The 57,671-nt window shown below is 71.2% G+C and carries 47 protein-coding genes, 1 tRNA gene, 1 rRNA gene and 1 pseudogene (1 of these 50 running past the window's edge); 32 read left to right on the forward strand and 18 right to left on the reverse strand.

The features are described from left to right. The 3 genes from rrf to ACZ592_RS38205 all read left to right on the forward strand — a co-directional run. A 5S ribosomal RNA gene (gene rrf, locus ACZ592_RS38195) occupies positions 1-88 on the forward strand; the annotation flags it as partial. Between the two features lie 119 nt (positions 89-207). Continuing rightward, complete coding sequence (locus ACZ592_RS38200) at positions 208-870, forward strand: DegT/DnrJ/EryC1/StrS family aminotransferase (RefSeq protein WP_471586400.1); 663 nt, start codon at positions 208-210, stop codon at positions 868-870. A gap of 112 nt (positions 871-982) precedes the next feature. After that, a tRNA-Thr gene (locus ACZ592_RS38205) sits at positions 983-1,055 on the forward strand. 107 nt (positions 1,056-1,162) lie between these two features. Here ACZ592_RS38205 and ACZ592_RS38210 read toward each other — a convergent pair. Further along, positions 1,163-3,781 carry a SpoIIE family protein phosphatase gene (locus ACZ592_RS38210; protein ID WP_471586401.1) on the reverse strand — a complete coding sequence of 873 codons (2,619 nt, stop codon included), beginning with the start codon at positions 3,779-3,781 and terminating at the stop codon, positions 1,163-1,165. Positions 3,782-4,129: 348 nt separating this feature from the next. On the opposite strand from ACZ592_RS38210, the gene ACZ592_RS38215 reads away from it, so the two are divergent. From ACZ592_RS38215 to ACZ592_RS38260, 10 genes are all read left to right on the forward strand, one after another. Next, positions 4,130-9,646 carry a HAMP domain-containing protein gene (locus ACZ592_RS38215; RefSeq protein ID WP_471586356.1) on the forward strand — a complete coding sequence of 1,839 codons (5,517 nt, stop codon included), beginning with the start codon at positions 4,130-4,132 and terminating at the stop codon, positions 9,644-9,646. 244 nt (positions 9,647-9,890) lie between these two features. Beyond that, the gene (locus ACZ592_RS38220; protein WP_471586357.1) at positions 9,891-10,571 is read left to right on the forward strand and encodes a response regulator; all 681 of its coding nucleotides are present in this window, start codon (positions 9,891-9,893) and stop codon (positions 10,569-10,571) included. 146 nt (positions 10,572-10,717) lie between these two features. Further along, the gene (locus ACZ592_RS38225; protein ID WP_471586358.1) at positions 10,718-13,477 is read left to right on the forward strand and encodes a DNA translocase FtsK; all 2,760 of its coding nucleotides are present in this window, start codon (positions 10,718-10,720) and stop codon (positions 13,475-13,477) included. Positions 13,478-13,785: 308 nt separating this feature from the next. Beyond that, on the forward strand, positions 13,786-14,592 hold the full coding sequence (locus tag ACZ592_RS38230) for a helix-turn-helix domain-containing protein (protein ID WP_471586402.1): 807 nt from the start codon (positions 13,786-13,788) through the stop codon (positions 14,590-14,592). 138 nt (positions 14,593-14,730) lie between these two features. Continuing rightward, a complete protein-coding gene (rimO, locus tag ACZ592_RS38235) occupies positions 14,731-16,212 on the forward strand; it encodes a 30S ribosomal protein S12 methylthiotransferase RimO (RefSeq protein ID WP_471586359.1) in 1,482 nt (493 codons plus the stop codon). Continuing rightward, positions 16,209-16,907, forward strand: a complete 699-nt coding sequence (pgsA, locus tag ACZ592_RS38240) for a CDP-diacylglycerol--glycerol-3-phosphate 3-phosphatidyltransferase (RefSeq protein WP_471586360.1) — start codon at positions 16,209-16,211, stop codon at positions 16,905-16,907. Before rimO ends, pgsA begins: the two co-directional genes overlap by 4 nt. Positions 16,908-16,933: 26 nt before the next feature. Beyond that, entirely contained in the window at positions 16,934-17,569 is a 636-nt protein-coding gene (locus ACZ592_RS38245) for a CinA family protein (RefSeq protein WP_471586361.1), read from the forward strand. A gap of 109 nt (positions 17,570-17,678) precedes the next feature. Then, positions 17,679-18,053 (forward strand): helix-turn-helix domain-containing protein, encoded by a 375-nt coding sequence (locus ACZ592_RS38250; protein ID WP_055564110.1) that lies wholly within the window; start codon positions 17,679-17,681, stop codon positions 18,051-18,053. 184 nt (positions 18,054-18,237) lie between these two features. Continuing rightward, a complete protein-coding gene (locus tag ACZ592_RS38255) occupies positions 18,238-18,708 on the forward strand; it encodes a Dps family protein (protein ID WP_471586362.1) in 471 nt (156 codons plus the stop codon). Positions 18,709-18,951: 243 nt separating this feature from the next. Further along, positions 18,952-19,557, forward strand: a complete 606-nt coding sequence (locus tag ACZ592_RS38260; protein WP_471586363.1) for a hypothetical protein — start codon at positions 18,952-18,954, stop codon at positions 19,555-19,557. Here the strand turns inward: ACZ592_RS38260 and ACZ592_RS38265 are convergent. The 3 genes from ACZ592_RS38265 to ACZ592_RS38275 all read right to left on the reverse strand — a co-directional run bounded on the left by ACZ592_RS38265 (position 19,505) and on the right by ACZ592_RS38275 (position 26,377). Further along, a complete protein-coding gene (locus tag ACZ592_RS38265) occupies positions 19,505-20,395 on the reverse strand; it encodes an SDR family NAD(P)-dependent oxidoreductase (RefSeq protein ID WP_471586364.1) in 891 nt (296 codons plus the stop codon). The two genes, ACZ592_RS38260 and ACZ592_RS38265, sit on opposite strands and share 53 nt — an antisense overlap. A 145-nt stretch (positions 20,396-20,540) precedes the next feature. Beyond that, the gene (locus ACZ592_RS38270) at positions 20,541-21,341 is read right to left on the reverse strand and encodes an Fpg/Nei family DNA glycosylase (RefSeq protein WP_471586365.1); all 801 of its coding nucleotides are present in this window, start codon (positions 21,339-21,341) and stop codon (positions 20,541-20,543) included. A 251-nt stretch (positions 21,342-21,592) separates the two neighbouring features. Then, positions 21,593-26,377, reverse strand: a complete 4,785-nt coding sequence (locus ACZ592_RS38275; protein WP_471586366.1) for an ATP-dependent helicase — start codon at positions 26,375-26,377, stop codon at positions 21,593-21,595. Positions 26,378-26,456: 79 nt separating this feature from the next. Between ACZ592_RS38275 and ACZ592_RS38280 the strand changes: the two genes are divergently transcribed. From ACZ592_RS38280 to ACZ592_RS38290, 3 genes are all read left to right on the forward strand, one after another. After that, a complete protein-coding gene (locus ACZ592_RS38280) occupies positions 26,457-27,350 on the forward strand; it encodes an AraC family transcriptional regulator (protein WP_471586367.1) in 894 nt (297 codons plus the stop codon). 110 nt (positions 27,351-27,460) lie between these two features. Next, positions 27,461-28,201 (forward strand): AzlC family ABC transporter permease, encoded by a 741-nt coding sequence (locus ACZ592_RS38285; RefSeq protein WP_471586368.1) that lies wholly within the window; start codon positions 27,461-27,463, stop codon positions 28,199-28,201. Further along, positions 28,198-28,506 (forward strand): AzlD domain-containing protein, encoded by a 309-nt coding sequence (locus ACZ592_RS38290; protein WP_471586369.1) that lies wholly within the window; start codon positions 28,198-28,200, stop codon positions 28,504-28,506. The genes ACZ592_RS38285 and ACZ592_RS38290 overlap by 4 nt, the downstream gene beginning before the upstream one ends. 107 nt (positions 28,507-28,613) lie before the next feature. On the opposite strand, the gene ACZ592_RS38295 is transcribed toward ACZ592_RS38290, so the two are convergent. Then, positions 28,614-29,579 (reverse strand): hypothetical protein, encoded by a 966-nt coding sequence (locus tag ACZ592_RS38295; protein ID WP_471586370.1) that lies wholly within the window; start codon positions 29,577-29,579, stop codon positions 28,614-28,616. A 79-nt stretch (positions 29,580-29,658) separates the two neighbouring features. On the opposite strand from ACZ592_RS38295, the gene ACZ592_RS38300 reads away from it, so the two are divergent. Then, positions 29,659-29,853 carry a DUF3046 domain-containing protein gene (locus tag ACZ592_RS38300; RefSeq protein WP_471586371.1) on the forward strand — a complete coding sequence of 65 codons (195 nt, stop codon included), beginning with the start codon at positions 29,659-29,661 and terminating at the stop codon, positions 29,851-29,853. A 105-nt stretch (positions 29,854-29,958) separates the two neighbouring features. Continuing rightward, positions 29,959-31,236 (forward strand): AI-2E family transporter, encoded by a 1,278-nt coding sequence (locus ACZ592_RS38305; protein ID WP_471586372.1) that lies wholly within the window; start codon positions 29,959-29,961, stop codon positions 31,234-31,236. Positions 31,237-31,306: 70 nt separating this feature from the next. On the opposite strand, the pseudogene ACZ592_RS38310 reads toward ACZ592_RS38305, so the two are convergent. After that, a pseudogene (locus ACZ592_RS38310) lies at positions 31,307-31,525 on the reverse strand (hypothetical protein); the annotation flags it as partial. A 151-nt stretch (positions 31,526-31,676) separates the two neighbouring features. Beyond that, the gene (locus ACZ592_RS38315) at positions 31,677-32,129 is read right to left on the reverse strand and encodes an Lrp/AsnC family transcriptional regulator (RefSeq protein ID WP_471586373.1); all 453 of its coding nucleotides are present in this window, start codon (positions 32,127-32,129) and stop codon (positions 31,677-31,679) included. Positions 32,130-32,242: 113 nt separating this feature from the next. Here ACZ592_RS38315 and ACZ592_RS38320 point away from each other — a divergent pair, with 113 nt between their 5' ends. The 6 genes from ACZ592_RS38320 (at position 32,243) to ACZ592_RS38345 (ending at position 39,165) form a co-directional block, all read left to right on the forward strand. Next, positions 32,243-32,860: a LysE family translocator gene (locus tag ACZ592_RS38320; protein ID WP_471586374.1), complete on the forward strand. Its 618-nt coding sequence runs from the start codon at positions 32,243-32,245 to the stop codon at positions 32,858-32,860. 80 nt (positions 32,861-32,940) lie between these two features. Beyond that, entirely contained in the window at positions 32,941-33,399 is a 459-nt protein-coding gene (locus ACZ592_RS38325) for a PaaI family thioesterase (protein WP_471586375.1), read from the forward strand. Between the two features lie 397 nt (positions 33,400-33,796). Next, on the forward strand, positions 33,797-34,921 hold the full coding sequence (gene recA, locus ACZ592_RS38330; RefSeq protein ID WP_471586376.1) for a recombinase RecA: 1,125 nt from the start codon (positions 33,797-33,799) through the stop codon (positions 34,919-34,921). A gap of 3 nt (positions 34,922-34,924) precedes the next feature. After that, positions 34,925-35,725 (forward strand): recombination regulator RecX, encoded by an 801-nt coding sequence (recX, locus tag ACZ592_RS38335; RefSeq protein WP_471586377.1) that lies wholly within the window; start codon positions 34,925-34,927, stop codon positions 35,723-35,725. A 297-nt stretch (positions 35,726-36,022) separates the two neighbouring features. Beyond that, on the forward strand, positions 36,023-36,610 hold the full coding sequence (locus ACZ592_RS38340; protein ID WP_471586378.1) for a helix-turn-helix domain-containing protein: 588 nt from the start codon (positions 36,023-36,025) through the stop codon (positions 36,608-36,610). Further along, positions 36,607-39,165, forward strand: a complete 2,559-nt coding sequence (locus tag ACZ592_RS38345) for an FtsX-like permease family protein (RefSeq protein ID WP_471586379.1) — start codon at positions 36,607-36,609, stop codon at positions 39,163-39,165. Before ACZ592_RS38340 ends, ACZ592_RS38345 begins: the two co-directional genes overlap by 4 nt. An 84-nt stretch (positions 39,166-39,249) precedes the next feature. Here the strand turns inward: ACZ592_RS38345 and ACZ592_RS38350 are convergent, their stop codons facing one another. The 8 genes from ACZ592_RS38350 to ACZ592_RS38385 form a co-directional block, all read right to left on the reverse strand. Further along, positions 39,250-39,696 carry a rhodanese-like domain-containing protein gene (locus ACZ592_RS38350; protein WP_471586403.1) on the reverse strand — a complete coding sequence of 149 codons (447 nt, stop codon included), beginning with the start codon at positions 39,694-39,696 and terminating at the stop codon, positions 39,250-39,252. A 38-nt stretch (positions 39,697-39,734) separates the two neighbouring features. Beyond that, positions 39,735-40,274, reverse strand: a complete 540-nt coding sequence (locus tag ACZ592_RS38355; protein WP_471586380.1) for a cupin domain-containing protein — start codon at positions 40,272-40,274, stop codon at positions 39,735-39,737. Between the two features lie 54 nt (positions 40,275-40,328). After that, positions 40,329-40,439, reverse strand: a complete 111-nt coding sequence (locus tag ACZ592_RS38360; RefSeq protein WP_471586381.1) for a putative leader peptide — start codon at positions 40,437-40,439, stop codon at positions 40,329-40,331. Positions 40,440-40,865: 426 nt separating this feature from the next. Next, positions 40,866-42,551 carry an FAD-dependent monooxygenase gene (locus ACZ592_RS38365; RefSeq protein ID WP_471586382.1) on the reverse strand — a complete coding sequence of 562 codons (1,686 nt, stop codon included), beginning with the start codon at positions 42,549-42,551 and terminating at the stop codon, positions 40,866-40,868. A gap of 367 nt (positions 42,552-42,918) precedes the next feature. Beyond that, a complete protein-coding gene (locus tag ACZ592_RS38370; protein ID WP_471586383.1) occupies positions 42,919-43,929 on the reverse strand; it encodes an amino acid ABC transporter permease in 1,011 nt (336 codons plus the stop codon). Next, positions 43,926-44,573, reverse strand: a complete 648-nt coding sequence (locus ACZ592_RS38375; protein WP_471586384.1) for an amino acid ABC transporter permease — start codon at positions 44,571-44,573, stop codon at positions 43,926-43,928. Before ACZ592_RS38375 ends, ACZ592_RS38370 begins: the two co-directional genes overlap by 4 nt. 122 nt (positions 44,574-44,695) lie before the next feature. Then, entirely contained in the window at positions 44,696-45,616 is a 921-nt protein-coding gene (locus tag ACZ592_RS38380) for a glutamate ABC transporter substrate-binding protein (RefSeq protein ID WP_471586385.1), read from the reverse strand. A 46-nt stretch (positions 45,617-45,662) separates the two neighbouring features. After that, positions 45,663-46,442 (reverse strand): amino acid ABC transporter ATP-binding protein, encoded by a 780-nt coding sequence (locus ACZ592_RS38385; protein WP_471586386.1) that lies wholly within the window; start codon positions 46,440-46,442, stop codon positions 45,663-45,665. A gap of 286 nt (positions 46,443-46,728) precedes the next feature. Between ACZ592_RS38385 and ACZ592_RS38390 the strand changes: the two genes are divergently transcribed. Both ACZ592_RS38390 and ACZ592_RS38395 read left to right on the forward strand, forming a co-directional pair. Further along, a complete protein-coding gene (locus ACZ592_RS38390; protein ID WP_471586387.1) occupies positions 46,729-47,418 on the forward strand; it encodes a response regulator transcription factor in 690 nt (229 codons plus the stop codon). A gap of 16 nt (positions 47,419-47,434) precedes the next feature. Then, positions 47,435-48,847, forward strand: coding sequence for a sensor histidine kinase (locus ACZ592_RS38395; RefSeq protein WP_471586388.1), 1,413 nt, complete (start codon positions 47,435-47,437; stop codon positions 48,845-48,847). 29 nt (positions 48,848-48,876) lie between these two features. Here ACZ592_RS38395 and ACZ592_RS38400 read toward each other — a convergent pair whose 3' ends face one another. Continuing rightward, positions 48,877-49,872: a TAXI family TRAP transporter solute-binding subunit gene (locus ACZ592_RS38400; RefSeq protein WP_471586389.1), complete on the reverse strand. Its 996-nt coding sequence runs from the start codon at positions 49,870-49,872 to the stop codon at positions 48,877-48,879. 140 nt (positions 49,873-50,012) lie between these two features. On the opposite strand from ACZ592_RS38400, the gene miaB reads away from it, so the two are divergent. Together miaB and ACZ592_RS38410 are read left to right on the forward strand one after the other, a co-directional pair. Beyond that, positions 50,013-51,503 (forward strand): tRNA (N6-isopentenyl adenosine(37)-C2)-methylthiotransferase MiaB, encoded by a 1,491-nt coding sequence (miaB, locus tag ACZ592_RS38405; protein ID WP_471586390.1) that lies wholly within the window; start codon positions 50,013-50,015, stop codon positions 51,501-51,503. 66 nt (positions 51,504-51,569) lie between these two features. Then, entirely contained in the window at positions 51,570-52,319 is a 750-nt protein-coding gene (locus ACZ592_RS38410; RefSeq protein ID WP_471586391.1) for a class III extradiol dioxygenase subunit B-like domain-containing protein, read from the forward strand. A 180-nt stretch (positions 52,320-52,499) separates the two neighbouring features. On the opposite strand, the gene ACZ592_RS38415 is transcribed toward ACZ592_RS38410, so the two are convergent. After that, positions 52,500-52,775 (reverse strand): antitoxin, encoded by a 276-nt coding sequence (locus ACZ592_RS38415; RefSeq protein ID WP_471586392.1) that lies wholly within the window; start codon positions 52,773-52,775, stop codon positions 52,500-52,502. Positions 52,776-52,799: 24 nt separating this feature from the next. Then, on the reverse strand, positions 52,800-53,138 hold the full coding sequence (locus ACZ592_RS38420; RefSeq protein ID WP_471586393.1) for a hypothetical protein: 339 nt from the start codon (positions 53,136-53,138) through the stop codon (positions 52,800-52,802). A 182-nt stretch (positions 53,139-53,320) separates the two neighbouring features. On the opposite strand from ACZ592_RS38420, the gene miaA reads away from it, so the two are divergent. From miaA to ACZ592_RS38440, 4 genes are all read left to right on the forward strand, one after another. Further along, positions 53,321-54,259: a tRNA (adenosine(37)-N6)-dimethylallyltransferase MiaA gene (gene miaA, locus ACZ592_RS38425; protein ID WP_471586394.1), complete on the forward strand. Its 939-nt coding sequence runs from the start codon at positions 53,321-53,323 to the stop codon at positions 54,257-54,259. Between the two features lie 107 nt (positions 54,260-54,366). Continuing rightward, positions 54,367-54,828 carry a hypothetical protein gene (locus ACZ592_RS38430; protein ID WP_471586404.1) on the forward strand — a complete coding sequence of 154 codons (462 nt, stop codon included), beginning with the start codon at positions 54,367-54,369 and terminating at the stop codon, positions 54,826-54,828. A 97-nt stretch (positions 54,829-54,925) separates the two neighbouring features. Next, positions 54,926-55,804, forward strand: a complete 879-nt coding sequence (gene dapF / locus ACZ592_RS38435) for a diaminopimelate epimerase (RefSeq protein WP_471586395.1) — start codon at positions 54,926-54,928, stop codon at positions 55,802-55,804. A gap of 142 nt (positions 55,805-55,946) precedes the next feature. Further along, on the forward strand, positions 55,947-57,671 hold the 5' portion of the coding sequence (locus tag ACZ592_RS38440; protein WP_471586396.1) for a RelA/SpoT family protein. The gene runs 417 nt beyond the window's last position; only the first 1,725 of its 2,142 coding nucleotides appear in the window; its start codon is at positions 55,947-55,949; the stop codon falls past the right edge of the window.

The raw sequence follows: 57,671 nt of genomic DNA on the forward strand, positions 1-57,671 counted from the left end.
CGGTTACATTCCGAACCCGGAAGCTAAGCCTCATAGCGCCGATGGTACTGCAGGGGGGACCCTGTGGGAGAGTAGGACGCCGCCGAACTCCTTTTGATAAGAAGAGCTGGTCCCTGAACTTCGGTTCAGGGACCAGCTCTTTTTTGTTTTGTGTAACTTGCCGTTCACGTTGTGCAGCCAACATCCCCAGACATGGGGACAGTTGAGATGTTGCGAGCCGCGGGTGTCGGTGCGGGCGACGAGGTCGTCGTGCCGGCCTACGGGAACGCCGAGGTGGCCGAGGCCGTGGTCCTCGCCGGAGCGGTGCCCGTCTTCGCCGACATAGAGCCGTCGACGTACTGCCTCGATCCCGATGCCGTGGCCGCCGTGGTGACCCCACGTACGGCTGCCGTCGTCGTGGTGCACCGGTTCGGGAACCGGGCCGACGTGCGGCGGCTGCGGGACCTGGGCGGGCGACAGGGGCTTCTCGTCCTGGAGCAGGGCGAGCCGGAGGCTCCGTCCGACGACCTGGCCGTCCGGCGCGCGCATGCCGCGTATCTCAGCGGGCGGCTCAGCGGGGTCGTGACGCCCGACAGCACTGAGGGGCACAGCTATCAGCAGTACGTCGTGCGGGTGCCCGGCAACGGGCGGCCGGACCGGGACGCGTTCGCTCGTGCCGTGCGGGCCAAGGGAATCGACTGCCGGGTGCCGGTGAAGACGCCCGTGCACCGCATGCCGCGGTTCTGGCGGGACGTGCACCTGCCCGAGACGGAGCGGGCCGCCGACGAGACGCTGACGCTGCCGGCTGGCGCGTCGATGTCGCGGCGCGATCTGCAGCGCGTCGTCTCCGCGTGCAACGCGCTCGGCGGACTTCTCCAACCTGCCTTCTGAGTTCGCTACGGGGTTTGACCGGTGGGGGAGAGGGCGAGAGGCGGTTCGAGGCGCCTTCGATTTCGGGTATGATCTATTCCGTTGCCGAGGGGAAAACCCCGAAGCGCAGCAGGCCCCTATAGCTCAGTCGGTAGAGCGTCTCCATGGTAAGGAGAAGGTCAGCGGTTCGATTCCGCTTGGGGGCTCAAGTAATAAAGGCCTCCGCCCGGTTGGGCGGGGGCCTTTGTCGTACCCGGAGCGTGTTGATCGCCGTGAAACGGGTTCCGGGGCACCTCGCGGTGCCCCGGAACAGTCAGTCCTTCTGGAGGCCGGGAACCCGCATCGCGAGGATGGCCATGTCGTCGGACGGGGCGTCCGTCGCGAAGCGCTCCACCGCGCGCATGATGCGGGCCGCGACCGCCCCCGCGGTCAGGCCCGTACAGGTCGTCAGGACGTCGGCGAGGCCGTCGTCGCCGAGCATGCGGGTGCCCTCGCGGCGTTCGGTGACGCCGTCCGTCACGCAGAGCAGGACGTCGCCCGGGTCGAGCGTCATCGTCTGCTCGTACAGTTCCAGGTCCTCCATGACGCCGAGCAGCGGCTGCGGTTCCGCGTAGGGCTCGACCGTGCCGTCCTGGCGCAGGCGGAGCGGCAGGGGGTGGCCGGCGCAGACGACCTTCAGGACCGCCGAGCCGTCCTCCTGGGGCCACAACTCGCCGTACAGGAGCGTGAGGAAGCGGCTGCGGGCCCCCTCGTCGAGGATCGCGGCGTTCAGGCGCTCCAGGACCGCGGGGCCGCCGAAGCCCTCGCGGGCGAGCAGGCGCAGGGCGTGCCGGGCGAGGCCCGTGACGGCCGCAGCCTCCGGTCCCGTGCCGCACACGTCGCCGATCGCGAAGCCGTACGCGCCGTCACGGATCGGGAAGAGGTCGTAGAAGTCGCCGCCGACCTCATTGCCCTCGCCGGCCGCGCGGTAGATGACGTCGACCTCGACACCCGGCACCTGAGGGAGCCCCGGCGGCAGCAGACTGCGCTGGAGGGACTGGCTGATGGCCATGCGCTCGGAGTAGAGACGGGCGTTGTCGAGGGCGAGGGCCGCCCGGCGGGAGAGATCTTCGGCCAATTCCAGGATCTCTTGGCGGAAGTGTTCGTCGGCGGGCTTACCGAGCGTGAGCATGCCGATGACGCGGTTGCGGGCGACCAGCGGGAGGACCACGGTCTCGCCGCCCACCGCCGAAGCGGTGGAGAGCGACGTGCCGATGCCCGAGCCCAGGGTCATGGGCTCGCCCAGGCCCAGGCTGCGCATGGAGGTGCGCAGCGCCGCCTGGTGCGCGGCTTCGGAGGGAGCCGCCCAGACCCGCGCTCCCGGGGTGGGCACGGGGTCCGGCGGGGAGATCTTGGAGAGCAGGGCCTTGAGGCCGTCGATGCGCTCCTCGTCCTCGTGCAGGACGTAGGAGAGGTAGGGCTCGGCCGACTGGTCCGCGATCGTGTAGACGGCGCACCAGGTGGCGAGCGTGGGGACCGTCATCTGGGCCATGAGCGCCAGAGTCTGGTCGCGGTCGAGGGTGCCGGCCAGGAGGTCGGAGGCCTCGACGAGGAAGGAGAGCGAGCCGCGGCGGAGTCTTTCCAACTCCCCGAGGCGGGCCGACTCGACGGCCAGGGCGATGCGGTCGGCGGCGAACTGGAGGCGCAGGGCCTCTTCGTTCGAGTACCGCCCGGAAGCCTCGGCGGCGACGCCCAGGGAGCCCGTGAGGCGCCCCTCGACCTTCAGCGGGACCGTGACGACGGAGCGCATGCCCGTGCCGGCGAGGAGCGGGACCGCGCCCGGCACCACCGTGAGGTCCTCGTGGACGGCCGGCATGCGGGCGGAGCCGTAGCGTCCCGGGGCCGACTCGACCTGGACGCGGGCGAACCGCTGGCGGGCCGAGGGCAGGCCGGTGGAGGCACGGACCTCCAGCTCCGTCTCGTCGTCGGTGGCCAGGAGCAGGAAGGCCGCGTCGCCGTCGAGCATGTCGCGGGCGCGCTCGACGGTGCGCTGGAGCAGGCCGTCCAGGTCGTCCGGGGCGGGGGAGCCGATGAAGACCTCGAAGGGGTCCGCGGAGTGCGACTCGCGGGTGCCCGCATCGGGGGCCGCGCCGCGCAACGGGGTCTGCAGCACGGCGCGCTCGTCGTCGCGCACGAGGAGGCAGACCGTGGAGGGTTCGCCGTCGGTGTCGCGGACGCGCAGGTGGGAGGCGTACACCGGGATCACGCGGCCGTTGGAGCCGCGGACGCCGTAGCTGCCCTCCCAGCGGGAGAGCCGGAGCGCCTCGGCGATGCCGGTGCTCGTGCCGGGGGTGTGCGGCCAGGCCGCGAGGTCGTTGAGCGGTTTGCCGATGACCTGCTCGGCGACGTACCCGAAGAGTTCCTCGGCGTCTTCGTTCCAGGCGGAGATGGCGCCCAGGCGGTCGATCTGGATGACGGCGACCCGGACCCTGCCGTCGGCGATGGGCAGCAGGTCGGCGGGGAGCGAGGGGCCCGCGGTGCGGGTGCCCACCGGGCGGTCGGGGAGGTCGAGCTGGAACCAGACCTGTTTGTGGGTGGGGGAGTAGTCGACGCCCCAGCGGGTGGCGAGCGCCGCGCAGAGCTGGAGGCCGCGGCCTCCCTCGCGGTCGGGGCTGCCCATGTTCACGGAGGACTGCTGGAGCGGGATCTCCCGTTCCGGATAGCGGTCGGAGACCTCGATGCGGACGGCGTCCTCGCTGCGCTGGCACTCGACGTCGGCGGCCGTGCCGGCGTGCACCACGGCGTTGGTGACCAGCTCGCTGGTGAGGACGACGGCGTCGTCGACGATGTCGGAGAACCCCCAGCCCTGCAGGGTGTCGCGCACGAAGGAGCGGGCCGTCGCGACGGACCGTCCGACGGGGTCGAAGGTGGCAGCCGCACGCGCGGTGATCACAGCACTCCTCGTACGAGTATCGACGGCGTCGACAGTGGCCACTGTCTCGACGCCCAGTTCTCCCGAACCCATGGTGCGGCCGCCCCTCCGATGCCCGCTTGTTTCGTGTACCACCGCCCAGGCCGGGCAGGACCGGGGTGGTTGGACAGCCGGATGCAAGGTTACTTACCTTCGCCGTCCATGCTGATGCCGGTCGTCAGTGTTTCCGCCCGGAGGGTGTGCGGACGGTGTGCGAAGCTGCCGAACTGTTATGGCCTGGTTCAGCCATGGTGAAACACTGGGCAAGCTTCATGGAGACAGCCCAGAAAAACCCGAGCAGTACCGGTCGACCCTTGCGGGAGGGACACAGTGGAGTCTGGCGCAGCGACGCGGGGCACTAAGACGCGCGCGAAAGACGGACAGTCCCTGAACAAACAGCGCAAACCACGCAACGGGGCGACTGCTTCCGTGGATGCGGCGGCTCTGAACAGACTGCTCGCGGCGCTGGTCGCGATGCGGGACGGCAACTTCCGCAAGCGGCTCACGGTCTCCGGCGACGACGTGATGTCGGAGATCGCCGCCGTGTTCAACGAGGTGGCCGACCGGAATCTGCACCTGACAGGTGAGCTGTCGAGGGTGCGGCGCATGGTCGGACGTGAGGGAAAACTCACGGAACGACTTGAGGGCGGCGCCAGCGAAGGCTCGTGGGCGGCTGCGATCGACGCGTCGAACGCGCTCGTCGACGATCTCGTGCGTCCCGTCTCCGAGGTCGGCCGGGTGCTCTCCGCGGTGGCGGAGGGCGACCTGGAGCAGCGCATGGAGCTGCGGGCGCAGGGGGCCGACGGGAACGGCCATCCGCTGCGCGGGGAGTTCCTGAAGGTCGGACGGACGGTCAACAACCTCGTCGACCAGCTCTCCACGTTCACGGACGAGGTCACCCGCGTGGCCAGCGAGGTCGGCACCGAGGGCAAGCTCGGCGGGCAGGCCAGGGTGCGCGGGATGTCCGGGTCGTGGAAGGACCTCACGGACTCCGTGAACACCATGGCGTACCGGCTGACCGCCCAGGTGCGGGACATCGCGCTGGTGACGACGGCGGTCGCCAAGGGCGACCTGTCGCGGAAGGTCACCGTCCATGTGGCGGGCGAGATGCTGGAGTTGAAGAACACCGTCAATACGATGGTGGACCAGCTCTCGTCGTTCTCCTCCGAGGTGACGCGCGTCGCGCGCGAGGTCGGTACGGAGGGCGAGCTCGGCGGCCAGGCGCAGGTGCCGGGTGTGGCGGGTGTGTGGAAGGACCTCACCGATTCGGTGAACCTCATGGCCGGCAATCTCACCGCCCAGGTGCGGGGGATCGCCCAGGTCACGACGGCCGTCGCGAACGGCGATCTGTCCCAGAAGGTGACGGTGAGCGCGCGGGGCGAGGTCGCCCAGCTCGCCGAAACGATCAACCAGATGACCGAGACGCTGCGGACGTTCGCGGACGAGGTCACCCGCGTGGCCAACGAGGTCGGTGCCGAGGGGCAGCTCGGCGGCCAGGCCAACGTGCCGGGTGCGGCGGGCACGTGGAAGGACCTCACGGACTCGGTCAACACGGTCTTCCGCAACCTCACGACACAGGTGCGGGACATCGCGCAGGTGACGACGGCGGTGGCCAACGGTGACCTGTCGCAGAAGGTCACCGTCGACGTCGCCGGCGAGATGCTCGAGCTGAAGAACACCACGAACACGATGGTGGACCAGCTCTCCGCCTTCGGTTCCGAAGTCACGCGGGTGGCGCGGGAGATCGGTGTCGAGGGCGAGCTCGGCGGCCAGGCGCAGGTGCAGGGCGCGGCCGGTACGTGGAAGGACCTCACCGACTCGGTGAACACCGCCTTCCGCAACCTCACCGGGCAGGTCCGCAACATCGCGCAGGTGACGACGGCGGTGGCCAACGGTGACCTGTCGCAGAAGGTCACCGTGGACGTCTCCGGCGAGATGCTCCAGCTGAAGAACACCGTGAACACGATGGTCGACCAGCTGTCGTCCTTCGCCGACCAGGTCACGCGGATGGCGCGCGACGTGGGCACCGAGGGGCGCCTGGGCGGTCAGGCGCGCGTGGACGGCGTGAGCGGTACGTGGAAGGACCTCACGGACTCCGTCAATTTCATGGCGGGGAACCTGACGTCGCAGGTGCGGCAGATCGCGCAGGTCACGACGGCGGTGGCGCGCGGTGACCTCTCGCAGAAGATCGAGGTCGACGCGCGCGGCGAGATCCTGGAGCTGAAGAACACCATCAACACGATGGTCGACCAGCTCTCCGCGTTCGCGGACCAGGTGACGCGGGTCGCCCGCGAGGTGGGCACCGAGGGGCGCCTCGGCGGTCAGGCGCAGGTGCCCGGCGTGGCCGGCGTGTGGCGGGACCTCACGGACTCCGTGAACGGCATGGCCGGGAACCTCACGGCGCAGGTCCGCAACATCGCGCAGGTCGCCACGGCGGTGGCGCGCGGTGACCTCTCGCAGAAGATCGACGTGGACGCGCGCGGCGAGATCCTGGAGCTCAAGAACACCCTGAACACGATGGTGGACCAGCTGTCCGCGTTCGCCGAGCAGGTCACGCGCGTCGCCCGCGAGGTGGGTACGGACGGCATCCTGGGCGGCCAGGCCGAGGTCCAGGGCGTCTCGGGCACCTGGAAGGACCTGACGCAGTCCGTGAACGGCATGGCGAACAACCTCACCCTCCAGGTGCGGAACATCGCCGAGGTCACGACGGCGGTCGCGATGGGCGACCTCTCAAAGAAGATCACCGTCGACGCGAAGGGCGAGATCCTCGAACTCGTCACGACCGTCAACACCATGGTCGACCAGCTGTCGTCGTTCGCCGAGCAAGTGACCCGGGTGGCCCGCGAGGTGGGCACCGAGGGCCAGTTGGGTGGCCAGGCGCGGGTGCCGGGTGTCACCGGCATCTGGAAGGACCTGAGCGACAACGTCAACCTGATGGCCAACAACCTGACCAGCCAGGTGCGGAACATCTCCCAGGTCTCGGCGGCGGTCGCCAACGGCGACCTCACAAAGAAGGTCACGGTCGAGGCGCGCGGCGAGGTCGCGCAGCTCGCCGATACGGTCAACACCATGGTGACGACGCTGAGTTCGTTCGCCGACGAGGTCACGCGCGTGGCCCGCGAGGTGGGCACGGACGGCATCCTCGGCGGCCAGGCGCGCGTGCCGGGCGTCTCGGGTACGTGGAAGGACCTCACCGAGTCCGTGAACTCGATGGCGTCCAACCTGACCGGCCAGGTCCGCAACATTGCGATGGTCACGACCGCGATCGCCAAGGGTGACCTGACCAAGAAGATCGACATCGACGCCCGGGGCGAGATCCTGGAGCTGAAGACGACCATCAACACGATGGTCGACCAGCTGTCGTCCTTCGCCGAGCAGGTCACCCGCGTCGCCCGCGAGGTGGGCACCGAGGGCCAGCTGGGCGGCCAGGCACGCGTGCGTGACGTCGACGGCACCTGGCGCGACCTCACCGAGTCGGTGAACGAGATGGCGGGGAACCTGACCCGTCAGGTGCGCGCCATCGCCAAGGTCGCCACCGCGGTGACCCGAGGCGATCTCAACCTGAAGATCGAGGTCGACGCGGCCGGCGAGATCCAGGTTCTGCAGGACAACATCAACACCATGATCGCGAACCTGCGCGACACGACGCTGGCCAACAAGGAGCAGGACTGGCTCAAGGGCAACCTGGCGCGGATCTCCGGCCTGATGCAGGGCCGCCGCGACCTGGAGGACGTCGCCTCGCTGATCATGAGCGAGCTGACGCCGGTCGTCTCCGCGCAGCACGGCGCGTTCTTCCTGGCGATGCCCACGGACGACGGGCAGGATCTCGGGGGCGACCACGGGGACGCGTACGAGCTGCGCATGCTGGGCAGCTACGGCTACTCCATGGGATCCATGCCGACGTCGTTCCGGCCCGGTGAGACGCTCATCGGGACGGCCGCCAAGGAGCGGCGGACCATCCTCGTGGAGAACGCGCCCTCGGGCTACCTGCGGATCGCGTCCGGCCTCGGTGAGGCGCCGCCCGCGCAGGTCATCGTCCTCCCTGTGCTCTTCGAGGGGACCGTGCTCGGCGTGATCGAGCTGGCGGCCTTCCAGCCCTTCACGCAGATCCAGAAGGACTTCCTCAGCCAGATCGCCGAGATGATCGCGACGAGCGTCAACACCATCAGCGTCAACACGAAGACCGAGGTGCTGCTCAAGCAGTCGCAGGAGCTGACCGAGCAACTGCGCGAGCGCTCGGCCGAGTTGGAGAACCGGCAGAAGGCGCTGCAGTCCTCCAACGCCGAACTGGAGGAGAAGGCCGAGCTGCTGGCCCAGCAGAACCGCGATATCGAGGTCAAGAACACCGAGATCGAAGAGGCCAGGCAGGTCCTGGAGGAGCGCGCCGAGCAGCTCGCGGTCTCGATGCGCTACAAGTCCGAGTTCCTGGCGAACATGTCGCACGAGCTGCGTACGCCGCTCAACTCGCTGCTGATCCTCGCGAAGTTGCTCGCCGACAACGCCGACGCGAACCTCACCCCCAAGCAGGTCGAGTTCGCCGAGACGATCCACGGCGCGGGCTCGGACCTGTTGCAGCTCATCAACGACATCCTCGACCTGTCGAAGGTCGAGGCGGGCAAGATGGACGTCTCCCCTACGCGCATCGCCCTGGTCCAACTCGTCGACTACGTAGAGGCCACTTTCCGTCCGCTGACCGCGGAGAAGGGGCTCGATTTCTCCGTACGGGTCTCCCCGGAACTGCCCGCGACGCTGCACACGGACGAACAGCGCCTGCTCCAGGTGCTGCGCAACCTGCTCTCGAACGCGGTGAAGTTCACCGACTCCGGGGCGGTCGAGCTGGTCATCCGGCACGCCAACAACGACGTGCCCAACGCGATCCGCGAGCAGCTCCTGGAGGCGGGCTCGCTGCGCGACGCGGACGCCGACCTGATCGCCTTCTCGGTGACGGACACCGGCATCGGCATCGCGGCCAGCAAGATGCGGGTCATCTTCGAGGCGTTCAAGCAGGCGGACGGCACGACCAGCAGGAAGTACGGCGGCACCGGCCTGGGGCTCTCCATCAGCCGCGAGATCGCGCGGCTCCTGGGCGGCGAGATCCACGCGCAGAGCGAGCCGGGCCGCGGCTCGACCTTCACGCTCTATTTGCCGCTGCACCCGAGCGAACTGCCGCCCCAGGGTTACGCGCAGCTCGCCCCGCCGCCCCAGCCGCGCGAACTGCCGGCCCTGGAGGAGGCTCCCTCGGCCGACGAGGCGGCGCGGCCCGAGGCCGCCCCGGCACGTCAGGAGGGGCCGCCCACGGGGCCCGGCTCGCTCTTCAGGCGGCGGCGCAGGCCCGCTCCCTCGCAGGAGCCCTCGGCGCTGCCGGGGCAGTCGCCCGCCGCTCCTCAGGAGCAGCGGGCGCAGGAGCCGTGGCCGATTCCGGCGTCCTCCGGGCAGGAGACGCCGTCCGCGGGGAGGCCTGGGTTCCACTTCGGCGGCGAGAAGGTTCTGATCGTCGACGACGACATCCGCAACGTCTTCGCGCTCACCAGCGTCCTGGAGCAGCACGGCCTGGCGGTGCTGTACGCGGAGAACGGCCGGGAGGGCATCGAAGTCCTGGAGCAGCACGACGACGTGACGGTCGTTCTGATGGACATCATGATGCCGGAGATGGACGGGTACGCGACGACGACGGCGATCCGCAGGATGCCGCAGTTCGCCGGGCTCCCGATCATCGCGCTGACCGCGAAGGCGATGAAGGGCGACCGGGAGAAGGCGATCGACTCCGGGGCTTCCGATTACGTCACGAAGCCGGTCGACCCGGACCACCTGTTGTCGGTGATGGAGCAGTGGATGCGCGCTCAGTGACCGAGAACCGGCTTCGTCACACGGAGTTGCTGACAGAGTGTGGCCGAGGTCGTGTAGAACCGCGGTATTCGGGGAACCTTCTGGTCTCCCACCGCGTTTCTGCTACGTGCACAGTGACATCGCGGTGACAGGGTGTGGCGACAGGCGGGGTGCGGCTACCATGACCGGCACAAGGACGGACGGCGCAAGGGAGCCGTCCTCTGGGGCGGCGCCCGGTGTACCGCCGGGGCGAGGAGGGCGGGCCATGGTGCAGAAGGCCAAGATCCTCCTGGTCGATGACCGGCCGGAGAATCTGCTGGCGCTGGAGGCCATCCTCTCTGCGCTCGATCAGACACTGGTGCGGGCATCGTCCGGGGAGGAAGCGCTCAAAGCACTACTCACGGACGACTTCGCGGTCATTCTGCTGGACGTCCAAATGCCGGGCATGGACGGTTTCGAAACCGCGGCGCACATCAAGCGGCGGGAGCGGACACGGGACATCCCGATCATCTTCCTCACAGCCATCAACCACGGGCCGCATCACACCTTCCGCGGCTATGCCGCGGGCGCGGTGGACTACATCTCCAAGCCGTTCGACCCGTGGGTGCTGCGCGCGAAGGTGTCGGTGTTCGTCGAGCTGTACATGAAGAACTGCCAACTGCGCGAGCAGGCGGCCCTGCTGCGGCTGCAGCTCGAGGGCGGCAAGGCCGCGGTCGGGGACGCGAAGGAGCCGGCGGGTCTGCTCGCCGAGCTGTCGGCGCGGCTCGCGGCGGTCGAGGAGCAGGCCGAGGCGCTGTCCAAACAGCTGGACGACGAGTCGGCGGACGCGGCCGCGGTGGCCACCGCGGCCCATCTCGAACGCAAACTCACCGGTCTGCGGCGGGCTCTTGACGCCCTGGAACCGGGGACCGGCAGCGGCACTCCCTCGGTTCCCTCGCAGAACTGACGTGGCACGGAGCCTCACTGACGAGGTTTCGTGCCGCGTGGACCGGGTGAATCGCCGTCAGTTCTCCGCCACGGCAGGGGCGACACAAACGGGTGAAGCAGTGGGCACACGTGTCCGCAGTGGTCCGCACCGGTAACCTCACACCCATGGCCTCACGTCAGTCCGCAGCCAAGAAGACGCCCGCGAAGAAGGCGGCCGCGCCGACGAAGGCTCCGGTGAAGAAGGCCGCTGCCAAACCGCCCGTGAAGAAGGCGCCCGCGAAGAAGGCACCGGCCAAGAAGGTCGCTGCGAAGAAGCCCGCGCCCAAGCCGGCGCCCAGTCCCACGGGGGGCGTGTACCGGCTCGTGCGCGCCGTCTGGCTGGGCATCGCGCACGGAGTCGGCGCGATGTTCCGCGGCATAGGGCGCGGCGCCAAGGGGCTCGACCCGGCGCACCGCAAGGACGGCCTCGCGCTGCTGCTGCTCGGCATGGCGCTGATCGTCGCCGCGGGCACCTGGTCGAACCTGCGCGGTCCCGTCGGCGACCTGGTCGAGGTACTGGTGACCGGGGCGTTCGGCCGTCTCGATCTGCTGGTGCCGCTGCTCCTCGGAGCCATCGCCGTACGCCTGATCCGGCACCCGGAGAAGCCCGAGGCGAACGGCCGCATCGTGATCGGCCTCTCGGCCCTGGTCGTCGGCGTGCTCGGCCAGGTCCACGTGGCCTGCGGCTCGCCCGCCCGCAGCGACGGCATGCAGGCGATAAGGGACGCCGGTGGCCTGATCGGCTGGGCCGCCTCCACGCCGCTGATCTTCACCATGGGCGAGATCCTCGCGGTGCCCCTCCTGGTGCTGCTGACCGTCTTCGGGCTGCTCGTCGTCACGGCGACGCCCGTCAACGCCATCCCGCAGCGGCTGCGGCTGCTCGGCGTCCGGCTCGGCGTGGTCCAGGCGGCGCCCGAGGCCGACGCCTTCACGGACGACGACGAGCGCTACGACGAGCAGTGGCGTGAGGCGCTGCCCGCGCGCCCCTCGCGCAGGCGTACGCCCGCTCCCGAGGGGTACGGACCCGACCAGGCCGAGGAGGACGCCCTCTCCAAGCGCCGCAGGCCGCGCCGCACCCCCGTACAGCCGGACATGGACCGGCCGATGGACGCCGTGGACGTGGCGGCCGCCGCGGCCGCGGCCCTGGACGGTGCCGTGCTGCACGGCATGCCGCCCTCGCCGCTGGTCGCCGATCTGACGCAGGGCGTCTCCGTGGAGCGGGAAGAGCGCGAGGAGCGGGAGCAGGCGGCTCCTGTGCCGACCGCGCGCGCCACGGACGCTCCCGTGCCCGGCAAGCTCAAGAAGAAGCCTCAGGAGCCCGCTGACAGCCTCGTGCCGGACCTGACGAAGTCCGCGCCCGACGCCCCGCGCGAGCTGCCGCCGCGCGCCGAGCAGCTGCAGCTCTCCGGAGACATCACCTACTCCCTGCCCTCGCTCGACCTCCTGGAGCGCGGCGGCCCCGGCAAGTCCCGCAGCGCCGCCAACGACGCGGTCGTCGACTCGCTGTCGAACGTCTTCTCCGAGTTCAAGGTCGACGCCGACGTCACCGGCTTCACGCGCGGCCCGACCGTCACGCGCTACGAGATCGAGCTCGGCCCCGCCGTGAAGGTCGAGAAGATCACGGCACTGGCCAAGAACATCGCGTACGCGGTCGCCTCGCCGGACGTCCGGATCATCTCGCCCATCCCCGGCAAGTCCGCGGTCGGCATCGAGATCCCGAACTCCGACCGCGAGATGGTCAACGTCGGCGACGTGCTGCGTCTCGCGGACGCGGCCGAGGACGACCACCCCATGCTGGTCGCGCTCGGCAAGGACGTCGAGGGCGGCTTCGTCATGGCCAACATGGCGAAGATGCCGCACATCCTGGTGGCCGGAGCCACCGGGTCCGGCAAGTCGTCCTGCATCAACTGTCTGATCACTTCGATCATGATAAGAGCGACGCCCGAGGACGTCCGGATGGTCCTCGTGGACCCCAAGCGCGTCGAGCTCACCGCGTACGAGGGCATCCCGCACCTGATCACGCCGATCATCACCAACCCCAAGAAGGCCGCCGAGGCCCTCCAGTGGGTCGTGCGGGAAATGGACCTGCGCTACGACGACCTCGCGGCCTTCGGGTACCGGCACATCGACGACTTCAACCAGGCCGTCCGCGAGGGCAAGCTCAAGACGCCCGAGGGCAGTGAGCGCGAGCTCCAGGCCTATCCGTACCTGCTGGTGATCGTCGACGAGCTCGCCGACCTGATGATGGTCGCGCCGCGCGACGTCGAGGACTCGATCGTGCGCATCACGCAGCTCGCGCGCGCGGCCGGCATCCACCTGGTGCTCGCCACCCAGCGGCCCTCCGTCGACGTCGTGACCGGCCTGATCAAGGCGAACGTGCCGTCCCGGCTCGCCTTCGCGACCTCCTCGCTCGCCGACAGCCGCGTCATCCTCGACCAGCCCGGCGCCGAGAAGCTCATCGGAAAGGGTGACGGTCTGTTCCTGCCGATGGGGGCGAACAAGCCCACCCGTATGCAGGGCGCTTTCGTCACCGAGGACGAGATCCACGCGGTCGTCCAGCACTGCAAGGACCAGATGGCGCCCGTCTTCAGGGACGACGTCACGGTGGGAACCAAGCAGAAGAAGGAGATCGACGAGGACATCGGCGACGACCTCGATCTGCTCTGCCAGGCCGCTGAGCTGGTGGTTTCCACCCAGTTCGGGTCCACGTCCATGCTCCAGCGCAAACTGCGCGTCGGCTTCGCCAAGGCCGGCCGGCTGATGGACCTCATGGAGTCGCGCTCCATCGTGGGGCCCAGCGAAGGCTCAAAAGCACGTGACGTTCTTGTGAAACCTGACGAGCTGGACGGCGTGCTGGCCGTGATCCGCGGGGAGGCTCACCCATAAGGGCGGGCAAGCCTCACCCATAAGGGATCGGCGGGCAACCGTTTCCCTTCGGCATACGTCAAGTTGAGGGAGAGAAGAGCCTGATGTCCCGCCATCAGGATGTCCGGCCATTCTGATGGCGTACAAAGTCCGTCCGCCCGGTTGCCCCACCCTTTCAGGACCCCCCTAAACTGAACCTCCGGCAGGTGGCTACACGCTCGAAAGGCGCCCCCGTGTCCATCGGCAACTCCCCTGAAGACGACCGACCTTCAGATGACCGCCTCGACCGCCCCGACCACGTCGCCGAACAGCCCCAGGCAGACGAACGCCTGGCGGGCGATTCCCCGGCCGACGACCGGCCCTCGATCGGCCGTGCCCTGCAGCAGGCCCGTATCGACGCCGGCCTGACCGTCGACGAAGTCAGCTCGTCCACCCGTGTGCGCATCCCGATCGTGCACGCGATCGAACAGGACGACTTCTCCCGGTGCGGCGGCGACGTCTACGCGCGCGGCCACATCAGGACGCTGGCGCGCGCCGTCCGGCTCGACCCCGACCCACTCGTCGCCCAGTACGACGAAGGGCACGGCGGCCGCCCGCCCGCGCCCACGCCGGCGGCGCCCCTCTTCGAGGCCGAGCGCATCCGTTCCGAACCGCGCAGGCCCAACTGGACCGCCGCCATGGTCGCCGCGATCGTCGCGGTGATCGGCTTCGTCGGCTTCACCGCGTTCAGCGGCGGCGACGACAAGGACAGCTCCAAGTCGGTCGCCGAGGGTGCCACCCCCGCCAGCTCCAAGCCCGCACAGAAGCCCAAGTCCCCCAAGCCCGCCGACCCCAAGCCCGATCCCTCGGACAGCGCCATCGCCGGCGTCCCGCGCGACAAGGTCACGGTCAAGGTCGACGCGGCGGACGGCCGCAGCTGGATCTCGGCCAAGGACCACAGCGGGCGCACGCTCTTCGACGGCGTCCTGGAGGAGGGTCAGGCCAAGACCTTCCAGGACAAGAAGAAGATCGACCTCATCCTCGGCGACGCGGGCGCGATCCAGCTGTATGTGAACGGCAAGCAGGTCGAGAACGAATTCGAGCCCGGTCAGGTCGAGCGTCTCTCGTACACGAAGGGCGACCCGGAGGCCGGCTGATCCGCCCCTGCCGAGCGGCTGACCAGCGGCGCCGCACGGCAGGCGGGGACGGCCGGGTGACCGGCCGCCGGCCTGCGGCCGACCGGCGGGTAACCCTGGCGGCGGGGGCCGCGGTGGGGACGAAGTAGTCTTGAGACCATGCCCGAACGCCGCACCGTCGCCCTTGTCACCCTTGGCTGCGCCCGTAACGAGGTGGACTCGGAGGAGCTCGCAGGCCGCTTGGAGGCGGACGGCTGGCAGCTCGTCGAGGACGCCGAGAACGCGGACGTCGCCGTCGTCAACACCTGCGGCTTCGTCGAAGCCGCCAAGAAGGACTCCGTCGACGCCCTCCTCGAAGCCAATGACCTGAAGGGTCACGGCAGGACCCAGGCCGTCGTCGCGGTCGGCTGCATGGCCGAGCGCTACGGCAAGGAGCTCGCCGACGCGCTGCCCGAGGCCGACGGAGTGCTCGGGTTCGACGACTACTCCGACATCTCCGGTCGCCTGCAGACCATCCTGAGCGGCGGCAGCGTCGAGGCGCACACCCCGCGCGACCGGCGCAAGCTGCTGCCGATCAGCCCCGCCGAGCGCCAGAGCGCCCAGGCGGACGTCGCGCTGCCGGGCCACGCGCCCGTGGAGGCCGCCCCGGTCCCGCAGGACCTGCCCGAGGGCGTCGCGCCCGCGTCGGGGCCGCGCGCCCCGCTCCGCCGCCGCCTCGGCACCAACCCCGTCGCCTCCGTGAAGCTGGCCTCGGGCTGCGACCGGCGCTGCTCCTTCTGCGCCATCCCCTCCTTCCGCGGCTCCTTCATCTCGCGCCGCCCCTCCGACGTCCTCGGTGAGACCCGCTGGCTCGCCGAGCAGGGCGTCAAGGAGGTCATGCTCGTCTCCGAGAACAACACCTCGTACGGCAAGGACCTCGGCGACATCCGGCTCCTGGAGACGCTGCTGCCCGAGCTGGCCGCCGTCGACGGGATCGAGCGGGTGCGCGTCAGCTACCTGCAGCCCGCCGAGATGCGGCCCGGCCTCATCGACGTCCTCACGTCGACCGAGAAGGTCGCCCCCTACTTCGACCTCTCCTTCCAGCACTCCGCGCCGGGCGTGCTGCGCGCCATGCGCCGCTTCGGGGACACCGACCGCTTCCTCGAGCTCCTGGACACCATTCGGTCCAAGGCGCCGCAGGCCGGTGTGCGGTCCAACTTCATCGTGGGCTTCCCCGGCGAGAGCGAGTCGGACCTCGCCGAGCTCGAGCGGTTCCTGACGGGCGCGCGGCTGGACGCCATCGGCGTCTTCGGCTACTCCGACGAGGAGGGCACCGAAGCGGCCACGTACGACAAGAAGCTGGACCAGGACGTCGTCGACGAGCGGCTCGCGCACATCGCGCGCCTCGCCGAGGAGCTCACCTCGCAGCGCGCGGACGAGCGGCTGGGCGAGAGCGTCGAGGTCCTCGTGGAGTCCCTCGACGACGAGGAGGGCCCGCTCGGCAGAGCCGCCCACCAGGCCCCGGAGACGGACGGCCAGATCCGCCTGACGGGCGCCACCGGTGGGGACGGGCTCCAGGTCGGCCGTATGGTCGTGGCAAAGGTGGTCGCCACGGAGGGCGTGGACTTGGTGGCCGAGTGTCTAGAGGAGGCCGGCAGATGACAGGAGTCCCGGCACCCGCGGGCGGCTCCGGCGCGCAGGGCGCTGCGAGCGCCAAGCCGGTGCGTGGCGGGAAGCTGGGCGCCGCGGCGGTCAATCAGGCCAGCCTGTGGAACGTCGCGAATCTGCTGACCATGATCCGGCTGTTGCTCGTGCCCGGCTTCGTGATGCTCCTCCTGGGCAACGGCGGGTACGACCCGGCCTGGCGCTCCTTCGCCTGGGCCGCCTTCGCCGTCGCGATGATCACCGACCTCTTCGACGGCCATCTGGCCCGTACGTACAACCTGGTCACGGACTTCGGGAAGATCGCCGACCCGATCGCCGACAAGGCGATCATGGGCGCCGCGCTCATCTGCCTGTCCTGGCTCGGTGACCTGCCCTGGTGGGTGACCGGAGTGATTCTCGGGCGGGAGCTCGGGATCACGCTGCTGCGCTTCTGGGTGATCCGCTACGGCGTCATTCCGGCCAGCCGCGGCGGAAAGATGAAGACGCTCGCGCAGGGCACGGCGGTCGGGATGTACGTTCTTGCCCTGACCGGGCCGCTCGCCACGTTCCGGTTCTGGGTGATGGCGGTCGCCGTGATACTGACCGTCGTCACCGGGCTCGACTATGTGAAACAGGCCGTCGTCCTGCGCAGGCAGGGCATGGCCGACGCGCGTGCGGCCGCCGAGGAGTCCGCCCGGGAGGCCGCGAAGTGACGTCCCCCGGGCTCCCGGACGCCGCGGTGCCGGCGAGCAGGCTGCTGCGGCTCCTGGCCGCGCGCGGCGAGACGCTCGCCGTCGCCGAGTCGCTGACCGGCGGCCTGGTGGCCGCCGCGATCACGGCGGTGCCCGGGGCCTCGCAGGTCTTCAGGGGCTCCGTGACCGCGTACGCCACCGAGCTGAAGCGGGACGTGCTCGGGGTCGACGGCGCGCTGCTCGACGAGCGCGGGGCCGTGGATGCCGAGGTCGCCCGGCAGATGGCGGCCGGAGTACGCAAGGTGCTCGGCGCCGACTGGGGCATCGCGACCACCGGGGTGGCGGGGCCCGACGCGCAGGACGGCCGGCCGGTCGGGACCGTGTTCGTGGCGGTCTCGGGGCCGGAGATCGCGGTGACGGGGCCGGATGCGGTGTCAGTGCGGTCCGAAAAAGGATTCCCGGGGCCAGAATCAGGGGTTCCGGAACCAGCTCTCGACAGCATGCCCGGTTACGCCGATGGCGGAGCCGACGGGAAAGTGAACGCCCTGCGGTTGAACGGCGACCGTTCGGAAATCCGTATGGAGAGTGTACGGAGCGTACTCACGTTGCTTCTCGAGCAGCTGTCCGGAGAACGTGCCGAGAATGGGCGGGCACAGGATACGGAACAGAACGGGGGGAATTGATGTTTGCAGCCCTGAGTGAACACGACATCGCTCCCCGCACGGCCGCCGCGCGAGGCGGTACGGTGGGGCGTGAAGGATGCGGCTACGCGGTCCGAGGAGGGAGCCACCGATGATTCTGCTCCGTCGCCTGCTGGGTGACGTGCTGCGTCGGCAGCGCCAGCGCCAGGGCCGTACTCTGCGCGAAGTCTCCTCGTCCGCCCGAGTCTCGCTCGGCTATCTCTCCGAGGTGGAGCGGGGGCAGAAGGAGGCTTCCTCCGAGCTGCTTTCCGCGATCTGCGACGCGCTTGACGTACGGATGTCCGAGCTCATGCGTGAAGTGAGCGACGAACTGTCGCTCGCCGAGCTGGCTGAGTCTGCAGCAGTCCCCGAGCCGGTGCGCGCACCGGTTCGTTCGATGCTCAATTCCGTCTCCGTGGCCGGCGTGCCACCGGAACGGGTCACGATCAAGGCGCCCGCGGAAGCGGTGGACGTCGTCGCGGCGTGACACCAGGCTGCCCTGAGCAGCTCCGAGAAGTGTATGGAAGCCCCTGCCGGGTACCCGGCAGGGGCTTCTGTGCTGTCTGGGGTGCGCAGTGAGTGACTGCGCATTCACGAATCGACCTATTTACTGCTTTTATGCCATTGTTGGTGGGGATTTACCTCATTCGCTCGTGTGTTGGAGGAGACAGATGTACGTCGTGAAGAGCCCGCTGTCCGATGCGGATCTGAAGACGGTCTCGGACGCCCTGCAGGGTGCTCTCGTGGACCTGGTCGACCTGTCACTGGTGGCCAAGCAGATCCATTGGAATGTGGTCGGCCCGCGCTTCCGTTCCGTGCACCTGCAGCTCGACGAGGTCGTGGACACGGCCAGGCAGCACTCCGACACGGTTGCGGAGCGCGCCTCCACGCTCGGCGTCTCGCCCGACGGCCGGGCGGTGACCGTGGCGCAGAGCAGCGGGATCGGCAAGATCCCCGACGGCTGGGTCAAGGACGTCGACGCCGTGGGCACGCTCGTGGAAGCGCTCGGCGCGGTCATCACCCGGATGCGCGAACGCGTCGAGGCGACCGGCGAGGCCGACCCGGTCAGCCAGGACATCTTCATCGGCATCACGGCCGACCTCGAGAAGCACCACTGGATGTTCCAGGCGGAGAACAGCTGACTGTGACTGTGGAGAACAGCTGACTGTCATGTGTGCCCCGGCCTCTTGCGTCTCTTGAGGCCGGGGCACCGGACGAGGGTGCCTCCGGGGGCGGCGCCGCGCCGGAGTGTGCGCGCCGTAGTGCTTGCGGTACCGGAGGTGCGTTTGGTGCCCCGCGGTGCTTCCGGCGCCGGTGGTGCGCCCTCCCAAGGGGTGAACCCCGGCGTTTAGCGTCGACCTCGCGTTGGGCGGGAGGTGGCATCTGTGGCAGCTGTGAGTGGGACGGCCGTGCCCTGGCGGGCCGTGCGATGGGTGCCTGCCCTGGTGTTCGGCGCGCTGTGGTGGTGGGGCGTGCTGAGGCTCGCCCTCTCGCCCGACGCGGGGGTCCTGGAAGGGGCGGTCGCGGCCGGGGGCTGGGGACTGAGCGTTCTCCCCGTGCACTGTGTGTCGAAGGCGCGGGCCGTGGGTGCGGCCGGGGCGGGCAAGTCGGGGCCCCGGCGTCATGCCCGGCGGGCCGACGGGGCGTTGCGGTGGCCGGGAGAGCGGACGGCGCTGGCGCTGCGGGCGCGTGTGGGCTCGGCGGTGGGGCGTGTGCGGGGGCGCGGGGCGCGGGGCGCGGGGGCGCGGGACGCCGAGGGAGTGGGGGCCGGGGTGTCTGGTGGGGAGGGGCCGGGTGCGGAGGCCGGTCGTTCCGAGGGGTGCGAAGTCCGCGAGGGATACGAGGTCCGCGAGGGATACGAGGTCCGCGAGGGGTACGAGGTCGGCGAGGGGTACGAGGTCGGCGAAGTCCGCGAGGGGCGCGGGATCAGGGAGCGGATCACCACGGCATGGCGACGCCGCCGTTCGGGCGGAGGATCTGGCCCGTCGTGAAGGCCGCGGCGTCGGACGCCAAATGCAGCACGGCGTGAGCGATGTCGTCCGGCTCGCCGACGCGGCCGAGCGGTGACATGCGCACCATGATTCCTTCGGTGTGGGCCTGTGCCCGCGCCTGCTCCTGTGTGTCGTGCCGGGCCGTCATGGGGGTACGGATCCAGCCCGGTGCGACGGCGTTCACGCGGATGCCGTGCGGGCCCACTTCCGTCGCCAGGGTCTTGGTGAGCTGGACCACGGCTGCCTTGGCGGCGCCGTAGCAGAGGAGGCCATGGCCGCCCGTGTCGACGGCGCCCGAGGCCATCGTGATGATGCTGCCGCCCGAGCCTCCGCCGATCATGGCGCGGGCCCCGGCCTGGCAGGCGTACAGGACGCCCTTGAAGTTGATGTTCAAAACCCGGTCGAGGTCTTCGTCGCGGGTCTCCAGGACAGGACTGCTGTGCATGACGCCGGCGATGGCGGCCATGATGTCGAGGCGGGGGCGGTGGGGTGGTGCGGGGGTGGAGCCGGCGGTGGGGCCGGGCCCGGGACCGCCGGAGTCGAGGGCGGGCTTCGCCGGGGTGGTGGGACGCGCGGAGGCTGGGGGCGTTGCCGCTGCCGCCGTCACGGCGCGGTCGACTTGAGCCCGATCGGACACGTCCAAGGGGTACGTGTGTGCGCTGCCGCCTGCCGTCTTGATGAGGGAGGCGGTCTCGTGGAGTCCCTGTTCGTCGCGGTCGGCGCAGTGGACGGTGGCGCCCGCCTCCGCCAGGAGCAGGGCCGACGCGCGGCCGATTCCGCTGGCGGCGCCGGTGATGAATGCGGTGCGTCCGGTGAGGTCGTACGCCTTGACGGGCATGACGGGACGGTACGGCTAGGTCTGACGGGTCGTCAACTGGCGGGAGGTTGAAGAGCTTTGGCTTCGGGGGAGGGGCTGGCGGGTCGCATCGAGGGCTGGGGGCGCTTCGGGGTGGCGAGGGCTGGGGGTGTGAGTGGCCTCGACGTCAGGGGGTCGGGCCCTGTTGGCAGGTGGGGCACCAGTAGGTGGGGCGGCTGCGGGAGCCGTCACCCTGTTCGGCGGTGCGGACGGGGGTGCCGCAGCGGAGACACGGCCGGGGCGCGCGGCCGTAGACGAAGAGGCGCTGGCCGGTGCGGTCGCGGCCGGTGGTGGTGCGGGCCGGCCTGTCGCGGTTCGCTTCCAGGAGCTTCTTGGCGAGGACCGGGAGGCGGGCGGCCTTCTCCTCGGTTAGCTCGCCGACGGGGAGCCAAGGCGTGACGCCCAGGACGAAACAGAGCTCGCTCTTGTAGATGTTGCCGATGCCCGCGAGGTTGCGCTGGTCCAGGAGGGCTTCCCCGAGGGGGCGCTCGGGCGCCGCCCGGAGGTTGCTCAGCGCGCGCTCCGGGTTCCAGTCGGGGCCGAGGAGGTCGGGGCCCAGGTGACCCACGGCCTTGTCCTCGTCGGCTGTCCGGAGCAGTTCGAGGACGGGCAGGCGGTAGCCGACGGCAGTGCGTTCGGCGGTGCCGAGGATCGCCCGGATCTGGTGCCCGGGGCCGCCGCGCCAACGCTCGCCGATGGCGTACACCCGCCAGGCCCCGTCCATCCGGAGGTGCGAGTGCAGGGTGAGGCCACCCTCGATGCGGGTCAGGAGGTGCTTGCCGCGAGGGGTGACGTCCAGGACGGTGCGCCCGGTGAGGTCGACGGTCGCGAGCTTGGGTACGCGCAGGTCGGAGCGGGTGATGACGTGCCCGGCGAGGGCGGTGTGCAGGCGCCGGGCCGCTTGGTGGACGGTGTCACCTTCGGGCATGAGATCCAGGGTGGCATGGAGTGGGGGATGGGGCTGGGTGGGTGGTGGGTTCGTGCTGGTGCTGGTGCTGGTGCTGGTGCTGGTGGCGGTTCGGCGGCCGTTCCGAGAGTTCCGGGGGCGGCTTGGCATGGTGCGGTGCGGCGCGGTCCGGGGTGGCCGGTGCGGACCGGCGCGGTCCGATGTGGCCGGTGCGGACCGGCGCCGCTTGAAGCCGCCCACCGGAGCCGGAAGCGGAGCTCTGGCAGGTGCCGTCATGCGCGAAGGCGCAGGCCGCGGGGCGTGGCGTGGAAGCCGGCTCCTTCCAGGAGAGGGGCGAAGGGTGACGTCAGGGCGGAGGCGCCGTTGATCCGCTCCACCGTGACCGTGCCGAGGGAACCCGCTCGGGCCGCCGACGCCAGGGCCTCGGCGGCGGCATGCAGCCGGGGGTCGTCGGCGACCGGGTCGCCGGGGGCGGCGGGCCAGGCCAGGAGTGTCTTGCCGCCGCGCTCCATGTACAGCGTCAGCTCGCCGTCGACCAGGACGACGAGGGAGCCCGCCTTGCGGCCGGGCTTGTGGCTCACGCTGGGGGACTTGCGGCGCGGGCCGACGTCCTGGGCGCTCGCGCCTCGGTCCTGGCTTCCGTCCGAGGCCGCGCCGCCCGTGCCGGTGTGCGCGGGGGAGGCCGGGGGCGGCTCAGGCCAGGGCAGTGCCGCTCCGTACGCGTTGGCCGGGTCGGCGGCGGCCAGGACGACGGCCGCCTGGGCGTCGGAGGGGCGTGAACCGTCCGTACGGTCCCGGGAGTTCGCCGTGGCGCGCAGGCGGTCCACCGCGCCGTCCATCGCGAACTGCGCGGCGCCGAGGCCCTCGACGACGTAGCCGCGGCGGGCCTGACCGCTGTCCTCGAAGGCCGACAGGACGCGGTACGTCGCCGAGAAGCCGCCCTCTACGCCCTCGGCCGCCACCGCGCCGCGGGTCACCACTCCGTGCCGGTCCAGGAGGGTGCGGGCCAGGGCGTGGGCGCGCAGGGTCGGGTCGGGCTCGCGGAACGGCAGCAGGGACCAGCGGCCCGCGACCGTCGGGGGACCGGTGCGGGACGTGGGGCGGGCGGCTGCCGTCAGGCTGCCGTAGCGCCCGCGCGGGATGCTGCGCTTGGCTCGGTGCGCGGTGGCTCCCGCGGTGCGGCCGGAGCCCAGGAGTGAGCGCATCGGGGTGAGGGTGTCGTTCGTGAGGCGGCCGGACCAGGCCAGCTCCCAGATGGCATCGGCCAGTTGGGGATCCGGGACATCGGGGTGGGTGGTGGCGCGCACCTGGTCGGCGATCTGGCGGAAGAAGAGGCCGTACCCCCCGGAGAGGACGTCCAGGACCGACTGGTGCAGGGCGGTGAGCTCCAGGGGGTGCGGGGGCGGCAGGAGCAGGGGCGCGGCGTCGGCCAGGTACAGGGAGACCCAGCCGTCCTTTCCGGGCAGGGAACCGGCGCCGGCCCAGATCACCTCGCCGGCCGCGGTCAGTTCGTCGAGCATGGCCGGCTGGTAGCCCGCCACGCGTGAGGGCAGGACGAGCTTCTCGAGCGCGGACGCGGGAACGGTGGCGCCCTGCAACTGTTCGACCGCGCGCACCAGTCCGTCGATGCCGCGCAGGCCGTGTCCGCTCAGGTGCTGCCACTGGGGCAGGAACTGGGCGAGCGCGGCGGGCGGCACCGGCTCCAGTTCGTGCCGCAGGGCCGCGAGGGAGCGGCGGCGCAGGCGGCGCAGCACAGCGGTGTCGCACCATTCCTGGCCGATGCCCGCCGGATGGAACTCTCCTTGGACCACGCGGCCGTTGGCCGCGAGGCGTTGCAGCGCGCCGTCGGTGACCGCCGCTCCGAGGCCGAAGCGGGCGGCGGCGGTGGCGGACGTGAACGGTCCGTGCGTGCGCGCGAAGCGCGCCAGGAGGTCGCCGAGCGGGTCCTTGACGGGCTCGGTGAAGGCCTCGGGTACGCCTACGGGCAGGGCCGTGCCTAGGGCGTCGCGCAGGCGGCCGGCGTCCTCGATCGCCGCCCAGTGCTCCGCGCCCGCGATACGGACCCGGATGACGCGCCGGGCGGACGCCAGCTCCTCGGCCCACTCCGGTGCGGCACCGCGCTCGCCCAGCTCGGCCTCGGTGAGCGGTCCGAGGAGCCGCAGCAGATCGGCGACGCCCTCGGCGTCCTTGACACGGCGGTCCTCCGTGCGCCACTGAAGCTCCTGCTCCAGTTCCGTCAGGACGTCCGCGTCGAGCAGTTCGCGCAGCTCCGCCTGGCCGAGGAGCTCCGCGAGCAGCCGGGAGTCGAGGGAGAGGGCCGCCGCGCGCCGCTCGGCGAGGGGGGAGTCGCCCTCGTACAGGAACTGGGCGACGTATCCGAACAGGAGCGAGCGGGCGAACGGGGAGGGCTCGGGGGTCGTGACCTCGACGAGGCGGACGCTGCGGGACTCGATGTCGCCCATCAGCTCGGTGAGGCCTGGCACGTCGAAGACGTCCTGGAGGCACTCCCTGACCGCTTCGAGGACGATCGGGAAGGAGCCGAACTCGCTCGCCACCTCCAGCAGTTGGGCGGCGCGCTGGCGCTGCTGCCAGAGCGGGGTGCGCTTGCCGGGGCTGCGGCGGGGCAGCAGCAGCGCGCGGGCGGCGCATTCGCGAAAGCGCGAGGCGAACAGCGCCGAGCCGCCCACCTGGTCGGTGACGATCTGGTTGACCTCGCCCTTGTCGAAGGTCACGTCGCCGGCGCCCACCGGGGGCTTGTCGGCGTCGTACTCGAGGAGGGGAGCGGTGGGCTCCTGGTCGAGCAGGTCCAGGCTCATCAGGTCGGCGTCGGGCAGCCGCAGCACGATGCCGTCGTCGGCGTGCATGACCTGGGCGTCCATGCCGTACCGCTCGGTGAGGCGGGCGCCGAGCGCGAGGGCCCACGGAGCGTGCACCTGGGCTCCGAAGGGGGAGTGCACGACGACCCGCCAGTCGCCCAGCTCGTCACGGAACCGTTCGACCACGATCGTGCGGTCGTCCGGGATGTGCCCGCAGGCCTCGCGCTGCTCCGCGAGGTACGCCAGGACGTTGTCCGCGGCCCAGGGGTCGAGGCCGGTGTTGAGCAGTCGGGCGCGCGCGTCGTCCGCGGAGAGCGCGCCGACCTCCCGGAGGAACGCGCCCAGGGCGCGGCCCAGTTCGAGCGGGCGGCCCAGTTGGTCGCCCTTCCAGAAAGGGAGGCGGCCGGGGACACCGGGGGCGGGGGAGACCAGGACGCGGTCGCGCGTGATGTCCTCGATGCGCCAGGAACTCGTGCCGAGCGTGAAGACGTCGCCCACCCGGGACTCGTACACCATCTCTTCGTCGAGTTCCCCGACGCGACCGCCACCCTTCTTGGGGTCGGCGCCCGCGAGGAAGACCCCGAAGAGGCCGCGGTCGGGGATCGTGCCTCCCGACGTGACCGCCAGGCGCTGCGCACCCGGTCGCCCCGTGACCGTGCCCGCGACGCGGTCCCACACCACGCGCGGGCGCAGCTCCGCGAACGCGTCCGAGGGGTAGCGTCCCGCGAGCATGTCCAGGACGGCTGTGAACGCGGACTCCGGGAGCGAGGCGAAGGAAGCCGCCCGGCGGACCACGCTCAGCAGGTCGTCGACCTGCCAGGTGTCGAGTGCGACCATCGCCACCAGCTGCTGGGCCAGTACGTCCAAGGGGTTGGCCGGGACGCGCAGGGACTCGATGGAGCCGGTCCGCATCCGCTCCGTGACGACGGCGGCCTGGACGAGGTCGCCCCGGTACTTCGGGAAGACGACTCCGGTGGAGACCGCTCCCACCTGGTGGCCCGCCCGGCCCACCCGCTGCAGCCCCGAGGCCACGGACGGCGGCGACTCGACCTGCACGACCAGGTCGACCGCGCCCATGTCGATGCCCAGCTCCAGGCTGGACGTGGCGACGACGGCCGGCAGCCTGCCCGCCTTGAGGTCCTCCTCGACCTGGGCGCGCTGCTCCTTGGAGACCGAGCCGTGGTGGGCGCGGGCCAGGACCGGCGGGGCGCCCTTGGCGGCCCCCGACTCGGCCATCAGCTCGGCCGGGGAGTGGTCCTCGGGCAGTGCCTCGCCGGTCGCTCTCTCGTACGCGATCTCGTTGAGGCGGTTGCACAGGCGCTCGGCGAGACGGCGGGAGTTGGCGAACACGATCGTCGAGCGGTGCGCCTGGACGAGGTCGGTGATGCGCTCCTCGACATGCGGCCAGATCGAGGGGCGCTCCGCCTCCGCCCCTGGTCCGTCCGCGGCGTCAGTCGCCGGGGATCCGCCCAGCTCACCGAGGTCCTCCACCGGCACGACCACCGACAGGTCGAACTTCTTGCCCGACGTCGGCTGGACGATCTCGACCTTGCGCTTGGGTGAGAGGTAGCGCGCGACCTCGTCCACCGGACGCACCGTCGCCGACAGGCCGATGCGGCGCGCGGGCTTCGGCAGCAGCTCGTCGAGCCGCTCCAGGGACAGGGCGAGATGGGCGCCGCGCTTGGTGCCCGCGACCGCGTGCACCTCGTCGAGGATCACCGTCTCGATGCCCGTGAGCGCGTCCCGTGCCGCCGAGGTGAGCATCAGGAACAGCGACTCGGGCGTGGTGATCAGGATGTCCGGCGGGCGGGTCGACAGGGTCCGGCGCTCGGCGGGCGGGGTGTCGCCGGAGCGGATGCCGACCCGCACCTCCGGCTCGGGCATGCCAAGGCGCACCGACTCCTGGCGGATGCCGGTCAACGGGCTGCGCAGATTGCGCTCCACATCGACGGCGAGGGCCTTCAGGGGCGAGATGTACAGCACCCGGCAGCGCTTCTTCGGGTCGGCGGGCGGGGGCGTCGAGGCCAGCTGGTCGAGCGCGGCGAGGAAGGCGGCCAGCGTCTTTCCGGAGCCGGTGGGGGCGACCACCAGCACGTCGGAACCCTCGGAGATGGCCTGCCACGCCCCGGCCTGCGCGGACGTGGGCGCGGAGAAGGCCCCCGAGAACCAGCCGCGGGTCGCGGGGGAGAACCCGTCAAGGGCTCGGTGGGCGCTGTCGGCGCCGGACGCAGAGCTGACCATGACCCCATCGTGCACCCCGCCACTGACAACGGCGCCGACCTGCGGGAAAGAGCTTGCGCGCCCGTCGCAGAATGGAGGTATGGCAGCTTCGGCGGAGCAGGCACGGCACTGGCGGTACGCGGAGCTGCCGGGCGTCGACCTGCTGCGGGCCCACTACATCCGCCGGACCTTCGCGCGACACACCCACGAGCATTTCGTCATCGCGGCGATCGCCGAGGGCGTCGACGTCTTCCACCACACCGGAGCCGACCGGCACGCGGGCCCCGGCACGCTCGCCCTGGTCAACCCCGACACCACCCACACGGGCCGGGCCGGCGCGCCCGAGGGCTGGCGGTACGGGGCGGTCTACCCCTCGCCGGAGGTGGTGGCCGCCATCGCGGCCGAGACGACGACCCTGCGGGGCGCGCCCGGCTTCGTCCGCCCGGTGCTCGACGATCCGTACTCCGTGGCGCTCGTCCACCAGGTGCTGCGCGCGGCGGAGGAGGGCAACGCGCTCGCCGCCGACACGTTCCTGCGGGTGGCGGTGACCCGGCTGCTGCGGTTCAACGGCGGGCAGCTGCCGCAGCGTGGTGTGCGCACGGCGGGCGCCAGGACCGCCGCACGCGCGCGCAGCGTCCTGGAGGAGAGCCTGGCGGACCCGCCGAGCCTGGAGCGGCTCGCCACCGACCTCGGCGCCAGCCCCTTCGCGCTGCTGCGCGCCTTCCGCGACGCGTACGGCATGCCTCCGCACGCCTGGCTCACCGACGCCCGGGTGCGCACGGCCCGCCGTCTCCTCGACACGGGGACGGCCCCCGCCGAGGCGGCCGCCGCCGTGGGCTTCGCCGACCAGCCGCACCTCAACCGGCACTTCACCCGGATCGTCGGGGTCCCACCAGGGGCGTATCAGCGCGAGCGCAAGAACGTACAAGACCTGGCCCCGGCTCCCCTCGTACCGTCCGACGCGTGGCAGAACAGACGACCCGAGCGGGCATAGACGGACCGGACGGCAGGTGTACGAACGGTGCGCCTGCCCCGGAGTACCAAGAGGTTCAGAGGGAGCAGGTGGCCAAGGAGAAGCGAGCGGTTCAGGAGGACGTTCAGGAGGTGAAAGGCGCGCCTCTGGAGAAGGCCGATGCCGCCGTCGTCCGTGACGCGCTCGGCGTCGGGGTGGCCGTCGGACTCTCCGGCTTCGCCTTCGGGGTGACCTCGGCAGGCAGCGGCCTCACCGTGCTCCAGACCTGCGCGCTCAGCCTCCTGGTGTTCACCGGAGCGTCGCAGTTCGCGCTGGTCGGCGCGCTCGCCGGCGGCGGGAGCCCGTTCACGGCCGCAGCGGGCGCCTTCTTCCTCGGAGTGCGCAACGCCTTCTACGGACTGCGTCTCTCTCAGCTGCTGGCCCTCCCGCGCGCGGTACGGCCGTTCGCGGCGCACTGGGTCATCGACGAGACGGCGGCCGTCTCCCTGGCCCAGCCCACCCGGCGCGGCGCCCGCATCGGTTTCACGGTCACCGGGCTGAGCCTCTACGCCCTGTGGAACCTCACCACGCTGCTGGGAGCGCTGGGCGCCGAGGCGATCGGCGACACCGGTGCCTGGGGGCTGGACGCGGCCGGACCCGCCGTCTTCCTTGCGCTGCTCGCGCCCATGCTGAGGACGTCGAAGGAGCGCGCCGTCGCGGGCATCGCCATCGTCCTCGGGCTCGGCCTGCTGCCGGTGCTCCCCGCGGGCGTGCCCGTCCTGGTGTCCGCGCTCGCGGTGCCGATCGTCCTCTACGTAGAGGGCCGACAAGCCCGGCACCGCGCAACTGGTGTCGACGCGGAGCGTACTGGTGCGCGGACGGAGGACCGGTGAACATCTGGATCGCGATCGGTGTGACCTTCGTCGGCTGCTACCTCGTCAAGCTGGCGGGGCTGCTGGTGCCCGCGGGCGTGCTGGAGCGGCCGCTCGTCCGCCGCATGGCCGCCCTGCTGCCCGTGGCCCTGCTCGCGGCGCTCACGGCCCAGCAGGCCTTCGCCGAGGGGCGTGTGCTCGTCCTGGACGCCAAGGCCGCAGGGCTTGCCGCGGCGGCCTTGGCGCTGGTGCTGCGCGCGCCGTTCCTCGTCGTCATCGCGTCGGCCGTCGTCGTCACGGCGGGTCTGCGGGCACTGGCGGGGTGAGACACCCGCACCCCGGCCTTCACGAGGCGGGACACCCGTATCCCCACCTCACGAGGTGGGACACCCGCATCCCCACCTCACGTGGTGCGACACCCGCATCCCGGCCTTCAGCCGATGGGCCGTCCGTACGCGCGAAGCGTGCGCAGTGCGTCGATGGTGGCGATCGGGCGTGACTCCAGGGCCGTGCCCGGCGCCCACTGCCGCCGGCGCGCGGGCCAGCCGCCGTCCTCCTGCTGTTGCCGGGCCAGGAAGTCCAGTGAGCTTTCCATCTCCGCGTCGGTGAACCACGAGCGGGCCAGCGACTCGGGAGTCCTCGCGAAGTCGTGCGCGAAGTGGTGCTCCTGCGGCGCGTAGCCGGGCGACACCGGGTACGCGTCCACGTCCGCCGGATCCAGCACCGCGAGCCGCTGCCCGCGCACGAGCCGCCCGAGGCGGTCGGCGGCGGCCCGCGCGCGCGAGCGGTCGGGGGCGCCGTCAAGGAAGTCGACGGCCGCATGGATCTCGTACGGGTGCGACTTCTCCAGCGATTCGACGGCCGCCCAACAGAAGTCCGTGGCCCTGAAGAGCCAGGCGTGCCACACCTCGTTGCGGTGCAGCAGGCCCACTACAGGGCCGGTGGCGAGCAGCTCGCCGGGCGGGTCGTCCACGATGGGCACGAACGGCGCCTTGGGGTAGCCGCGCTGGCCGGGATGGATCGCGGGAAGGGCGCCCTCGGAGGTCGACACCGACGTCAGGTAACGGCAGACGCGCTCCACCCGCTGGCCGCCGCAGCGGCGGATCGAGTCCAGCACGCGCAGCGCGTGTCCCGCGTGCGGCGGCTGGCTGACGGGGCCCCGCAGATCCGGCTCGAGTGCGTAGCCGTACCCGCCGTCCGCGGTCGCGTACGAGGTCAGCGCGGTCTCGACCGCGTCCGCGGCCGGGCCGCCGCCCGCGCCGTCGAGGAAGTGGTACGCGAACCTTCGCTGCTCGAGGACGCGCGCGGTGAGCCAGACGAAGTGCTCGGCGCGGGCGAGCGGGGAGAGCGCCGCGTCGGGGGAGGGCACTGCGTCGGGGGATGCTCCGGTTTCGGCCATGCTCCGACGGTAGGACGGAAAGCGTTCTCGACAAGCCCCTCGCGCCGGGCTGCACTCTCAGGGGCGCGATACTGGAGGCATGCGGTTGACGGTCTTCTGGCAGCGGATGGCGGCTCACTTCGGTGTGGGGTACGCCGACTCCTTCGCGCGCGATCACGTGATGGCGGAACTGGGCGGCCGTACCGTCCACGAGGCGCTGGACGCGGGCTGGGAGGCCAAGGACGTCTGGCGCGTGGTGTGCACGGCGATGGACGTACCGGCCGAAAAGCGCTGACTACGGGTATCGCCCCGCCCGTCGGCGGGCGCCACGCGCGCGTCGGAGTGTCCCAAGATGTGAGGCCGGCGTCCGACCGGCGGCGGAGTGGGTGAAACTTGCTCCGTGGCACCGACAGAAGAGACCGCTCAGGTCACCCAGGACAGCGCTCCACTCGGCACGACGCCGCCCGCGCAGCCCCCCTCCGGGGCCGAGGCAGGGCGCGGCGCCCGCATGCCGCGCTGGCTGCCGCGCGCCATGGTGCTCGCCCTCGCGCTCATCGCCTGCTTCCAGCTGGGAAGTTGGGCGTTCCACCAGCTGACCGGACTGCTGATCAACATCCTGATCGCGTTCTTCCTCGCCCTCGCGGTGGAGCCGGCGGTGAGCTGGATGTCCGCGCGCGGGCTGCGCAGGGGCTTCGCCACGTTCCTGGTCTTCCTGAGCGTCCTGATCGTGAGCGCGGGCTTCATCGCGCTCATGGGGTCCATGCTCGCGGGCCAGATCGTGGACATGGTCGAGGACTTCCCCGAGTACCTCGACAAGGTCATCAGCTGGATCAACCAGACCTTCAACACGGACCTCTCGCGCGTGGAGGTCCAGGACAGCCTGGTCCACTCCGACTGGCTCCAGAAGTACGTGCAGAACAGCGCCAGCGGCGTCCTGGACGTCTCCGCGCAGGTCCTGGGCGGTCTCTTCCAGCTTCTGACGATCCTGTTGTTCTCGTTCTACTTCGCGGCCGACGGGCCGCGGCTGCGGCGCGCACTGTGCTCGGTACTGCCGCCCGCCAAGCAGGCCGAGGTGCTGCGGGCCTGGGAGATCGCGGTCGACAAGACCGGCGGCTACCTCTACTCGCGCGGTCTGATGGCGCTGATCTCGGGGATCGCGCACTACATCCTGCTCGAGGCGCTGGGCGTCCCCTACGCGCCCGTGCTCGCCGTCTGGGTCGGTCTCGTCTCCCAGTTCATCCCCACCATCGGCACGTACCTGGCGGGCGCCCTGCCGATGCTGATCGCCTTCACGGTCGATCCCTGGTACGCGCTCTGGGTGCTGGTCTTCGTAGTCGTCTACCAGCAGTTCGAGAACTACGTGCTGCAGCCCAAGCTCACCGCCAAGAGCGTGGACATCCACCCCGCGGTCGCGTTCGGCTCGGTCATCGCGGGCACGGCACTCCTCGGCGCGGTCGGGGCGCTCATCGCCATCCCCGCCGTCGCCACGCTGCAGGCCTTCCTCGGGGCGTACGTGAAGAGGTACGACGTCACGGACGACCCGCGGGTGCACGGGCACCGGCGCAGGGGCGGCGCGTCGCTCGTCGCGCGCATGCGGGGCGCGTTGCGGGGGCCGAACAGGCCGGAAGCCCCGCCGGCGTCCGGCGGCGCCAGTGTGAAGCCGGACGGGCACAAGTAGAGGGGGCCGGCGCCAGAGGCAGAAGCCTGGGCACGGGGGCGTCAGCAGGAGAGGGCGCCCCACGCTCCGGCGCGATCAGCGTCACCCCGAAGGAGAGGCCGAAGGTCACGGGCTTGCGCCAGGAGACAGGGCCGTCCCAGGGGCCGCCGTCGACCGCGAAGACCACGAGGTGTGCCAGACCCGACAGGACCAGGAGGCCCCCGATCGCGTAGCCGAGGCGTTCGGCGGGGCGCACGGACGGCGCGGTCGGGTCGAGCGGCTCGGGTGACTCGGGCGCGCTGCCGCGCATGCCCTCTTCGGAGAGGGCGCCTTCGAGTATCCCCCTGGGGGTTTCCATACGGGCAAGCCTGGTGGGAGCGAGCCGCGCGGTCGTCCTCCGGTCGAAGGCGACGGCCGTACGTCCGGGGGAGTAGCGGGGACACAGCTCCCCGGACCGGCCGCTACTCGGGCAGTGGCCGGTCGTGGACGACGTTCTTCATGACCAGGGTCGACGTCAGCCGTTGCACTCCGGGGAGCTTGGCCAGCTGCCGGTCGTAGAGCTCCTGGAAGGCGCCGAGGTCGACGGTGGCGACGCGCAGCAGGTAATCGGGTTCGCCGAACAGGCGCTGGGCCTGGGTCACGTGCGGGACCGCGGCGACGGCCTCCTCGAAGGCCTCGACGGTGTTCGGGTCCTCCCAGCGCAGCGTGGCGAAGACCAGCGCCTCGAAGTCGAGGCCGACGGCGGCCGGATCGACCACCGCGCGGTAGCCGCGGATCGCACCCGCGCGTTCCAGGTCGCGCAGGCGGCGGTGGCAGGGCGAGACGCTGAGCCGCACGCGGGCGGCGAGCTCGGTCACCGTCAGACGGCCGTCGAGCTGCAGCTCGGTAAGAATCTTTCGGTCCAGGGCGTCCATGGAGAAGATCCTCCCTCATTTCGCGCGATCATGAAGGAAAGACAGAAACACTTTCGGGCATATCGCACCTAATCTTCCCTCTCGAAGTACGAAGACGAGGGAGGGATCGATCGATGGACGCGACGACGGTGGCGGCATTCCTGGCGGTGGACCTGCTGCTGGTGTTCACCCCGGGCGCGGACTGGGCCTACGCGATCTCGGCGGGGTTGCGGGACCGATCGGTCGTCCCGGCGGTCGCCGGGCTGATAGCGGGCCATGCGGGGTACGCGCTGCTCGCCGTGGGGGGTCTGGCGGTGCTCGTGGCGAGTTCGGCGGGCCTGCTCACCGCGCTGACGGTCCTGGGTGCCGGCTACCTGGTGTGGCTGGGCCTGGGCGTACTGCGCAAGCCTGCCGCGCCGGCCGCCGCCGCGGAGACCGTCACGGCCTCGCGCTTCCAGGTCATGGCCAAGGGGGCCGGGGTGAGCGCTCTGAACCCCAAGGCGCTGCTGCTGTACTTCTCGCTCTTCCCGCAGTTCATCGACTCCGCGCGCGGGTGGCCGGTCGCCGCGCAGACCGGGTTGCTCGGCCTGCTCCACATGACGGCCTGTGCCGTCGTCTACCTGTCGGTGGGCGTGCTGGCCCGCACCGTACTGAAGGCCCGGCCCGCGGCCGCCCGGACGGTCACCCGGGTCTCCGGTGCCATGATGATCGCCATCGGCGGGTTCCTGCTGGCGGAGAGCCTGGCCGGCTGACGGGCCCCGCCCCGTCTCCGCCCCGTCCTCCGTCGCGTCCCGCCCGTTCCGGCACCATGACGTCCGTCGAAGGAGAGCGCGTGGAAGACCAGTCGAAGCAGGAACAGGCGAGCCCCGAGGTCCACGAGCGCGTCCGGGCCAGCTTTGACCGCCAGGGCCTGATGAGCCACCTCGGCGCCCGGATATCCCACATCGCGCCGGGCCGCGTCCACATCGTGCTTCCCGGCCGGCCCGAGGTCACCCAGCAGCACGGCTACTTCCATGCCGGTGCCACCAGCGCCGTCGCGGACAGCGCCGGGGGCTACGCGGCCTGCACGCTGTTCCCCGAGAACGCCGACGTGCTCACCGTCGAGTACAAGATCAACCTGCTCGCGCCCGCCGTCGGCGACCACATCGAGGCGGTCGGGACCGTCCTGAAGTCCGGACGCACCCTGAGCGTGTGCCGGCTGGAGGTGTTCGGTGTCCGGGCCGACGGCGAGCGCGAGCTCGTCGCCAACGGGCAGCAGACGCTGATCCGCGTCAACCGCTCCGATCGGTAAGGCCGCAGCTCCGGGGCCGGAGCCAGCTCCGGAGTCGGGTCCGGACCCAGCTCCGGACCCGGCTCAGGCCCGGCTGCGGCTGTGGCTTCAGCCGCAGCCGGCGCCCCGGCCGTGTGCGGGGCCGAGGTCACTGCCGCCGCCGGAACCGACCGTTCCCTTCCCGGCGTGCCTGCGGCGTGCCGCGCTTGACACTGAATTCGAACATCCATTCTCATGGGGTGTCCGGCGGCGATTTTCCGGGGTGCGCGGGGCGATCCCGGAGACGCTGCGGAGGATTTCGGCAGAGGGATTGCCTCGAGTTATCCACAGGCTGGACGGGCGTCGGGGCGGATTGTCAGTGGCAGGCGTTAGCGTCTTTGACGTGAAGCGATCGACTCAAGCAAATCGGGTGGAACCCATGGCAGGAACCGACCGCGAGAAGGCGCTCGACGCCGCGCTCGCACAGATTGAACGGCAATTCGGCAAGGGCGCAGTGATGCGCATGGGCGAGCGGCCGAACGAGCCCATCGAGGTCATCCCCACCGGGTCGACCGCGCTCGACGTCGCGCTCGGCGTAGGCGGCATCCCGCGCGGCCGTGTGGTGGAGGTGTACGGACCGGAATCCTCCGGTAAGACGACCCTCACGCTGCACGCCGTGGCCAACGCCCAGCGGGCCGGCGGCGCGGTGGCCTTCGTGGACGCGGAGCACGCCCTCGACCCCGAGTACGCGAAGAAGCTCGGCGTCGACATCGACAACCTCATCCTGTCCCAGCCGGACAACGGCGAGCAGGCGCTCGAGATCGTCGACATGCTGGTCCGCTCCGGCGCCCTCGACCTGATCGTCATCGACTCCGTCGCCGCCCTGGTGCCGCGCGCGGAGATCGAGGGCGAGATGGGTGACTCGCACGTGGGTCTGCAGGCCCGCCTGATGAGCCAGGCGCTCCGGAAGATCACCAGCGCGCTCAACCAGTCCAAGACCACCGCGATCTTCATCAACCAGCTCCGCGAGAAGATCGGCGTGATGTTCGGCTCTCCGGAGACCACGACCGGTGGCCGGGCGCTGAAGTTCTACGCCTCGGTGCGCATGGACATCCGCCGTATCGAGACCCTGAAGGACGGCACGGACGCGGTGGGCAACCGCACCCGCGTCAAGGTCGTCAAGAACAAGGTCGCGCCGCCCTTCAAGCAGGCGGAGTTCGACATCCTCTACGGCCAGGGCATCAGCCGTGAGGGCGGCCTGATCGACATGGGCGTCGAGCACGGCTTCGTCCGCAAGGCGGGCGCCTGGTACACGTACGAGGGCGACCAGCTCGGCCAGGGCAAGGAGAACGCCCGTAACTTCCTGAAGGACAACCCCGACCTCGCCAACGAGATCGAGAGGAAGATCAAGGAGAAGCTGGGTGTCGGCGTAAAGCCCGAGGCCCCGGCCGAAGAGCCGGTCGTGGACACGGCGGTCGACGCGGCCCCGGCGGACGACGCCAAGACGGTGCCCGCGCCGGCGGTCAAGACCACCAAGTCCAAGGCCACGGCGGCCAAGAGCTAGTCCGTGACGCGACGAACCGACTGGGCGGACCGCACCGCCCCCGAAAGCCGCACCGGCCCCGCCGTCGGGCGGGCCCACGGGGGCGGTGCGGATCAGGACGGCACAGGCCGGGACAACAGCTGGGACGACGGCTTCGGGGACGGCGACGGCACCGCACCCGGTGACGACGGCTTCCCCGGCGACGGGGATCGCCGGGGCGCCGGTCGCGGCCGTCGGCGACGGCGCGGCGGTTCCGACGGCCGACAGGGCCGGGACGGCGACTCTCCTTCCTCGTCGAGGGCCGAGAAGGGAGAGCCGTCGACGGCGGATCCGGCTGAGCAGGCGCGGGCGATCTGTCTGCGGCTGCTCACCGGCACCGCACGCACGCGCAAGCAGCTCGCGGACGCGCTGCGCAAGCGGGAGATCCCCGACGAGGTGGCGGAGGAAGTGCTCTCCCGCTTCGAAGAGGTCGGTCTGATCAACGACAGCGCCTTCGCGGACGCCTGGGTGGAGTCCCGGCACCACGGCCGGGGCCTGGCCCGCCGTGCGCTCGCGCGGGAGCTGCGCACCAAGGGCGTGGACTCCACGCTGATCGACGAAGCGGTGGGCCAGCTCGACCCGGAGCAGGAGGAGGCGACCGCGCGTGAGCTCGTCGCCCGCAAGCTCCGTTCCACGCGAGGCCTCGACCGTGACAAGCGCCTGCGCCGGCTCGCGGGCATGCTCGCCCGCAAGGGGTACGGGGAGGGCATGGCCCTCAGGGTGGTCCGGCAGGCGCTGGAAGAAGAGGGCGAGGACACCGAAGGCTTGGGGCACGAGACGTTCTGATCCGGCCGCCCCCACGGGGGTGGGGCGGCAGCCGGAGCGTTCCGCGCATCCCAACTCGCGCTCCGCAGGGTGGGGTTAACCCCCCTGCGGAGACGCCGGGCCACCGCAGTGCACAGGGGCCTGTGCACAGACGACTGTGTACGCATGACACAGGAACCCGAGGGCCCCAGCTCTGAGGGGCCCGACTGCCCGGGCCCCGGAACTCAGCGGCCTGGCACGGCCGACGCGGCGCAGGTCCCGGGCCCAGCTCCGGCCCCGTCCCCGCAAGAGCTGAGTGACCTCCGCGTACTCAAAGCGTTGGCGCAGCCGCGACGGCAGCAGATGCTGCAACACCTCACCGTGCACGGCCCCGCCACCTCCGCGACTCTTGCCAGGGCCCTCGGCCTCAACACCGGGGCGACCAGCTACCACCTGCGTGAACTGGCCCGCTACGGCTTCGTCGAGCAGACGCACGGCTCCGGGCACGGGGGCTCGGCGCGCGGGCGTGAGCGCTGGTGGCGCGCCGTCCCCGGCGACCGGCGCTTTGTGCCGCGCAGCAGGCAGAGCCCCGAGACGCGGCTCGTCATGGACGAGCTCAACCACCTCTCGTACGCCGCCGACCTGGAGCTCTTCGAGCAGCTGCAGCAGCTTGGCGGAGCCGAACCCGACGCATGGGCCGACGCGTTCCCCTACTCGCGGGGCACGGTCCGGCTGACCCTCCCCGAACTCCGCGAGTTCTTCGAGGAGTACATCGCGCTGCTCAATCGCTACAAGCGGCCCGACGCCGACACGCCGGCCGGCGCCCGCACCGTCCTCACGCGATTCCTGGCCTTTCCCGCGCCCACGGCTGCTCATCCGCCCGTGCCCTCCTCGGACAACCGCACAGAGACGGACCCCTCCTCGTGATGCTGCGCTACGCACTGCAGACGGTCAGAGACCGCAAGGGCGGATTCCTGGGCGCCTTCCTCGCGCTGATGTGCGCCGCAGCGCTCATCACGGCCTGCGGCACCCTCCTGGAGACCGGCCTGCGCGGCACGATCAAGACCGAGCGCTACGCCGCCGCACCCGTGATCGTCTCCGCGGACCAGAACGTCCACCAGACCACGGTCAAGCACAAGAAGGGCAAGACCAAGGTCAAGCACAAGGCGAAACCGATCGCCGAGCGGGCCTGGCTGCAGGCGGACGACATCGCGGACCGGCTCAAGAGGGCCCCGGGGGTCGGTGCCGTCGTGCCCGAACTCACCTTTCTCGCACAGCCGTTGACGACCCGCAATGCGCATGCCGCTCCCGCGGACACCGACAGGATCTCCTACGGGCACGCCTGGGATTCCGCCGTTCTCACGCCCTTCCGCCTCGCCGACGGCAAAGCCCCGCGCGGCGCCCACGACCTGGTGATCGACCGGGACTTCGCCGACCGCGCGGGGCTCGGTCCGGGCGACCGCCTCACCGTCCAGTCGACACAGAGCCCGCGCGAGTACCGCATCACCGGCATCGCCACGCCGGAGAACGGCGCCCTCGCCCACCAGACCTCACTCTTCTTCTCCTCCGAAGAGGCCGAACGGCTCGCGGCGCACCCCGGAAAGGCCACCGCCTTCGGTGTCGTACCGGACCAGGGCACGACTGTCGCCGACCTCGAGGCAGCGGTCACGCGCGCCGTCAGCGGTACGACGGCGCAGGTCAGTGCTGGGGACGACCGAGGGCCCGTGGAGTTCCTCGACGCGGCGGCCGCGCGCGTCAAGCTCGTCAGCATCGGTGGTGCCATGGGCGGCACCTCCCTCTGCGTCGCCGTCCTCGTGGTCGTCGGCACCTTCGCCCTGTCGGTCCAGCAGCGCCACCGCGAACTCGCTCTGCTGCGTGCTGTCGCCGCGACCCCGCGGCAGATCCGCAGGCTCCTCGGGCGCGAGGCACTGATCATCGGTGGCGTCGCGGGGGTCGTCGGATCACTCGCCGGAATCCCGCTCGGCGGCCTGCTGCACGGCCGGTTCGTGGGCACGGGAGCCGTACCCGCCACCCTGGAGCGCACTGTCAGTGTCTTCCCGCCCCTGGCCGCCGTGGCCGCCACCCTGCTGGGCGCCTGGGCCGCGGCCCGCATCGCGGGGCGCAGGATCGTCCGGATCCGCCCGGCACAGGCCCTCGCCGAGGCACGGGTCGAACGGCACCGGCCCTCCTGGAGCCGTGTCGTCGCGGGCCTGGTGCTGCTCGCGGGTGGTGCTGTCCTGGTCGCTGTGCTGAGCGTGCTGCGCACCGAGGCGGCGTCGACCCCCGTGACGTTCCTGACCGTGGTCGTCCTCGCCTGTGCCATCGCGCTCCTCGGGCCGCTCGTGGTCAGGGCGGCGGCCGCGCTCCTGCGGGGCCCGCTCCGGCTGGCGGGGCCCGGTGGCAAGCTCGCCCACGCCAACCTGCGCGGCAACGCGGCCCGGATGGCCGCCGTCGTCACCCCGCTGGCCCTCCTCACCGGCATGACCTGCACCGTCCTCTTCGTCCAGCCCACCCTCGGCGACGCCGCCCGTGCCCAGGCCCGCGAAGGCATCCGCGCGGACTGGGTGCTGGCGGCACAGGGGCCGGGCGTCCCCGCGGAGGCCGCGCGGGAGCTGCGTACGACCCGAGGCGTCGAGGCCGCCACCGAGGTCGTCCGCACGACGGTGCGCGTCGGGCTGGACAAGTACCCCGCGCAGGGCGTCACTCCGGAAGGGCTCACCCGGACCTGGGACCCGGACGTCATCACTGGTTCGCTCAAGGGTTTCGACGAGGGCGGCGTCGCCGTCAGCGAACTCGCGGCGGACCAGCTCGGGCTGAAGCCCGGCAGCACGCTTGAGCTCACCCTGGGAGACGGCACGGAGGCTCGGCTCACGGTCCGCGCGGTGTACGCACGCGGGCTCGGGTTCGGCGATCTGACCATGGCACACGGCCTGGTCGCCCGCCACGTGGACAACCCGCTCGCCGCCACGGTCCTCGTCAAGAGCGACCGTACGCACGAACAACTCGCGGCAGCCGTCGAGAAGTTCCCGGGCATGCGTGTTCTCACCCCGGCGGATGCCGATGGGCTTCAGGCCGAGCGCCAGCAGGCCAACGCGGAGGTGAACCTTCTCGCGATGGGGCTCGTCCTTGCCTTCACCGCCATCGCGGTCGTCAACACCCTCGCGATGTCCGTGTCCGAGCGCGTACGGGAGTTCGCGATGCTGCGTCTCGCGGGCGCCACCCGTCGTCAGGTCCTGCGGATGCTGCGCACCGAGGCGCTGTCGGTCCTGTTCATCGGTACTGCGCTCGGCAGCGGTGTGGCGCTCGCCGTCCTGACCGCCTTCAGCGTGGGGATGACCGGCAGCGCGGCACCGACGGTCGCTCCCCTCGTGTGCGTCTCCGTGGTCGCTGTCGCGGGGCTGCTCGCCCTGGTCGCGACGGCGCTGCCGGGCCGTGCCGCCCTGAGGCCGCTTCCCGTCACGGTGGCGACGGCCAAGGAGTAGGAAACCGTACGCGCGCGTGGGCGCCCCCTCTTCAAGAGCCTTCAAGAGGGGCTTGAGGGAAAAGGGGCACCCACGCGCGCGTGCTTACGGCTGAGCGGTCACCACAGGCAGCCCCGCCGCGCGCCACGCCTGGAAGCCGCCGACGAGATCGGTGGCGTGACGGAGACCCAACTGCCGCAAGGAGACGGCCGCGAGGCTGGACGCGTAGCCCTCGTTGCAGACCACGACGACGTGCAGATCGTGCCCGGTGGCCTCCGCGGCGCGGTGACTGCCCTGTGGGTCGAGTCGCCACTCCAGCTCGTTGCGTTCGACGACGAGCGCGCCGGGGATCAGCCCGTCGCGCTCCCGCAGTGCCGCGTACCGGATGTCGACCAGCAGGCCGCCGGCCTCGGCGGCCTTGTACGCCTCCTCCGGAGAGAGCCGGTCGAGACCGAGCCGTACGCGGTCGAGCAACTCGTCGATACCGACGGGCCGTTCACCGGCCGACTCGGTCGCCTCAACCGCCCGGACCGGCTCGGCCTGTTCCCCCACGCCCCCGCCGACGTGCCCGTCGATGCGCTCTCGGTCACTCACTGCCAGTCCTCCGGGCGCTCCACGGACTCCAGGCGGAGCACGTCGCCGCTGCGGCTGTAGCGGCGGATCTGTGGCAGGGGCGGATAGTAGGCGTGCACGGAGACGGCGTGCTCGGTCGTGGACTCGTTCAGGACCTCGTGGACGTGGTTCCGGCCGAAGGCGCGGCCCTCGCCGGCCGTCAGCTTCCGCTCACGGTCGACGTCCTCGGAGAGTTCCAGGGTCTTCCACCCGTCGGTGGGCAGGCGTGCGGCGAGCGAGTTCTCCTTGAGGGCGCCCGCCGCGGTGAGGAAGGCGCCGACCGACTCCGCGTGGTCGTGCCAGCCGGTGCCGGTGCCGGGCGGCCAGCCGATCAGCCAGGCCTCGCTGCCGCCGGGGCCCTGGAGGCGCACCCAGGTGCGGCCCTCGGGGTCGAGCGGCAGGGAGGCGACCAGCTCGGAGTCGGCCGCTGTGCGGCGCACGAAGTCGAGGAGTTCGGCGGAGGTGGGCGCCGAGGAACGCGCGGACACGGGCGCGGTGGAGGAAGGGGTGACTGACACGAGTACCGTCCTGGAGGTTCGCGGAAGAGCGCGCGAGACGGCCCGGAACGGTGCTCAGCGCGCGGGGAACATGCGAATGCAGCAGGACGGGTGACACACGCAGCCTGCGTAGCGGACAAGGTCCATGTGGACCCTCCGCCACAGGCGCACATCGGTGTCGGTCACGATCCGGAGTAGACCACGGGGGTGGTGGCCGGTCAACCCCGGCTCAGCATGCGGTCGGGCGGCTTCAGTATGCGGGCCACGGGCGTACGCAAGCGGCGGGAAAACCCAAGAATCCGCTCAGGACCGCAAGCGTCGGGCAAGCCCTGGCCACCGCCGATGCGCGCCTTCGGCCCGCGCCGGCGCGTGCACCCCCGACTCGTCCCACCCGCACGCCCTCAGCCCACACCACTGCGTACGCCCGCACCACCGCGCAGCCCCTCGGACCGTGCGCCCGCACGCCCCCCAACCCGCACCACCTAGCACGCCCGGGCGCCCGCACCACGCGCCCCCGCACCGCGCGCCCCCGCACCGCGCGCCCCCGGGTCCCCCCCCGGACCGGACCCCCGAATCCACGCCCCCGGACCCAGGACCCCGAAACCAGACCCCTCACCCCCGAGGCCGTACCGCCGCCCCCGCACTCTGCACCTCGTCCGCGTCGCCCGTTTCGTCCGCTTTACCCTCCCGCTCCGCCCGTTCCGTCCGCGCCGCGCCGCCCCCGCGCCCCTTCGGCGCAGGACCGCCCAGCGCCGTTTCCGCCGCCGCGTACAGCTCGGCAGGGCGCACCCCGGACAGCGCCGTGACCAGGTGGCCGTCGGGCCGTACGAGCAGGACGGAGTGGGCGGCGGCCCCGGGGTAGCTCTCCGCGACGAGGAGCTCGGCGGGATGCGGCAGCGCCGTGACGGCCGCGGCGAGCCGCGGCATGATCCCGGCCGTCACCCAGTGCCGCCGCTCCCACACCACGGTGCCCGGCGCGACGAGAACGACGATCAGCTGCCCGAGTCCGAGCCGGTCCCGCAGTTGTACGAAGGACCCGTCGGGCGCCGTCACCCGCACGTCGGCGACCGGAGTGCCGGGCTCCGTGCCCACCTCCGAGACGGAGTCGGAGGGCGCGGGCGCCAGCGGCGACTCGGCGTACGAGGAGGGGGCGCCGAGCGGGCCGCGCCCCACGTGACCGTCCGTGAGCAGGGCGTCGTGTCCGCGCGCGGTCCCTGGCACGTACGAGCGCAGGCCCTTGCCGCCGCGCAGCACGGGGAGTGACTGGTCGGCGGCGCGCAGACGCGCGGCCACGCCGGCCCTGCGCTCGGTCTGATAGCTGTCGAGCAGCGACTCGTGCCCGCCGTGGTGCCATGCGAGGGCCAGCTTCCAGGCGAGGTTGTCGGCGTCCCGCAGTCCCTCGTCGAGCCCCTGTGTGCCGAGCGCGCCGAGCAGATGCGCGGCGTCCCCGGCCAGGAAGGCTCGACCGACCCGCCACCGGCGGGCGAGGCGGTGGTGGACGGTGTGCACGCCGGTGTCGAGCAGCTCGTACGGCGGTGTGGCGCCCCCGCACCAGCCCGCGAGGGTCTCCCGAATGCGGACGACGAGCGCGTCGGGCGTCACGAGCTCACCGCGCGGCGGCAGCAGCCAGTCGAGCCGCCACAGCCCGCCGGCGAGTGGACGGCCCGTCACCTCGGCGCCTCCGCCGCGCCACGGAGGCATCCGGTGCAACAACGCCTGACCGGGCCAGGGAAGTTCCGTGCGCAGCGCGGCCACCGCGTGTCGTTCGACGGCCGTGCGCCCGGGGAAGCGGACGTCGAGGAGCTTGCGCACCGTGGAGCGGGGCCCGTCGCAGCCGATCAGGTAACTTCCCCGCCACCACGTGCCCTTGGATCCGCGCGTGTGGGCGGTCACTCCGGAGACGTCCTGTTCCAGGGAGTCGAGCTTGCTCTCCACCGCGATCTTGACGAGTCGCTCGTCGGCGACGGCGTCCCGCAGGGCCCCGGTCAGCACGTGCTGCGGCAGGTGCAGCGGGGCGGGCGCCTCCTCACCGAAGGCGAGCTCGCGCATCAGCTGCTTGCGCCGTACGGAGCGCCAGCCGGTCCACCGCGCGCCCGATTCCGTGTCACCGAAGGAGTGACCCGCGAGCCGCTCCACGAAGGCCGCGGTGTCCTCGCGGAGCACGACGGTCCGCGCGGGACGCTGCTCGTCCTTGCCGGGGCCCTCGTCGAGGACGACGGTGGGCACCGAGTGCCGGGCGAGAGCGAGGGAGAGCGCGAGCCCCACGGGGCCCGCGCCGACAACGATCACCGGGTCCACGGCGCACACCCTCCGGCCCGGCGGGCTCCGAGGGCCCGGACTGCCCGGAAGCGTCGGACGTACCTACAGGAACTGGCAGTTGGAGCCCGGTGCACGATCACAGAACGTATGCAACCTATTGCTTGTGCCCGCGTCAAGCGACGACGGCAGTGGCGCGACCGCCTCCGTCACTGGGATGTCCGATCGTCCCATCAGTCGACAGTTGATCTTGTCGGACACGCGGGGCCGTCGCCCACGCGCGCGGGACGCTCGAACGGCCCATGACCGTGCCGCTGACCGACGCCGCGACCGGTCCACGGAACGGGGGAGGCGGCGGCCCCGTGGCCACCGCCTCCCCCGACTCTGCCGGTCCGGTCCTGACGTCTGCTCAGTTCGCCTTGCTGGGCGGCACGTCGGGGCCGTCGGGGTTCGCCGAGGTGCCCTTGGGCTCCGCAGGGGCGGTGCCGGTCGGCTGCGGGCCGTCGGCGGTCGGGCCGAGCGGTTCGGCGGCGTCGAGCACACCCGGAGCCTCGGCCGGTTCGGCGGCCGCCGCCACGGCGATGCCCGTCTTGGCGCGTCGCCCACGCTTCTCGACCCAGGTGGCGAGCCCCGAGAGCGCCATGCACATCGCCACGTAGATCGTGCCGACGACCATGATCACCGGAACGTAGATGTACTGGCCGTTGACGAGGGTCGTGTTGGCGAGCTGACGCGCCACGTACAGGAGCTCCGCGTACGTGATGATGTAGCCGAGCGACGTGTCCTTCAGCGTGACCACCAGCTGGCTGATGATCGTGGGCAGCATGGACCTGACCGCCTGCGGCAGCAGCAGCATCGTCATCACCTGGGACTTGCGCAGCCCCAGTGCGTACGCCGCCTCCACCTGACCGCGCGGCACGGCGTTGAAGCCGGCTCGCAGCACCTCCGCCTGCACCGCGCCGTTGTAGATCGACAGGCCGATGACCAGGGCCCAGAAGCCGTTGTTCGACCCGATGACGCCGAGGTCGCTCTTGTAGGTGAGGAAGAGCACCCACAGGGCGTAGATCGTGATCAGCAGCGGGATGGCACGGAACAGCTCGATGAAGCCTGTGGCCACCCAGCGGACCGGGCGGTGGTCCGACGCGCGGGCGACCGCGAGCAGCGCGCCCAGCACCAGGGACAGCGCGCCGGCGAGCGCGAAGACCTTCAGCGTGGTGACGATGCCGTCGCGGATGGCCGTCCGCACGTTCGAGTAGTTGAAGGTGTTCCACACCTCGGACGCGAAGTGACCGCGGTCCGCGAGGCGCATGATCACGAAGGCGATGAGGCCGAGGATGGCGGCCGTGCCGACGACGGAGTAGATGCGGTTGCGCATCCGGGCCTTGGGGCCCGGTGCGTCGTACAGAACGCTGGAGCTCATCGTGCGACCTCCATGCTCCGCTCGAGCAGCCGGAACAGACCGCTGATGGTGAAGGTGATCACGAGGTAGCCGAGCGCCACCCAGAGGAAGAGCCAGGCGATGGCGAAGCCCTGGTCACTGAGGAACTTCTGCCAGCCGAAGAGTTCCGTGACGCTGAAGGCGCCCGCGATGGCGGAGTTCTTCGTCAGCGCGATGAAGATGCTGCTCAGCGGCGGCAGCACGGTACGCACGGCCTGGGGCAGGACGATCGTGCCGAGCGTCTGGAAGAACGTCATGCCCAGCGACCGGGCGGCCTCCGCCTGCCCCAGAGGCACGGTGTTGATGCCGGACCTGACGGCTTCGCAGACGAACGAGGAGGTGTAGACGCTGAGCACGATCAGCGCCTTGGTCCACGGGTCGAAGCCGAAGTCGAAGACCTGCGGCACCGCGAACCAGATGGTCAGGAAGAGCAGCGTCAGCGGTGTGTTCCGGAACAGGGTGACCCAAGCGGTGCCGAAGAACCGCAGTGGAGGTACCGGCGAGACCCGGAAGCCTGCCAGCACGATGCCGAGGAGCAGCGCGAGCAGGCCGCTGGCCACGGTCAGCCAGACGGTGCCTATGAATCCCTCGCGGAATTCCGCCAAATGGTCGAGCAGTACATTCACGGGGATGTCCTCGTGGGCGGCAGTGGTCGGGCAGGGGAGCCGGGCCCCGTACGCGCCACCTGGACGCGTACGGGGATCCGGTCAGCTCACTGCCGGGGAGGTGGGACGGTCGAGCGGCGCGATCAGTAGCGCTCGAGGGCCGGCGGCTCGGTGAACTTGGAGCCCGACAGGCCGAGCGTCGCGTCGTACGCCTTCTTGTAGTCGCCGTTCTTCTGGTGCGCCTCGACGGCGTCCGCGACCGCGTCGCGCAGAGCCTTGTCGCTCTTGTTCATGCCGATGCCGTACGGCTCCTTGGTGAACGGCTTGCCGACGACCCGCAGGGCCTTCGGCTGCTGGGCGGCGTAGCCCTTGAGGATGGCGTCGTCGGTGGTGACGGCGTCAACCTCCTTGTTGATGAGCTGCTGCACGCACTCCGAGTACTTGGCCAGCTCGACGGTCTTGGCGCCGTACTTCGGCTTCTTGATCTCCTGGAGCGGAGTGGAGCCGACGATCGAGCAGACCTTCTTGCCCTTCACGGAGTCCGGGCCGGTGATGCTCTTCTCATCCTGGCGGACGAGAAGGTCGGCACCCGCCATGAAGTACGGACCGGCGAAGCCGACCTGCTTCTTGCGCTCGTCGTTGATCGTGTACGTGCCTACGTAGAGGTCGACGTCGCCCTTGGAGATGGTGGTCTCACGCACGCCGGAGTCGATCGTCTTGAACTCGATCTGGTCGGCCTTGAAGCCGAGGTCGGCGGCGACCATCTTGGCGATCTCGATGTCGAAGCCGGAGCGCTTGCCCGCGCTGTCCTTGAAGCCCAGGTACGGCTGGTCGTCCTTGGCGCCGATGACGATCTTGCCCGCCTTCTGGGCCTTCTTCAGGACCGTCGAGTCGAGCTTCACGCCCGACTTCACGTCGTACGTGGGCAGCTTGGGTGCGTTCTTGCCGCCGGTCGGGTCCTTCGGCTTGTCGCCGGCCGTGCCCTCTTCACCGCCGCACGCCGTGGCGGTGAGGGCGAGGGCGGCGACAACGGCCGCAGCGGCGGCGGACTTGCGGAGCTTCATGGTGAACATCCTCTGGTTCGACTGGTGTGGAGACGGCGTGGGAGCCTCAGTGCTTAAGGATCTTCGACAGGAAGTCCTTGGCCCGGTCGCTGCGCGGGTTGTTGAAGAACTGGTCCGGCACGGCCTCTTCGACGATCCGACCGTCCGCCATGAAGACCACGCGGTTGGCCGCGGAGCGGGCGAAACCCATCTCATGAGTGACGACGACCATCGTCATGCCGTCCCGGGCGAGCTGCTGCATCACCTCGAGGACCTCGTTGATCATCTCCGGGTCGAGCGCCGATGTGGGCTCGTCGAAGAGCATCACCTTGGGGTCCATCGCCAACGCCCGGGCGATGGCGACACGTTGCTGCTGACCGCCGGAGAGCTGCGCGGGGTACTTGTCGGCCTGGGAGGCGACGCCCACGCGGTCGAGCAGACCGCGTGCCTTCGTCTCCGCCTCCGCCTTGCCGATCTTGCGCACCTTGGTCTGGCCCAGCGTCACGTTCTCGAGCACGGTCTTGTGCGCGAAAAGGTTGAAGGACTGGAAGACCATGCCCACGTCCGCGCGGAGGCGGGCGAGCTCCTTGCCCTCCTGGGGCAGCGGCTTGCCGTCGATCGAGATGCTTCCCGAGTCGATCGTCTCCAGGCGGTTGACGGCACGGCACAGGGTCGACTTGCCGGACCCGGAGGGGCCGATCACGACGACGACCTCGCCCCGGGCGATGGTCAGGTCGATGTCCTGGAGGACGTGCAGAGCGCCGAAGTGCTTGTTGACGTTCTTCAGCACGACCAGGTCGTCGGCCCCAGACGGTATGGCGTCCTTGGTCACCGATGCTTCGGTCACGGCTTGTTGCTCCATCCTCCTCGGTTGGGAGGACAGTAATAACCCAGTGCGACCAGCGTCATTACATCTGAGGGGAAATTGAGCATAACGATCCGGCCGCAACCGGACACTCCGTGTGAAGAGGGTCCACGGAGTGCGTACCGGGTGGGTAACGGAACGTGCAGGCGACCCCATCCCTCTTGACGCGGTCCTTATCCATCGGCGTGGATGCCTTGGTGCGCCCGCACCACCACAGGCCATGATTACCGGCCGCCATGGAACGACGGATGAACTGGAGGGGGCCCCTATGCGACTGCTTCTCGTCGAGGACGACGATCATGTGGCCGCCGCCCTGTCCGCGGTCCTGGCGCGGCACGGCTTCGACGTCGTGCACGCGCGCAGCGGTGAAGAGGCGCTCCAGGCACTGCTGCCCGCCGAAGCGTCTCCCTTCGGAGTGGTGCTTCTCGATCTGGGGCTGCCCGACCAGGACGGCTACGAGGTCTGCGGCAAGATCCGCAAGCGCGGGTCGATTCCGGTGATCATGGTGACGGCCCGCTCGGACGTCCGCTCCCGGATCCACGGCCTCAACCTCGGAGCCGATGACTACGTAGTGAAGCCGTACGACACCGGGGAGCTCATCGCCCGCATCCACGCGGTCATCCGGCGGCCCACCCCCGGCGGCGCGGCGGCCCCCGGCGACAGCGAACTGCGGCTCGGTGCCGTGCACATCGAGCTGCCCACCCGGCAGGTCAGCGTCGACGGTTCGGTCGTCCAGCTGACCCGCAAGGAGTTCGACCTGCTCGCCCTGCTCGCCCAGCGCCCCGGAGTGGTGTTCCGCAGGGAACAGATCATCAGCGAGGTGTGGCGCACCAGTTGGGAGGGGACGGGGCGCACGCTGGAGGTGCACGTGGCGTCCCTGCGCTCCAAGCTGCATATGCCCGCGCTGATCGAGACCGTGCGCGGCGTCGGCTACCGCCTCGTCGCGCCGGCCGCCTAGCCAAGAGCGAGGACAGGTGCACTCTCGCCTCCTCCCGCTGCTGATCGTTCTCATGGCGGGCGTCCTGCTCGCGCTCGGCTTCCCGCTCGCCGTCAGTGTCGCGGCGGCCCAGCAGCAGAAGGTGGTCGTCGACCGGATCGACGACACGGCACGCTTCGCGTCGCTCGCCCAGTTCGTCACCAAACGTCCCGCGGGATCACGGGTGGTGGGCAGCAAGGACGAGCGCCGCGAGACGCTGCAGAAGGAACTCGACGACTACTTCGACGTCTACGGCATCCGCGCGGGCGTCTTCTACCGCGACGACGGCCCCATGGCCAACGCCCCGAACGACTGGTTCCTGCCCCAGGGCGGAGCCGTGCGGGACGCCTTCGACGAGGCCCTGCGCTCCCGCGGCAGCCACGACCCGGAACAGGTGTGGCCGTGGCAGCGGGGGCGGCTGGCCGTGGCCTCACCGGTGATCAAGGACGGTGACGTCATCGCCGTGGTCGTCACGGACTCGCCGACGGGACGCATGCGTTCCCAGACGCTGCACGGCTGGCTGCTCATCGTCGCCGGTGAGTCGGCGGCCATGCTCCTTGCGGTCGGCGCGGCCCTGCGGCTCACCGGCTGGGTGCTGCGTCCGGTGCGCGTCCTGGACGCCACCACGCACGACATCGCGACCGGACGCCTCAAGTCCCGGGTCGCGGCGGCGGGCGGGCCGCCGGAACTGCGACGCCTGGCCCGGTCGTTCAACGAGATGGCCGACAACGTCCAGGACGTCCTCGAACAGCAGCGCGCCTTCGTCGCCGACGCCTCGCACCAACTGCGCAACCCCCTCTCGGCCCTCCTCCTGCGCATCGAACTCCTCGCCCTCGAACTGCCCGAGGGCAACGAGGAGATCGCCTCGGTCCGCACCGAGGGCAAGCGCCTGGCCCAGGTCCTCGACGACCTGCTCGACCTGGCGCTCGCCGAGCACGCCGAGGCCGACCTCGATGTCACCGACATCGGCGACCTGGCCGCCGAGCGCGTCGCCGCCTGGCGCCCGCTCGCCGACCGGCGGGGCGTACGGCTGACGGGCGAGTGCCCGGCCACGACGGGCTGGGCGGACCCGGTCGCCCTCTCCAGCGCGCTGGACGCCGTGATCGACAACGCCCTGAAGTTCACGCCCGAAGACGGGGCGGTCCATGTGACGGTCGCCTCCAGCGACGCGACGACGACGGTCGTGGTCACCGACGGCGGCCCCGGCCTCACCGACGACGAACTCGCCCGCGTCGGCGACCGCTTCTGGCGCAGCAACCGCCACCAGAACGTCAAGGGCTCGGGGCTCGGCCTGTCCATCTCGCGGGCCCTGCTCGCGGCGGGCGGCGGCTCCATCGCGTACGACCGCCACGAGCCGCACGGACTGAGGGTGACGGTCAGCGTCCCGCGCAGCGAGCCTTCCGCGGGCTGACGGGGCCGCTCAGGGCCGTCGGAGAGGCCTCAGGGCTTGACCGAGCGGTAGTAGCGGCGCGCGCCGTCGTGCAGCGGCAGCGGGTCCGTGAACAGGGCGGTGCGCAGATCCACCAACTGGGCCGCGTGCACCTCATCCCCTATGTGGTCGCGGCTGTCGATGACGGTGCGGGTCAGCCGCTCGGTGAGCTCTGGATCGGCCCGGTCCGTGGTCACCAGGAGGTTCGCCACGGCCAGTGTCGGCACGGCGGCGCCGTGCTGGGCCTCGGGATAGGCGTCGGCCGGCATCGTCGCGGCCCGGTAGTACCGTGAGCCGCCGCCCTGCTTGTGCAGCGCGTCGACGAGGTAGCCGAGCTTCACGAGTTCGATGTCCATCTCCTCGGAGAGCTCGCGCACGGAGGTGGTCGGGAGCCCGCCGGACCAGAAGAAGGCATCGATGGAACCGTGCTTCAGGAGGTCGGGCATGGTGTCGATGCCCGCGGCCACCGGCTCGATGTCGGCGCTCGGATCGAGCCCCGCCGCGGTGAGCAGCCGGTCGGCCACCAGCCGCACGCCGGAGTGCTCCTGGCCGACCGCGACGCGCTTGTGCCGCAGGTCCTCGACGGAGTCGATCTTCGAGTCGCGGGGCACCACGAGCTGGATGTAGTCGTCGTACAGCCGCGTGCAGCCCCGCAGACGCATCCAGCCCGGTGCCCCGTCGAGGCGGTACGTCTCCACGGCGTCGGCCGCCGCGATGGTGAAGTCGGACGTGCCGGTGGCCACGCGCGCGATGTTCTGCTGCGACCCCTCACTGTTGAGGAGCTCGACGTCGACCTTCGGCATGTCCTGGGAGATCGCCGTCTCCAAGAGCTTGCCGTACCGCTCGTAGACGCCCTTCTTCACGCCCGTACTGAACGTGATGCGCCCGCTGGGGGAGTCGTCGCCCACCGGCAGCAGCCACCACAGCAGCAACCCGAACACCACGAGCGCCGCGGCCGAACCTTGCAGGGCGCGGCGCCTGCTGATGGGGGGAAGTGCCTTGAGCATGCGCGCGATCCTGCCAGCCCACTCACCGTGATGACCAGGGGTGAGGTCACACCGGGCCCGCCCGGAATCCGGCCCCGCCGGCAGCCCGGTCGGAATCCGCGGACACGCGCGCGTGGCGACCCCGTACCCTGGGGGGCGAGATGAGCGCGAAGACTTACGAGGTGCGCACCTACGGGTGCCAGATGAACGTCCATGACTCCGAGCGGCTCTCCGGGCTGCTGGAGGACGCCGGCTACGAGCGTGCGCCCGACGGGGCGGACGGCGATGCCGACGTCGTCGTCTTCAACACGTGCGCCGTGCGCGAGAACGCCGACAACCGTCTGTACGGCAATCTCGGCCGCCTGGCGCCGATGAAGACCAAGCGTCCGGGGATGCAGATCGCCGTCGGCGGCTGCCTGGCCCAGAAGGACCGCGACACCATCGTCAAGAAGGCGCCCTGGGTGGACGTCGTCTTCGGCACGCACAACATCGGCAAGCTGCCGGTCCTCCTGGAGCGCGCCCGCGTCCAGGAAGAGGCGCAGGTCGAGATCGCGGAGTCGCTCGAGGCCTTCCCGTCGACGCTGCCGACCCGCCGCGAGAGCGCGTACGCGGCGTGGGTCTCCATCTCCGTCGGCTGCAACAACACCTGCACCTTCTGCATCGTGCCCGCGCTGCGCGGCAAGGAGAAGGACCGCAGGACCGGCGACATCCTCGCGGAGATCGAGGCGCTCGTCGGCGAGGGCGTCTCCGAGATCACCCTCCTCGGGCAGAACGTGAACGCGTACGGCTCGGACATCGGCGACCGCGAGGCCTTCAGCAAGCTCCTGCGCGCCTGCGGGAAGATCGAGGGCCTGGAGCGCGTGCGCTTCACCTCCCCGCATCCGCGCGACTTCACCGACGACGTGATCGCCGCCATGGCCGAGACGCCGAACGTGATGCCGCAGCTCCACATGCCGCTGCAGTCCGGCTCGGACCCCGTGCTCAAGGCGATGCGCCGCTCGTACCGGCAGGATCGTTTCCTGGGGATCATCGAGAAGGTCCGCGCCGCCATGCCCGACGCGGCGATCTCCACCGACATCATCGTGGGCTTCCCCGGCGAGACCGAGGAGGACTTCGAGCAGACCATGCACGTGGTCCGCGAGGCGCGCTTCGCCAATGCCTTCACCTTCCAGTACTCCAAGCGTCCCGGGACCCCGGCGGCGACCATGGAGGGGCAGATCCCCAAGGAGGTCGTCCAGTCGCGCTACGAGCGTCTGGTGGCCGTCCAGGAGGAGATCTCCTGGGGGGAGAACAAGAAGCAGGTCGGCCGCACCCTGGAGCTGATGGTCGCCGAGGGCGAGGGCCGCAAGGACGGTGCCACGCACCGCCTCTCCGGCCGCGCCCCCGACAACCGCCTCGTCCACTTCACCAAGCCGGACACCGAGGTGCGCCCCGGCGATGTCGTGACCGTCGAGATCACCTACGCCGCACCGCACCACCTGCTCGCCGAGGGCGCCGTCCTGAACGTGCGTCCCACGCGCGCGGGCGACGCCTGGGAGAAGCGGAACGCCGAGGCCGCCGCGAAGCCCGCCGGCGTGATGCTCGGCCTGCCGAAGATCGGTGCTCCGGAGCCCCTCCCGGTGGCCACGGGCAGCGGCTGCGGCTGCGACTGACCCCGGGGCGGCTCGTGACGGGGGAGGGGCCCCGGCCCGCTGTCAGGGAGCGTTACCCTCCGGATCATGCTTGTCGCCGCAGCCATCTGCCCCTCTTCGCCGCTGCTCGTCCCCGAACTCGCCGCGGGCGCCGCTCCCGAACTGGACACCGCGCGCGCGGCCTGCTCGGACGCCCTCGCGGTACTCGCAGCCGCGCGTCCCGACCGCCTCGTCGTGGTCGGCCCCGCCGAGCAGAGCGGGCGTGGTCCGCATCCGCAGGGCGCGCGTGGCTCCTTCCGGGGGTTCGGGGTGGACCTCGACGTACGCCTCGGTCCCGAGCCGCCGCAGGGAGCCTCCCAGGGCGACGAACCGGCCGCGTCCGGCGCCGCGCAGCGGGAGCTCCCCCCGTCGCTCTCCGTGGCCGCGTGGCTGCTCGCGCGTACGCGCTGGTCGACCGTTCCGGTGGAAGGTCTCGGCGTGGGGGAACCACTTGCCGCCGAGCGGTGTATCCACGTCGGAGGTGAGATCGGAGCGCGGGCCGACCGCGTGGCTCTGCTGGTGATGGGCGACGCCAGCGCGTGCCGCACGCTGAAGGCCCCGGGGTACCTCGACGACCGGGCGGCCGGCTTCGACGCGGAGGCCGGACGGGCGCTCGGCACGGCCGACGTGGCGGCGCTGAAAGAGCTGGACGAGGACCTCGCATACGAACTGAAGGCGGCGGGCCGTGCGCCGTGGCAGGTGCTCGCCGGGGCGGCGGACGGCGCCGCGCTCAGCGGTGAGCTGCTCTACGAGGACGCGCCGTACGGCGTCGGGTACGTGGTGGCCGCCTGGTCGTAGCCGGGCTGCGGGCGTAGTCGGGTTCCCGGCCCACCCGGCATAACGGGTTCCGGGCCGCGACGCACCGATCGGTCGCGTACGGCGGGGGAGCGGGACGTTGTGTTCCGGCTGCCGTCGTGCGCCCGGAACACGCGGTGGCGGCCGCGAAGCGCGCTGCTTCGCGGCCGTCCGCCGCTGCTGTCAGGAAGCCGGCGGGGGAGGGGGAGACGACGGCGGAGCGGCGCTGTCGCCGGCGTCCGCGCCCTTGTCCGTCCCGCCGAGGCGGTCGACGGCATCCTTCGCCTTGCCCGTGCCTGCCTGGATCTTGTCGCTGTACTTGCCCTTGGTCTTTTCGTCGACCACCTTCGCGGCCTTGTCCAGGCCCTGGTCGATCTTGTCCCCGTGCTGCTGCGCGAGGCCCGAGACCTTGTCCTTGGCCGGGGCGAGCTTGGCTTTCAGTTGGTCCAGGAAGCCCATGGGTCCACCTTCCCTCGCTGGGGGCTACTTGCGGGCGCTCTCACCGGCCTCGTTGTCCGCCGCCGCCTCGGCGGACTGCTGCTTCGGGATCTCCACACCCTCGGCTGCGGCCGCTTCGGCGCTCTCCGCCGGCTTCTCGCCGGCAACGGCCGCCTCGGTGTCCTCAGCGGCCGCGGCGTCCTCGGCGCTCTCGGTGCTCCCGGCGTCCTTGTCGGCCTCGGCAGCGGGCTTCGCATCGGTGTCGGACTCGGAGGCATCCTCGGCCGCTTCCGGCTCGGCCGTCAGTGTGGCCGCGGCCGCATCGGTCGTTGACGCCTCGTCGCTGTCCTTGGCCTTCCGGCGGAACCGTGTAAAAACGCCCATATCTACTCCATACGTTACTCGTGTGGGCGAAATCCCGCCCTGCCCGGTGCGTCCCATTGCGGCGCACGGGTGATCGGTCCTCGAAACCGGCGGTCGGAACCTCGCAACAGGAAACGACCTCAGAGCCGTGCCGTCACGTAGCTCGTTCGGGAAGAGGGCGGGCGGTTTGCGAGACTGGGGCGGTGAGTAGTGCAGCCCCCGCCCCGCGGGTCATCGCCGTCGTCGGTCCGACCGCGGCAGGAAAGTCCGATCTGGGCGTTTTCCTCGCCCAGCGCCTCGGCGGCGAAATCGTCAACGCCGACTCCATGCAGCTCTACCGTGGGATGGATATCGGCACCGCCAAGCTGACGCCCGAGGAACGCGGCGACGTGCCCCACCACCTCCTCGACATCTGGGACGTCACGGAGGCGGCCAGCGTCGCCGAGTACCAGAGGCTGGCGCGCGCCGAGATCGACCGTCTCCTTGCCGCGGGGCGCTGGCCCATCCTGGTCGGCGGCTCCGGCCTGTACGTGCGCGGGGCCGTGGACCACCTGGAGTTCCCCGGCACCGACCCCGCCGTGCGGGCCCGCCTGGAGGAGGAGCTCACCCTGCGCGGCTCCGGGGCGCTGCACGCCCGCCTGGCCGCCGCCGACCCCGGTGCGGCACAGGCCATCCTGCCCAGCAACGGCCGCCGCATCGTCCGCGCCCTGGAGGTCATCGAGATCACGGGCAAGCCCTTCACCGCCAACCTCCCCGGCCACGACTCGGTGTACGACACCGTGCAGATCGGCGTCGACGTCGCACGTCCCGAGCTCGACGCACGCATCGCCGCGCGCGTGGACCGCATGTGGGAGCGGGGCCTGGTCGAGGAAGTGCGCGCCCTGGAGGAGCAGGGACTGCGCGAGGGGCGGACGGCATCGCGCGCACTCGGCTACCAGCAGGTGCTCACGGCGCTCGCGGGGGAGTGCACGCAGGACGAGGCGCGCGCCGAGACCGTACGGGCCACCAAACGCTTCGCACGCCGGCAGGACTCGTGGTTCCGCCGCGATCCGCGGGTGCATTGGCTCAGTGGGGCCGTCGCCGACATGGAAGAACTCCCGGCACGCGCACTGGCGTTGGTCGAACGACCGGTCACAGCCTGATCACGTGATGGCATCGGGACGCTCCGGCGGTCATCCCGGCACCTGACGCCGTGCCATCATCGACCATCGATCGACCGGTGGAGTCCGAAGTGGGAGGGCGCGTGGCGATGGAGGCCGGCCCTCGTAACACCGCACATGACGGCGGAGAGCAGCTGAGTCCCGACGGTCCAGACGAGACCCCGGGCGGTGTGACGGACGACGGTCCCGGCGCGGACGAGATGGCGCCGGAGGCCGAGGTCGAGGTCGAGCTGCGACCGCAGCCCCGCCTGCGCGTCTGGCAGCTCGCGCCCATCGTGATCCTGGCCGCGGTCGGCTCCCTGATGTTCGCCTTCCCGCTCGCCTTCGAGTTCGGCGACGGCGGCGCCGTGGTGGCCATGCTCGGGCTGCTGATCAGCTGCTGCGCCGCGGGCTGGGGCATGATGGCCGCCCGCCGCGTGGGGTACACCTGGCCGGGGCTGCCCGAGCGCGGCTCGGGGAGCCGAGCGGACTGGCGGGTCGTCTCCGCGTACTCCCTGCTCGTCCTCGGCGCGGTCGCCCTGGCCGTGTGGCGGGTGGCCAGGCTCCGCTGAGGCACCGGGCGCCGACGTCGCGGGGCGCCCCGCGCGGAACGCCGGCCCGGCCGCACCGCGTGGACCGCGTGTCGTGGCCACCCCGTACGATCGAGGAATGAGCACGCGGATCGCCTTCCTCAAGGGGCACGGGACCGAGAACGACTTCGTGATCATCCCCGACCCGGACAACGCCGTCGAGCTGTCCCCGGCGGCCGTGGCCGCCCTGTGCGACCGGCGTGCGGGCATCGGCGGCGACGGCCTCCTGCACGTCGTGCGCTCGGCCGCCCACCCCGACGCCCGCCACCTCGCGGACCGCGCCGAGTGGTTCATGGACTACCGCAACGGCGACGGCTCGGTCGCCGAGATGTGCGGCAACGGCGTGCGCGTCTTCGCCCGCTACCTGCAGCGCGCGGGGCACGTCGGCGAGGGAGACCTGGCGGTGGCCACCCGCGGCGGCGTGAAGACCGTGCACATCGCCAAGGCGGAGTCCGGCGGCGACATCACCGTCGGCATGGGCAGGGCGCAGCTCCCCGAAGGGGACGTCACCGTCTCCGTCGGCGACCACAGCTGGCCCGCGCGCAACGTGAACATGGGCAACCCGCACGCCGTCGCTTTCGTGGACGACCTCTCCGAAGCGGGCAACCTCTACGACCCGCCGCCCTTCAGCCCCGCCTCCGCCTACCCGGACGGGGTGAACGTCGAGTTCGTCGTCCCCCGCGGCCCGCGCCACGTCGCCATGCGCGTGCACGAGCGCGGCTCGGGCGAGACCCGTTCCTGCGGCACGGGCGCGTGCGCCGTGGCCGTGGCGGCGGCCCGCAAGGACGGCGCGGACCCGGCCGTGACCGGAGCCCCGGTCACGTACACCGTCGACCTGCCGGGCGGCCGCCTGGTCATCACCGAGCGGCCCGACGGTGAGATCGAGATGACGGGCGGCGCGGTGATCGTCGCGGAGGGCGAGATCGCGTCCGAATGGCTCGAAACTGCAATCTCATGAACTGTCGCTCGAATGGGTGATCCGTTTCACGCTCGGCGAGAGGCGGTCAGCGCCGCGTGATGGGCTCGGTAGCATCAAGCACCGGCCCGGACGGAGTACGCCGTCGTCCGCTCACCGCCGGTCGAAGCAGCCGGAGGTGCTCATGAGTGCGGAGGCCACGAACCCTGCCACGCCCGGCCCCGTGACGTCCGGGGTCCAGCGAAGGCGCGGCCGCGCCCGTCTCGACCTGCGCAGGCTCGGTCGTGCCGCCCTGCTCGGGTCCGGCACGCGCGATCGTCTCCCCGACGCGATCGGCCATGTGGCGGAGGCCCACCGGACCCACTACCCGGACGCGGACCTGGAGCCGCTGCGCCGTGCGTACGTCCTCGCCGAGTCCTCGCACCGCGGCCAGATGCGCAAGAGCGGCGAGCCGTACATCACCCACCCGCTCGCGGTCACCCTCATCCTCGCCCAGCTCGGCGCGGAGATCACGACCCTGACCGCCTCCCTGCTGCACGACACCGTCGAGGACACGGACGTGACGCTGGACCAGGTGCGCACCGAGTTCGGCGACGACGTCTGCTATCTCGTCGACGGCGTCACGAAACTGGAGAAGGTCGACTACGGAGCGGCCGCGGAGCCCGAGACCTTCCGCAAGATGCTCGTCGCCACCGGCAACGACGTACGCGTCATGTCGATCAAGCTCGCCGACCGGCTGCACAACATGCGCACCCTCGGTGTCATGCGCCCCGAGAAACAGGCCCGCATCGCCAAGGTCACCCGGGACGTGCTCATCCCGCTCGCCGAGCGCCTGGGTGTGCAGGCGCTCAAGACCGAGCTGGAGGACCTCGTCTTCGCGATCCTCCACCCTGAGGAATGCGCGCAGGTCAAGGCCATGATCGAGGCCGACGCCGAGGCCCCGGGGGACCCGCTGGGAGACATCGCGGGCGAGGTGCGCGGGGTGCTGCGCGACGCGGGCATCACGGCCGAGGTCCTCATCAGGCCGCGGCACTCCGTCTCCGTCCACCGCGTGCACCGCAAGCGCGGCGACCTGCGCCCGTCCGACTTCGGCCGCCTGCTGGTGCTCGTCAACGAGGACGCCGACTGCTACGGAGTCCTCGGAGAGCTGCACACCTGCTTCACGCCGGTCGTATCGGAGTTCAAGGACTTCATCGCCGTACCGAAGTTCAACCTCTACCAGTCGCTGCACACGGCCGTGACCCGCTCCGACGGCGAGGTCGCCGAGGTCCTCATCCGCACGCACCAGATGCACCAGGTCGCCGAGGCGGGCGTCGTCGCGCTGCGCAATCCCTACGCTCCTCCTTCGGAGGAGCCCTCGGACAGCGCCGAGGACGAGCGCGTGGACCCGACCAGGCCCGGCTGGCTCTCCCGGCTCCTCGACTGGCAGCAGGCCGCCCCCGACCCGGACACGTTCTGGTCGACGCTCCGCGAGGACCTCGCCCAGGACCGCGAGATCGCCGTCTTCCGGCCCGACGGCGGCACGCTCGGCCTCCCCGCAGGCGCCAGCTGCGTGGACGCCGCGTACGCCCAGTACGGCGAGGACGCGCACGCCTGCATCGGCGCCCGCGTCAACGGCCGCCTTGCGACCCTCAGCACGGTCCTGCGGGACGGCGACACCGTCCAGCTGCTCATGGGGCAGGACCTCGCCTCCGGGCCCTCCGGAGAGTGGCTGGACCACGCGCGCACGCCGGCCGCGCGGATCGCCATCCGGCGCTGGCTCACCACCCACCCCGCCCCCTCGGCGCCCGCGCCGGCGCCGTCCGCGCCGCGCCCGCCGCAGCAGGCGCCGGCGACCGCGCCTGAGGCCTCCGGAGCCCTCCTGTCCGCCGCGGCGAACGCCGTCGTGGACCGCGAGGGCGCGAGCGTG

It is taken from the genome of Streptomyces sp. NPDC040622, from assembly GCF_055593965.1.

Coding starts and splice junctions, on each gene's coding strand:
- ACZ592_RS38265 (WP_471586364.1), bottom strand. CDS start 20,395: ATGCCCGTCAAGGCGTACGACCTCACCGGACGCACCGCATTCATCACC.
- ACZ592_RS38220 (WP_471586357.1), top strand. CDS start 9,891: ATGGTGCAGAAGGCCAAGATCCTCCTGGTCGATGACCGGCCGGAGAAT.
- ACZ592_RS38420 (WP_471586393.1), bottom strand. CDS start 53,138: ATGGGCGTTTTTACACGGTTCCGCCGGAAGGCCAAGGACAGCGACGAG.
- ACZ592_RS38295 (WP_471586370.1), bottom strand. CDS start 29,579: ATGGCCGAAACCGGAGCATCCCCCGACGCAGTGCCCTCCCCCGACGCG.
- ACZ592_RS38415 (WP_471586392.1), bottom strand. CDS start 52,775: ATGGGCTTCCTGGACCAACTGAAAGCCAAGCTCGCCCCGGCCAAGGAC.
- ACZ592_RS38255 (WP_471586362.1), top strand. CDS start 18,238: ATGTACGTCGTGAAGAGCCCGCTGTCCGATGCGGATCTGAAGACGGTC.
- ACZ592_RS38270 (WP_471586365.1), bottom strand. CDS start 21,341: ATGCCCGAAGGTGACACCGTCCACCAAGCGGCCCGGCGCCTGCACACC.
- ACZ592_RS38400 (WP_471586389.1), bottom strand. CDS start 49,872: ATGCTCAAGGCACTTCCCCCCATCAGCAGGCGCCGCGCCCTGCAAGGT.
- ACZ592_RS38275 (WP_471586366.1), bottom strand. CDS start 26,377: ATGGTCAGCTCTGCGTCCGGCGCCGACAGCGCCCACCGAGCCCTTGAC.
- dapF (WP_471586395.1), top strand. CDS start 54,926: ATGAGCACGCGGATCGCCTTCCTCAAGGGGCACGGGACCGAGAACGAC.
- ACZ592_RS38300 (WP_471586371.1), top strand. CDS start 29,659: ATGCGGTTGACGGTCTTCTGGCAGCGGATGGCGGCTCACTTCGGTGTG.
- ACZ592_RS38315 (WP_471586373.1), bottom strand. CDS start 32,129: ATGGACGCCCTGGACCGAAAGATTCTTACCGAGCTGCAGCTCGACGGC.
- ACZ592_RS38250 (WP_055564110.1), top strand. CDS start 17,679: ATGATTCTGCTCCGTCGCCTGCTGGGTGACGTGCTGCGTCGGCAGCGC.
- ACZ592_RS38430 (WP_471586404.1), top strand. CDS start 54,367: ATGGAGGCCGGCCCTCGTAACACCGCACATGACGGCGGAGAGCAGCTG.
- ACZ592_RS38410 (WP_471586391.1), top strand. CDS start 51,570: ATGCTTGTCGCCGCAGCCATCTGCCCCTCTTCGCCGCTGCTCGTCCCC.
- ACZ592_RS38370 (WP_471586383.1), bottom strand. CDS start 43,929: ATGAGCTCCAGCGTTCTGTACGACGCACCGGGCCCCAAGGCCCGGATG.
- ACZ592_RS38380 (WP_471586385.1), bottom strand. CDS start 45,616: ATGAAGCTCCGCAAGTCCGCCGCCGCTGCGGCCGTTGTCGCCGCCCTC.
- ACZ592_RS38390 (WP_471586387.1), top strand. CDS start 46,729: ATGCGACTGCTTCTCGTCGAGGACGACGATCATGTGGCCGCCGCCCTG.
- ACZ592_RS38225 (WP_471586358.1), top strand. CDS start 10,718: ATGGCCTCACGTCAGTCCGCAGCCAAGAAGACGCCCGCGAAGAAGGCG.
- miaB (WP_471586390.1), top strand. CDS start 50,013: ATGAGCGCGAAGACTTACGAGGTGCGCACCTACGGGTGCCAGATGAAC.
- pgsA (WP_471586360.1), top strand. CDS start 16,209: ATGACAGGAGTCCCGGCACCCGCGGGCGGCTCCGGCGCGCAGGGCGCT.
- ACZ592_RS38280 (WP_471586367.1), top strand. CDS start 26,457: ATGGCAGCTTCGGCGGAGCAGGCACGGCACTGGCGGTACGCGGAGCTG.
- ACZ592_RS38320 (WP_471586374.1), top strand. CDS start 32,243: ATGGACGCGACGACGGTGGCGGCATTCCTGGCGGTGGACCTGCTGCTG.
- ACZ592_RS38200 (WP_471586400.1), top strand. CDS start 208: ATGTTGCGAGCCGCGGGTGTCGGTGCGGGCGACGAGGTCGTCGTGCCG.
- rimO (WP_471586359.1), top strand. CDS start 14,731: ATGCCCGAACGCCGCACCGTCGCCCTTGTCACCCTTGGCTGCGCCCGT.
- recA (WP_471586376.1), top strand. CDS start 33,797: ATGGCAGGAACCGACCGCGAGAAGGCGCTCGACGCCGCGCTCGCACAG.